This is a genomic window from Alteraurantiacibacter aquimixticola (genome assembly GCF_004965515.1).
In the GTDB taxonomy this organism is placed as follows: Bacteria; Pseudomonadota; Alphaproteobacteria; order Sphingomonadales; family Sphingomonadaceae; genus Alteraurantiacibacter; species Alteraurantiacibacter aquimixticola.
In genome coordinates this window covers 279,946-334,769 of record NZ_SSHH01000004.1, presented here as the reverse complement: position 1 = coordinate 334,769, position 54,824 = coordinate 279,946, and the positions used below count along the sequence as shown (strand labels likewise).

59 protein-coding genes and 1 tRNA gene (2 of these 60 only partly in view) are annotated in these 54,824 nt (G+C 64.1%); 32 read left to right on the top strand and 28 right to left on the bottom strand.

The annotated features are described in order from the left end of the window. The 3 genes from E5222_RS15265 to E5222_RS15255 form a co-directional block, all read right to left on the bottom strand. On the bottom strand, positions 1 to 1,107 hold the 5' portion of the coding sequence (locus E5222_RS15265) for a PAS domain-containing protein (RefSeq protein WP_136694657.1). Its footprint begins 426 nt before the window's first position; only the first 1,107 of its 1,533 coding nucleotides appear in the window; the start codon lies at positions 1,105 to 1,107; its stop codon lies off the left edge, out of view. 155 nt (positions 1,108 to 1,262) lie between these two features. Then, positions 1,263 to 1,733 (bottom strand): DUF2141 domain-containing protein, encoded by a 471-nt coding sequence (locus tag E5222_RS15260; protein ID WP_246021815.1) that lies wholly within the window; start codon positions 1,731 to 1,733, stop codon positions 1,263 to 1,265. Continuing rightward, on the bottom strand, positions 1,691 to 2,380 hold the full coding sequence (locus E5222_RS15255; RefSeq protein WP_136694871.1) for a sterol desaturase family protein: 690 nt from the start codon (positions 2,378 to 2,380) through the stop codon (positions 1,691 to 1,693). Before E5222_RS15255 ends, E5222_RS15260 begins: the two co-directional genes overlap by 43 nt. A gap of 278 nt (positions 2,381 to 2,658) precedes the next feature. Between E5222_RS15255 and E5222_RS15250 the strand changes: the two genes are divergently transcribed. From E5222_RS15250 to E5222_RS15240, 3 genes are read left to right on the top strand one after another with little or no spacing between them, the layout of a single operon-like run. Next, complete coding sequence (locus tag E5222_RS15250) at positions 2,659 to 2,991, top strand: hypothetical protein (protein ID WP_211196174.1); 333 nt, start codon at positions 2,659 to 2,661, stop codon at positions 2,989 to 2,991. Next, positions 2,988 to 3,467 carry a hypothetical protein gene (locus E5222_RS15245; protein WP_136694654.1) on the top strand — a complete coding sequence of 160 codons (480 nt, stop codon included), beginning with the start codon at positions 2,988 to 2,990 and terminating at the stop codon, positions 3,465 to 3,467. Before E5222_RS15250 ends, E5222_RS15245 begins: the two co-directional genes overlap by 4 nt. Beyond that, positions 3,460 to 3,681 (top strand): helix-turn-helix transcriptional regulator, encoded by a 222-nt coding sequence (locus tag E5222_RS15240; RefSeq protein WP_136694653.1) that lies wholly within the window; start codon positions 3,460 to 3,462, stop codon positions 3,679 to 3,681. Before E5222_RS15245 ends, E5222_RS15240 begins: the two co-directional genes overlap by 8 nt. Before the next feature lie 4 nt (positions 3,682 to 3,685). Here E5222_RS15240 and E5222_RS15235 read toward each other — a convergent pair whose 3' ends face one another. The 3 genes from E5222_RS15235 to E5222_RS15225 all read right to left on the bottom strand — a co-directional run bounded on the left by E5222_RS15235 (position 3,686) and on the right by E5222_RS15225 (position 5,527). Beyond that, positions 3,686 to 4,204 (bottom strand): MmcB family DNA repair protein, encoded by a 519-nt coding sequence (locus tag E5222_RS15235; RefSeq protein WP_136694652.1) that lies wholly within the window; start codon positions 4,202 to 4,204, stop codon positions 3,686 to 3,688. A gap of 64 nt (positions 4,205 to 4,268) precedes the next feature. Beyond that, positions 4,269 to 4,679, bottom strand: a complete 411-nt coding sequence (locus E5222_RS15230) for a hypothetical protein (RefSeq protein ID WP_246021813.1) — start codon at positions 4,677 to 4,679, stop codon at positions 4,269 to 4,271. Between the two features lie 89 nt (positions 4,680 to 4,768). Beyond that, on the bottom strand, positions 4,769 to 5,527 hold the full coding sequence (locus tag E5222_RS15225; RefSeq protein ID WP_136694651.1) for a hypothetical protein: 759 nt from the start codon (positions 5,525 to 5,527) through the stop codon (positions 4,769 to 4,771). A gap of 213 nt (positions 5,528 to 5,740) precedes the next feature. On the opposite strand from E5222_RS15225, the gene E5222_RS15220 reads away from it, so the two are divergent. Both E5222_RS15220 and E5222_RS15215 read left to right on the top strand, forming a co-directional pair. After that, the gene (locus E5222_RS15220) at positions 5,741 to 6,145 is read left to right on the top strand and encodes a DUF6152 family protein (RefSeq protein ID WP_136694650.1); all 405 of its coding nucleotides are present in this window, start codon (positions 5,741 to 5,743) and stop codon (positions 6,143 to 6,145) included. A gap of 75 nt (positions 6,146 to 6,220) precedes the next feature. Then, a tRNA-Arg gene (locus E5222_RS15215) sits at positions 6,221 to 6,297 on the top strand. 151 nt (positions 6,298 to 6,448) lie between these two features. On the opposite strand, the gene E5222_RS15210 is transcribed toward E5222_RS15215, so the two are convergent. From E5222_RS15210 to E5222_RS15165, 10 genes are read right to left on the bottom strand one after another with little or no spacing between them, the layout of a single operon-like run. Then, positions 6,449 to 7,891 (bottom strand): globin-coupled sensor protein, encoded by a 1,443-nt coding sequence (locus tag E5222_RS15210; protein ID WP_136694649.1) that lies wholly within the window; start codon positions 7,889 to 7,891, stop codon positions 6,449 to 6,451. Between the two features lie 34 nt (positions 7,892 to 7,925). Further along, positions 7,926 to 8,231: a hypothetical protein gene (locus E5222_RS15205; RefSeq protein ID WP_136694648.1), complete on the bottom strand. Its 306-nt coding sequence runs from the start codon at positions 8,229 to 8,231 to the stop codon at positions 7,926 to 7,928. Then, a complete protein-coding gene (locus tag E5222_RS15200) occupies positions 8,228 to 8,668 on the bottom strand; it encodes a chemotaxis protein CheW (protein ID WP_136694647.1) in 441 nt (146 codons plus the stop codon). The genes E5222_RS15205 and E5222_RS15200 overlap by 4 nt, the downstream gene beginning before the upstream one ends. Positions 8,669 to 8,694: 26 nt before the next feature. Then, positions 8,695 to 9,066, bottom strand: coding sequence for a response regulator (locus tag E5222_RS15195; RefSeq protein WP_136694869.1), 372 nt, complete (start codon positions 9,064 to 9,066; stop codon positions 8,695 to 8,697). A gap of 17 nt (positions 9,067 to 9,083) precedes the next feature. Continuing rightward, entirely contained in the window at positions 9,084 to 9,641 is a 558-nt protein-coding gene (locus tag E5222_RS15190; protein ID WP_136694646.1) for a chemotaxis protein CheD, read from the bottom strand. Further along, a complete protein-coding gene (locus E5222_RS15185) occupies positions 9,641 to 10,678 on the bottom strand; it encodes a protein-glutamate methylesterase/protein-glutamine glutaminase (RefSeq protein ID WP_136694645.1) in 1,038 nt (345 codons plus the stop codon). Before E5222_RS15185 ends, E5222_RS15190 begins: the two co-directional genes overlap by 1 nt. After that, entirely contained in the window at positions 10,678 to 11,553 is an 876-nt protein-coding gene (locus E5222_RS15180; RefSeq protein WP_136694644.1) for a CheR family methyltransferase, read from the bottom strand. The genes E5222_RS15185 and E5222_RS15180 overlap by 1 nt, the downstream gene beginning before the upstream one ends. A gap of 3 nt (positions 11,554 to 11,556) precedes the next feature. Then, positions 11,557 to 13,695, bottom strand: coding sequence for a chemotaxis protein CheA (locus tag E5222_RS15175; protein WP_136694643.1), 2,139 nt, complete (start codon positions 13,693 to 13,695; stop codon positions 11,557 to 11,559). After that, positions 13,692 to 13,955 carry an STAS domain-containing protein gene (locus tag E5222_RS15170; protein WP_136694642.1) on the bottom strand — a complete coding sequence of 88 codons (264 nt, stop codon included), beginning with the start codon at positions 13,953 to 13,955 and terminating at the stop codon, positions 13,692 to 13,694. Before E5222_RS15170 ends, E5222_RS15175 begins: the two co-directional genes overlap by 4 nt. Positions 13,956 to 13,978: 23 nt before the next feature. Next, positions 13,979 to 15,265: a methyl-accepting chemotaxis protein gene (locus tag E5222_RS15165; RefSeq protein WP_246021812.1), complete on the bottom strand. Its 1,287-nt coding sequence runs from the start codon at positions 15,263 to 15,265 to the stop codon at positions 13,979 to 13,981. 510 nt (positions 15,266 to 15,775) lie between these two features. Between E5222_RS15165 and E5222_RS15160 the strand changes: the two genes are divergently transcribed. Beyond that, positions 15,776 to 16,810, top strand: a complete 1,035-nt coding sequence (locus E5222_RS15160) for a response regulator (RefSeq protein ID WP_169053633.1) — start codon at positions 15,776 to 15,778, stop codon at positions 16,808 to 16,810. 67 nt (positions 16,811 to 16,877) lie between these two features. On the opposite strand, the gene E5222_RS15155 is transcribed toward E5222_RS15160, so the two are convergent. Further along, entirely contained in the window at positions 16,878 to 18,074 is a 1,197-nt protein-coding gene (locus tag E5222_RS15155) for a M20 metallopeptidase family protein (protein ID WP_136694639.1), read from the bottom strand. Positions 18,075 to 18,302: 228 nt separating this feature from the next. Here E5222_RS15155 and E5222_RS15150 point away from each other — a divergent pair, with 228 nt between their 5' ends. Both E5222_RS15150 and E5222_RS15145 read left to right on the top strand, forming a co-directional pair. Then, the gene (locus E5222_RS15150; protein WP_136694638.1) at positions 18,303 to 19,331 is read left to right on the top strand and encodes a diacylglycerol/lipid kinase family protein; all 1,029 of its coding nucleotides are present in this window, start codon (positions 18,303 to 18,305) and stop codon (positions 19,329 to 19,331) included. Then, positions 19,328 to 20,221 (top strand): hypothetical protein, encoded by an 894-nt coding sequence (locus E5222_RS15145; RefSeq protein WP_136694637.1) that lies wholly within the window; start codon positions 19,328 to 19,330, stop codon positions 20,219 to 20,221. Before E5222_RS15150 ends, E5222_RS15145 begins: the two co-directional genes overlap by 4 nt. Before the next feature lie 23 nt (positions 20,222 to 20,244). On the opposite strand, the gene E5222_RS15140 is transcribed toward E5222_RS15145, so the two are convergent. Continuing rightward, positions 20,245 to 20,748, bottom strand: coding sequence for a DUF2141 domain-containing protein (locus E5222_RS15140; protein ID WP_136694636.1), 504 nt, complete (start codon positions 20,746 to 20,748; stop codon positions 20,245 to 20,247). Positions 20,749 to 20,945: 197 nt separating this feature from the next. On the opposite strand from E5222_RS15140, the gene rpe reads away from it, so the two are divergent. From rpe to E5222_RS15105, 7 genes are all read left to right on the top strand, one after another. Further along, positions 20,946 to 21,605, top strand: a complete 660-nt coding sequence (gene rpe, locus E5222_RS15135; protein ID WP_136694635.1) for a ribulose-phosphate 3-epimerase — start codon at positions 20,946 to 20,948, stop codon at positions 21,603 to 21,605. A gap of 2 nt (positions 21,606 to 21,607) precedes the next feature. After that, positions 21,608 to 23,494, top strand: coding sequence for a heparinase II/III family protein (locus E5222_RS15130; RefSeq protein ID WP_136694634.1), 1,887 nt, complete (start codon positions 21,608 to 21,610; stop codon positions 23,492 to 23,494). Between the two features lie 7 nt (positions 23,495 to 23,501). Then, positions 23,502 to 25,124, top strand: coding sequence for a bifunctional phosphoribosylaminoimidazolecarboxamide formyltransferase/IMP cyclohydrolase (gene purH / locus E5222_RS15125; protein WP_136694633.1), 1,623 nt, complete (start codon positions 23,502 to 23,504; stop codon positions 25,122 to 25,124). A gap of 263 nt (positions 25,125 to 25,387) precedes the next feature. Then, complete coding sequence (gene msrA / locus E5222_RS15120; RefSeq protein ID WP_136694632.1) at positions 25,388 to 26,074, top strand: peptide-methionine (S)-S-oxide reductase MsrA; 687 nt, start codon at positions 25,388 to 25,390, stop codon at positions 26,072 to 26,074. Positions 26,075 to 26,110: 36 nt separating this feature from the next. After that, the gene (locus E5222_RS15115; RefSeq protein ID WP_136694631.1) at positions 26,111 to 26,572 is read left to right on the top strand and encodes a Fur family transcriptional regulator; all 462 of its coding nucleotides are present in this window, start codon (positions 26,111 to 26,113) and stop codon (positions 26,570 to 26,572) included. A gap of 53 nt (positions 26,573 to 26,625) precedes the next feature. Then, on the top strand, positions 26,626 to 28,557 hold the full coding sequence (gene dxs, locus E5222_RS15110) for a 1-deoxy-D-xylulose-5-phosphate synthase (protein WP_136694630.1): 1,932 nt from the start codon (positions 26,626 to 26,628) through the stop codon (positions 28,555 to 28,557). A gap of 16 nt (positions 28,558 to 28,573) precedes the next feature. Then, on the top strand, positions 28,574 to 29,377 hold the full coding sequence (locus E5222_RS15105) for an alpha/beta hydrolase (protein WP_169053632.1): 804 nt from the start codon (positions 28,574 to 28,576) through the stop codon (positions 29,375 to 29,377). An 18-nt stretch (positions 29,378 to 29,395) separates the two neighbouring features. Here the strand turns inward: E5222_RS15105 and E5222_RS15100 are convergent, their stop codons facing one another. Genes E5222_RS15100 through E5222_RS15090 form a run of 3 tightly spaced genes read right to left on the bottom strand, consistent with a single transcriptional unit; the run spans position 29,396 to position 33,776 of the window. Then, on the bottom strand, positions 29,396 to 30,769 hold the full coding sequence (locus E5222_RS15100) for an amidohydrolase family protein (protein WP_136694628.1): 1,374 nt from the start codon (positions 30,767 to 30,769) through the stop codon (positions 29,396 to 29,398). After that, on the bottom strand, positions 30,766 to 32,136 hold the full coding sequence (locus tag E5222_RS15095; protein ID WP_136694627.1) for an amidohydrolase: 1,371 nt from the start codon (positions 32,134 to 32,136) through the stop codon (positions 30,766 to 30,768). The genes E5222_RS15100 and E5222_RS15095 overlap by 4 nt, the downstream gene beginning before the upstream one ends. Positions 32,137 to 32,147: 11 nt before the next feature. Continuing rightward, on the bottom strand, positions 32,148 to 33,776 hold the full coding sequence (locus E5222_RS15090; RefSeq protein ID WP_136694626.1) for a peptide MFS transporter: 1,629 nt from the start codon (positions 33,774 to 33,776) through the stop codon (positions 32,148 to 32,150). A 181-nt stretch (positions 33,777 to 33,957) separates the two neighbouring features. On the opposite strand from E5222_RS15090, the gene E5222_RS15085 reads away from it, so the two are divergent. Both E5222_RS15085 and E5222_RS15080 read left to right on the top strand, forming a co-directional pair. Beyond that, positions 33,958 to 34,296, top strand: coding sequence for a GntR family transcriptional regulator (locus tag E5222_RS15085; RefSeq protein ID WP_136694625.1), 339 nt, complete (start codon positions 33,958 to 33,960; stop codon positions 34,294 to 34,296). 187 nt (positions 34,297 to 34,483) lie between these two features. Beyond that, positions 34,484 to 34,768 carry an integration host factor subunit beta gene (locus E5222_RS15080; RefSeq protein WP_136694624.1) on the top strand — a complete coding sequence of 95 codons (285 nt, stop codon included), beginning with the start codon at positions 34,484 to 34,486 and terminating at the stop codon, positions 34,766 to 34,768. Between the two features lie 132 nt (positions 34,769 to 34,900). Here the strand turns inward: E5222_RS15080 and E5222_RS15075 are convergent, their stop codons facing one another. Then, complete coding sequence (locus E5222_RS15075) at positions 34,901 to 37,447, bottom strand: TonB-dependent receptor (protein ID WP_136694623.1); 2,547 nt, start codon at positions 37,445 to 37,447, stop codon at positions 34,901 to 34,903. Positions 37,448 to 37,801: 354 nt separating this feature from the next. Here E5222_RS15075 and E5222_RS15070 point away from each other — a divergent pair, with 354 nt between their 5' ends. Both E5222_RS15070 and E5222_RS15065 read left to right on the top strand, forming a co-directional pair. After that, on the top strand, positions 37,802 to 39,088 hold the full coding sequence (locus tag E5222_RS15070) for an MFS transporter (RefSeq protein WP_136694622.1): 1,287 nt from the start codon (positions 37,802 to 37,804) through the stop codon (positions 39,086 to 39,088). Further along, positions 39,085 to 39,465 (top strand): nuclear transport factor 2 family protein, encoded by a 381-nt coding sequence (locus tag E5222_RS15065; protein ID WP_136694621.1) that lies wholly within the window; start codon positions 39,085 to 39,087, stop codon positions 39,463 to 39,465. The genes E5222_RS15070 and E5222_RS15065 overlap by 4 nt, the downstream gene beginning before the upstream one ends. Positions 39,466 to 39,469: 4 nt before the next feature. Here the strand turns inward: E5222_RS15065 and E5222_RS15060 are convergent, their stop codons facing one another. Then, positions 39,470 to 40,822 (bottom strand): MFS transporter, encoded by a 1,353-nt coding sequence (locus E5222_RS15060; protein WP_169053631.1) that lies wholly within the window; start codon positions 40,820 to 40,822, stop codon positions 39,470 to 39,472. A 114-nt stretch (positions 40,823 to 40,936) separates the two neighbouring features. Here E5222_RS15060 and E5222_RS15055 point away from each other — a divergent pair, with 114 nt between their 5' ends. Both E5222_RS15055 and E5222_RS15050 read left to right on the top strand, forming a co-directional pair. After that, on the top strand, positions 40,937 to 41,734 hold the full coding sequence (locus E5222_RS15055) for a CmcJ/NvfI family oxidoreductase (protein WP_136694619.1): 798 nt from the start codon (positions 40,937 to 40,939) through the stop codon (positions 41,732 to 41,734). 146 nt (positions 41,735 to 41,880) lie between these two features. Then, positions 41,881 to 42,045 carry a hypothetical protein gene (locus E5222_RS15050; protein WP_211196171.1) on the top strand — a complete coding sequence of 55 codons (165 nt, stop codon included), beginning with the start codon at positions 41,881 to 41,883 and terminating at the stop codon, positions 42,043 to 42,045. A 68-nt stretch (positions 42,046 to 42,113) separates the two neighbouring features. On the opposite strand, the gene E5222_RS15045 is transcribed toward E5222_RS15050, so the two are convergent. Beyond that, positions 42,114 to 43,292, bottom strand: coding sequence for an FAD-dependent oxidoreductase (locus tag E5222_RS15045; RefSeq protein WP_211196170.1), 1,179 nt, complete (start codon positions 43,290 to 43,292; stop codon positions 42,114 to 42,116). Positions 43,293 to 43,425: 133 nt separating this feature from the next. On the opposite strand from E5222_RS15045, the gene E5222_RS15040 reads away from it, so the two are divergent. The 10 genes from E5222_RS15040 (at position 43,426) to E5222_RS14995 (ending at position 52,233) form a co-directional block, all read left to right on the top strand. After that, positions 43,426 to 44,661, top strand: coding sequence for a serine hydrolase domain-containing protein (locus E5222_RS15040; protein ID WP_169053630.1), 1,236 nt, complete (start codon positions 43,426 to 43,428; stop codon positions 44,659 to 44,661). Positions 44,662 to 44,783: 122 nt separating this feature from the next. Beyond that, the gene (locus tag E5222_RS15035) at positions 44,784 to 45,209 is read left to right on the top strand and encodes a carboxymuconolactone decarboxylase family protein (protein WP_246021811.1); all 426 of its coding nucleotides are present in this window, start codon (positions 44,784 to 44,786) and stop codon (positions 45,207 to 45,209) included. Beyond that, positions 45,199 to 45,675 (top strand): nuclear transport factor 2 family protein, encoded by a 477-nt coding sequence (locus E5222_RS15030; RefSeq protein ID WP_169053629.1) that lies wholly within the window; start codon positions 45,199 to 45,201, stop codon positions 45,673 to 45,675. Before E5222_RS15035 ends, E5222_RS15030 begins: the two co-directional genes overlap by 11 nt. Before the next feature lie 22 nt (positions 45,676 to 45,697). After that, entirely contained in the window at positions 45,698 to 46,123 is a 426-nt protein-coding gene (locus tag E5222_RS15025) for a nuclear transport factor 2 family protein (RefSeq protein WP_136694614.1), read from the top strand. Continuing rightward, complete coding sequence (locus tag E5222_RS15020) at positions 46,123 to 46,875, top strand: SDR family NAD(P)-dependent oxidoreductase (protein WP_136694613.1); 753 nt, start codon at positions 46,123 to 46,125, stop codon at positions 46,873 to 46,875. Before E5222_RS15025 ends, E5222_RS15020 begins: the two co-directional genes overlap by 1 nt. Before the next feature lie 120 nt (positions 46,876 to 46,995). Next, positions 46,996 to 48,141 (top strand): serine hydrolase domain-containing protein, encoded by a 1,146-nt coding sequence (locus tag E5222_RS15015; RefSeq protein WP_136694612.1) that lies wholly within the window; start codon positions 46,996 to 46,998, stop codon positions 48,139 to 48,141. Between the two features lie 13 nt (positions 48,142 to 48,154). Continuing rightward, positions 48,155 to 49,714: a phytoene desaturase family protein gene (locus E5222_RS15010; protein WP_136694611.1), complete on the top strand. Its 1,560-nt coding sequence runs from the start codon at positions 48,155 to 48,157 to the stop codon at positions 49,712 to 49,714. Then, positions 49,711 to 49,923, top strand: coding sequence for a hypothetical protein (locus E5222_RS15005; protein WP_136694610.1), 213 nt, complete (start codon positions 49,711 to 49,713; stop codon positions 49,921 to 49,923). Before E5222_RS15010 ends, E5222_RS15005 begins: the two co-directional genes overlap by 4 nt. Positions 49,924 to 49,925: 2 nt before the next feature. Beyond that, entirely contained in the window at positions 49,926 to 50,717 is a 792-nt protein-coding gene (locus tag E5222_RS15000; protein ID WP_136694609.1) for an SDR family NAD(P)-dependent oxidoreductase, read from the top strand. Between the two features lie 37 nt (positions 50,718 to 50,754). Continuing rightward, entirely contained in the window at positions 50,755 to 52,233 is a 1,479-nt protein-coding gene (locus E5222_RS14995; protein WP_169053628.1) for a hypothetical protein, read from the top strand. Here E5222_RS14995 and E5222_RS14990 read toward each other — a convergent pair. Next, the gene (locus E5222_RS14990) at positions 52,230 to 52,625 is read right to left on the bottom strand and encodes a hypothetical protein (RefSeq protein WP_136694607.1); all 396 of its coding nucleotides are present in this window, start codon (positions 52,623 to 52,625) and stop codon (positions 52,230 to 52,232) included. The genes E5222_RS14995 and E5222_RS14990 overlap by 4 nt on opposite strands. Before the next feature lie 71 nt (positions 52,626 to 52,696). On the opposite strand from E5222_RS14990, the gene E5222_RS14985 reads away from it, so the two are divergent. Beyond that, complete coding sequence (locus E5222_RS14985; protein ID WP_136694606.1) at positions 52,697 to 52,906, top strand: hypothetical protein; 210 nt, start codon at positions 52,697 to 52,699, stop codon at positions 52,904 to 52,906. 2 nt (positions 52,907 to 52,908) lie between these two features. On the opposite strand, the gene E5222_RS14980 is transcribed toward E5222_RS14985, so the two are convergent. From E5222_RS14980 to E5222_RS14970, 3 genes are all read right to left on the bottom strand, one after another. After that, positions 52,909 to 53,304: a PilZ domain-containing protein gene (locus E5222_RS14980; RefSeq protein WP_136694605.1), complete on the bottom strand. Its 396-nt coding sequence runs from the start codon at positions 53,302 to 53,304 to the stop codon at positions 52,909 to 52,911. A gap of 77 nt (positions 53,305 to 53,381) precedes the next feature. Further along, positions 53,382 to 54,272: an NAD(P)-dependent oxidoreductase gene (locus E5222_RS14975; RefSeq protein ID WP_136694604.1), complete on the bottom strand. Its 891-nt coding sequence runs from the start codon at positions 54,270 to 54,272 to the stop codon at positions 53,382 to 53,384. Next, positions 54,269 to 54,824, bottom strand: the 3' portion of a protein-coding gene (locus E5222_RS14970) for an N-acyl homoserine lactonase family protein (RefSeq protein ID WP_136694603.1). 254 nt of this gene lie beyond the right edge of the window; only the last 556 of its 810 coding nucleotides appear in the window; its start codon lies beyond the right edge, outside the window; its stop codon occupies positions 54,269 to 54,271. The genes E5222_RS14975 and E5222_RS14970 overlap by 4 nt, the downstream gene beginning before the upstream one ends.

The window sequence follows — 54,824 nt, the reverse complement described above, 5'->3', positions numbered from 1 at the left end:
CGTTTCAAGCCCGGCATTTTCCACCATCGCGGCGAACTCTTCCGGAGACTCGTCGGCGGCAAGCGAGAAATCATATGCCCGCGAGATCGCGTCATAAAGCGCGTTGCGCGTGCGCTCCTCACTGTGGCGCGCCATTGCGGCCAACTGGCGTGCGGACTGCAGGCAACTCGTCAGTGTTGCTTCTTCCTGCTCCGGAGAGCCGACCAGCGGCGGTTCGCTGGCAGTTGCCTGTTCTTCTTCAGGGTCGTCGAGCGTGAAGGACGGACGCGGGAGGTCGTCGTCGGCCGGGCTGGAAGCAGCCGGCTGCGCGGCCGATGCATCATTCGCCAGGACGTCGGCGCCCGGGCCGTCGGCCCAGTTGTCCATCGGCGGGCTGGCGGCCGGCATGCGCGGGAACAGCGAAGCGTAGCGCGAATCGTCTTCGACTTCGTCTTCCTCGTAATATTCGTCCCCGTCCCCGTCCCCGTCCCTGTCCTCGTCCTCGCCGATTTCCTCCTCGGCGGAGAGGTCGTAAGTCTCACTATTCTGCAGTGCCTGGTCGATTTCGAGCAGCAACTCTTCCGCCTCGCTGGCGTCGGCCAGTTCCTTCCAGTTGATGACACCGAAAATGAAGTCGATCGATTCGTCGTCGCCGGAAAGCGGCAGCAGGATCCCGCGATAGAGGATCGTCTGGCCCTGCGCATTGACGAATTCGGCCTCGAATCCGATCGGCGCCTGGTTGGCGAGAATCTGCATGTAATGGTCGGTGATGCGGCTCAGCAGGCTGCGCGAGGGGACGTCCTCGAGACGTTCGATCACCTCTTCGTTGACGCCGCATTCGCGTGCGAGCTTGTCGCCGAGGAAAGTGATGGCCGGGTTCTTCCCGCCGCTCGAGAAGTCCAGCAGCACGCCGTGCGGGCCGAAATCAGGGAGGAGGTCGAAGTCGATGTCATCGACATTGGGGAAGCTGCGGTCCTGCAGCAGGCTGGCCCAATAGTTGTAGGCGCGCACCTGCATGCGGCGCTCATCGGTGCCAATTTCGGGAGGCGGCGCATGGTCGGTACCCTCGTCTTCGAGAGTATCTTCCAGGGTGTCATAACCACCCAGATTGCCTCGCAAGCTGTCCATCGAAAGCACGTCCCCGTCTGATTCAACAGGAACTTATTGCCGCGACGTGGTAAATAATCCGTGAAGTTTTCGGCGGCTGCCGGGCGACGTCACTCTGCCGTGCAACAGCCTTCCAGGGGCGGCTAAATGACGTCACGGCGCAGCTGAGGCATGGCCTACAGCATATAGCGCATGCGGATCGCCTGGCTCACTGGCGTCGTGCCCACGGTGAAGGCGGCATCCTCGAAATCGGGCGGACCCATGCGGACGGGCGCATCGCGCGAGAAGCCGAAGCCCTCCCGCGGGATCATGGTGAGCGCCCGGTCGGCGCGGCCATTCTCGTTCTCGTCATGCAACAGGGCGATGGCATAGGTGCCGGGCTGCACATTGGCGAAGCGCAGGCTGACCGCGCCCCCGGCCGGGACGTCAACGGTGGTGCGATGCGATCCCGCGTCGTCGCGGCAGCGCGGGAAGCGGTCGGGATCGGTGGTCATGCAGGCCATGACCACGCCCTTCTTATTCCGCAAATTGGATACGGTGATGCTGACCGTGGTGCCGGCTTCGGTGGAAGCGGCGGGGATGGCCGGCGCCGATGCCAGCAGGCCTAGCGCGCCCAGTGCGAGGAAATGCCGCGATCGGTTCCGCACAGCCGGTCCCAGAAGCGAAAATAGAGGCCGTAATTGCATTGATACTCATCATGATGGCGCTGGTGATGGCTGGCGGTTATCAGCCAGTTCCCCAACGAAGAATGAACGATCCAGCGCGGGAACATCTCCCACCCCATGTGATTGGTTACGCCCATCACCGTCATTATCAACAGCACCGTGCCCAACATGGCAACATGGATGGGGATGAGGAAGACGAGCAGCGGGATGACCACCGCACCCGTCACCGCCTCGATCGGATGGAAGCTCATCGCCGCCCAGGCCGTGGGCGGGCGGCTGGCATGGTGCACCGCATGGGCGATGCGGAACCACTTCGGCCGGTGCATCCAGCGATGCGTCCAGTAGAACCAGGTGTCATGCACGAAGAGGTAGAGGAACAGCGATAGCGGCAGGTACCACAGCGGATAGTCGGCGAAATCACTGTAGATCCGCGTCCAGCCCTGCTGCTGCCAGCCCCAGGCGACCACGCCCGCCGGGACGCCATAGATCGCCGCCGAAGCGAGCGACCAGCCGATCTCCTTGCGGATCTGCGGCTCCAGTCCCTTGTAGAGTCCTGGCCGCACCTTCCCGGTCGCCCAGGCGAAGAACCCGCTGGTGAGCAGGTAGCGCACGGCGACGATGGCGGTCATGGCCAGCGCGGAGATGATGATCGCGGTCAGCACCTGCGCGGCTTAGCAAAGCGGCGTTGGCGCCGACAGGCCGGAGAACGGCCGTTGCGCGTTTTGACAAGTATTATTGACATAATGTCGGAAGTTCCATACACCTCGATTCGTCAAGAAGATTTGACATTATGACGGAGGTATTTGACATGCGTCCTTATCCGGCTTCCGGCTGCGACAAGCCGACCCGTGGGGAGCGGCGCCAGATCCGCAATGGCAGGCTTTTCGCACTCTGGGTTGTTGTTTTTATGGTCAGCTTTATCGGCCTGCGCCCCGTATTCATGATGAGCGGGTGGGAGGCGGACAGCCTTGCCGCCATCGCGCTCTCGCTGTTGCCGCTGGTTCCGGGGGCCCTGGCGTTCCGTGCTTTCATGCGGCTGGTGCGTGAAAGTGACGAGATGCAGCGCGAAATGCTCATTGAAGGCGTGCTGACCGGCGCCGCGCTCGCCATGATCTTCTGGGGCGCGGTCCAGCTGCCCGAACATATCTGGCTGCCCAAGATCAAGGCGGACATAATGATGGCCGTGCTGTGCCTGGGCTTCTCCATCGGCATGGTGCGGGCACGCAGGAGGCGGGCATGAGCAAGCAGACGCAATATCCGCGCACGGGGTTCATCGGTGCCATGTGCGTTCTCAAGTGGGAGGGCATGCGCGAGATTGATCGTGCGAACGAAAAGCGCGTGAATGTCCTGTCCGTGTTCTGGGCTCTCAGCCTGATTGGAGTGTCCGCGGCGATGGCGTTCCTCGACTTGTCGCGCGATCTGGGCTTCATCCTTCCTCTTGCTCCCCTCACACTCGGCCTGCTGTGCCTGCGCGCCTACCTCAAGCTGCTGCGCGAAATGGACGAATTGCTGCGGCAGATGCAGTTCGAGGCGATGGCCGTGGGCTTCGGCACGGGCCTCATTGTGGGCATGGCGATACTCTCGCTGCCGATACCCGCACCCTGGCCGACGGTCGTGATCACGGTCTCGATGACGCTGGCCTATTGCGGACGCATCGTGTTGGGCGCGAGGGAAATGGCCCGGAATGCGCGCGCGATGGAGGAGGCCGGTGAATAATCGCCTGCGTGTGCTGCGCGCTGAACGCAAGATGTCGCAGGCGGTTCTCGCTGAGCTTCTCGACGTGTCGCGTCAGACGGTCAACGCCATCGAGCTGGGCAAGCACGATCCCAGCCTGTTGCTGGCCTTCAAGGTCAGCCAGGTCTTCGGCCTGCCGGTGGAGCAGATCTTCGATCCGGGCCTGCACGGCGAGGCAAAGCAGGCCGCCGAATAGCGCCCTAGTTCTCGCGCCCTATCGCCCAGGTCGCACACGCCTCGTCAGCCTGCACGGTGAAGCGCCGCAATGCCGTGCGGGCAAGGCGCTCCACTTCCGCCTTGCGGCGGGCGGCGGCGAGCGGCTGGCTGGGGGCGGGGCGAATGATCTCCGCGTCATATTCATCCGCCACGATCACGCCGCACAGGTCCGGGCGGAAATCCTCTCCCTCAAGGCAGGCGCGGTCGAGTTCGGGCGGAAGGCCCCAGAAGAAGCGGTCGCAGAAATCGAGATAGTCGGGCCATTTGCCATCGCCCATCAGGTCCCCGCGCGCGGTCTTGATCTCCACGATCACGATGCGCCCCTTGGGGTCGATACCCATCAGGTCCGCCCGCCTGCCATTGCGCAGCGGCATTTCCGGGATCACCCAGATATCGTTGCGCGCGAACAGGCGGCAGATGCCGCGCGTGACCGCCTGCGAACGGCGTTCGCCGATCGCATCGGTGGGTGTGGAGGCCAAAGCGGGCATTGCCGAATCACTCATGCGGCAAGACTGGAACGAAATGGGAACATCGTCAAGTCATGACGAGTTTCCGGAGCGCGAGAGATCAGGCGCTGCGCCGGGGTCCCATGTCGCCGCTTGGCGGCAACAGTGCGATGATTGCCGCGCGTGCGGTGGAGAACTCCCGCCACAGGGCGCGGGCGGCATGGCGCGGGTCGGCGCCGCGGGCATTGATGGCGAGCAGCGCGGCGATCCCGGGCTCCATCACCGCGGCGAGGTCCTTAACGCCGTTCTCTGCCAGCTCGCGCTTCCATTTCGGGCATTCGCGCAGCAGCACGGGGAAATTGCGCACCTGCTTGCTCGGCCGCTCGGCTTCCATGCCCGCGAGCGCGGCTACCACCTTGCCGGCATCGAGCACGGCTGCCCAGCGCAGGCTGGTGGCGCTGACGCCCGTGGATGTGCGGTCGACAGAGGGCCGCTTGGCGCGCGGGCCAAAGCTGGGGGGAACGATGTTCATGGCCTTCGCGACTAGCGGGGGACCGCTTGCCAATTGGTTAGCGAAAGCTTGCGCAGAAACGGCCTGTCCGCCCCCCTGTCGAACCGTCCCTAATTGCTTTCATCCAGCACATCGAACCCGAGGTCGATATTGGCCCCGCCCTCGCCGGATTCCAGCCGGTTGTTTTCCGCGCAGACATATTCGCGAATCGGAAACTCGTCGTCCTGCTTGAAAGCGATGCGCGTGACATAGGGCCGGGCCAGCACGTCGGGATTTGTGATGGTCATTTCGATCATCAGCTGGTCTTCTGCCTGCAGGTAGATATGCCCGTGCACGCGGCTCTTTTCCGTATGCGGAATGCCGGCGGAGATATTGGTCGAGGGGTGCAGGCCAACCACGTCGAACACCAGCGTGTCGCCGTCCCAGAAGCCGGTGATATTGCCCTTGAAGAAGGGATCGGGATCCTCGGGCAGCGGGCGACCATCGGTATAGATGCGGAAGATCTGCTCATAGGCTTCGGTCAGGATGGTGGTGCGGCCGGGCGAGAACAGGATCTCGATCGGATAGGGCTGCTGCAGCGTGCCCGGAATGCCCGGCGGCAGGCATTGCGCCTGCGCTTCCTGGCTGGGGCCGTGCTCGCTGATCGATGCCTGGTAGGCGTTGAAAGCTTCCTGCGCCGCGGGCGTCAGAACCGGGGGCACGGCGCGGGTGGAGAAGAGCAGCGTCCAGTCGGGATACCAGATCCCCGCCCAGTCCGGCAGCTGCAGCACTTCCTCATAGGCCGTCGCGCGATCGGGCGTGAAGCCCTCCTGCGCGGAGGCCTGCACGGCCAGCCCCGATGTCAGTGCCAGTGCCGCACTACAGGCCATGCCTCGCGCGAAACGTGCCGGAAAACGCATGATGATCTCTCTCCCCCGAAAACCGCTGCGGACCATAGAGCCGCTATTGTCTTTGCCCATGCAATTGATGTCGCAATTCGTATCAAGTCAAGTGACCTACTTGATTCTGTCAAGTGTTTGCTGGCAAGACAGACGGGCAAACGCTCAGGGTGCGTTCAGACACCCTGTTCCAGGAGAGAGAGCATGAAAGCCAAGACCATTCGCAGCACCGTGCTCGGCTGCGCCGCCGCCCTTGCCGGGGCCGCAATGCTGTCCGTACCCGGCTCCGCCCATCATTCCACCGCCATGTTCGCATGGGGGCAGGAAGAGGCACTGTCGAACATGACGGTGCAGAAGTGGGAATGGACCAATCCGCACACCTTCCTCTACGCGGTCGATGCCGATGGCAATCGCTGGGCGTTCGAAGGGATGAGCCCGAACCACCTCGTGCGTTATGGCTGGTCGCGACGATCGCTGGCGCCGGGCCAGGTGATCGACCTCACCTATTACCCCCTGCGCGACGATCGCAATGGGGGGTTCAACGTTACGGTGACGCGTCCCGACGGCACCACGCTCAACCAGTTCGGCGAAGGCGGCTCGCGCCAGTAAGGCGTCGGCCCGCGCACCGCACCACAGATTAGCGCTTGGCGCGCCGCCCGGCTGTTGCTAGGCGGCAGCGCTGCTGCACCCGTAGCTCAGCTGGATAGAGCGCTGCCCTCCGAAGGCAGAGGTCACAGGTTCGAATCCTGTCGGGTGCGCCAAGGGCGGGGCTTCGCAAGGAGCCTCGCCCTTGGCGTATCCACAGGAGCGAAACTCGTTCGGAATCGGAGGCGCGAAGCGCCGGAGATGGCCGTAGCGAAGCGGAGGCCTATCCTGTCGGGTGCGCCATTTTCGTCCTGTACCGGCGTGATCTCAGGCTGCGAGCCGTCTGGGCGCGGTTCCGGAGATGTTCTCCGAAAGCGTGAAGCCCTGCGCTTGTTTCATGATCTGGGTGCCCTGTTCGGACAGGCTGCGCGCGGCCGCGGTGCATTGCTCGGCCATGGCGGCATTCTGCTGCGTCATCTGGTCCATTTCGCGCACCGATTGCTGTACCTGCTGGAGATTGGCCGACTGTTGCTGGGAAGATGTCGCAATCTCTTCCACCGATTCACGAAGGTTGGAGATGGCCTCAAGCACTTCGGAAAAGGACTGGCCGGTCTTCCGTACGAGGTCGACGCCGGTGGTGATATCCTGCGATCCGTTGGTCAGCAGCGCCTTGATTTCCGCTGCGGCCTCCGCGCTGCGCATGGCGAGCGCACGCACTTCGCTGGCGACGACCGCGAAGCCCTTGCCCGACTCTCCCGCTCGCGCTGCCTCGACACCGGCATTGAGCGCCAGCAGGTTGGTCTGGAAGGCGATCTGGTCGATCACCGAGATGATCGTGCGCGCCTCGGCCGAGTTCTCCTCGATCCGGTCCATGGCGGAGACAGCCTGGTCAACGATCACGCTGCCTTCCGCAGCCATCCCATGGACCTTGGTAAGCGAATCGCGCGCGCCACCGGTGGTCCGCGAGGTTTCGTCCACATGCGCGGTCACATCGCTGAGCGCGGCAGAGGTTTCCTCCAGTCGTGCGGCCTGCTGTTCCGTCCGCATGGCCAGGTCGTCCGAGGCGGCCCTGATTTCATGTGCCCCGCTGCTCATCGCCCCGATACCCTTGCTGACGGCTCCCAGCGCCTCATCAAGCGAAATGGCAGCGGCGTTGAAGTCCTTCTCCAGCGCGGCATATTGCGGAGGGAGCCCGCTGATGCGCGCGGTGAGATCGGCTTGCGCCAGTGCCCTGGCAGCCGCACCGATCTGCCCTTGCACCAGTTCGCGCACCTTCTCTTCGGTATTGGCAAAATAGCCCGACAGCGCCAGGTCCATGTCGAGCAGGGCGATCTTGTTGAGCGCCACCAGCTGCGCGGCAAGCCGGCGGCGGCCGGGGTGCCAGCGATAGAGGCCCGGACAGATCATCTGCCGGATCATATGCTCCATGATGACGGAATATCCGCCCAGATACCATTTGGGCTCCAGCCCGATGCGCGCATGCACCTGCCCGATATGGGCGGCGCGGGCGAAATAGGCGGCGTCGGGGCCGTCGCGGAAGGCCAGCAGCCAATGGTCGCGCTGCGCATTGGCGGCGCGGTCCATGTGCGCGCCATCGCGAAAGAAATGGGCCAGCGCCGGCACGCTTCCGACCTTGGCATAGAAGCGCTCAAGCGCCCGCCCGATATGCCGCTTCAGCGCCGAATGCACGCCTTTGAGCGCGGATTTCTGCAATCCGGAAAGCTCGTAATAGGCAATCCGTTCGTTGGTCTGATCCATGATCTCGGTCATTGTATCGCGCCTTCGTCAGGTCAGCTTCGTCAGGTCAGTTGGCCAGGGTGCCCGCGCTTGCCTGCGCCGGGCCATAGGCGAGATCGTGAAGCCGGTTGCGCAGGGCCTCGAGCCTGATATCGGCCAGCGCATCGGCAGGACTGTCGCTATCGAGCAGGTGGGCCAGCTGCCGTGCGGTCTGCGCGACAAGGTCGATCCCCTGCAGCTGGTCGAGATGGGTGGAAGTCACCGCGGGATCGGCGCAGAGCGTTTCGCCCATCTGCTCGATATCGCCGGCCAGCTCGGCCAGCACCTCGGCAACGCCGCTCAGCAAGGGGCGGGAATGGCTGGAAGCTGTCACGCAGCCAGCTCCAGTTCCTCATCCGCCATCAGCTCTGCGAGGTCGAGCACCATCACCATGTTGTCGTCGAGCGGGGCCAGACCTTCCAGGAAGCCCGTGATACGCGCCTGCGCCGCGCCATCGGGCTGCTGCAGGCTGTCGGCTTCGATGGACACGATGTCGTTCACGCCATGCACGATCAGGCCGCGCGATTGCCCCTCATGCTCGACGACGATGATCGGGTTGCGCGGCGTTGCCTCGGTTGCCGGCCAGCCGAGCCGCACCGACAGGTCGATGACGGGCAGCACCGCACCGCGCAGGTTCACCACGCCGGCCACGTGATCGGGCACGCGCGGCAGCACGGTGACGGGCGACCAGGCGCGAATCTCGCGAATGGCCATGATATCGATGCCGAACAATTGTCCGGACAGCTCGAAGGTGATGAGTTCGCGGCGCATTGCTTGGGAACCTCTTGTTTTCGGGATCAATGGGTAACGCGGCGCACGGCGCTGGCCAGCTTGTCCGCGTCAAAGGGCTTGACGATCCAGCCGGTCGCGCCCGCATTGCGCGCACGCTGCTTTTTCTCGTCGGAACTTTCGGTGCTCAGCACCAGGATCGGGCGATCGGCATGGCGGGCCGAACCGCGCAAGTGCTCGATCAGGCCGAAACCGTCCATGCGCGGCATGTTGATATCGGTAATCACCACGTCCACTTCGTTCATGGCCAGCCATTCAAGCGCGGCCTGGCCGTCCTCCGCCTGCTCGACATGGAATCCCTGCGCGGTGAGCGCGTGCAGCAGCAGTGCGCGCATGCTCGGGCTGTCGTCCACGGTCAGGATACGGGTTGCATGGGTCATCATTCTCGTCCTCGCCCTCAAAATAGCTCAACTTCGCCACAGGCCGATTGCGGCCGTCTTAGCGGTTTGTCCGTAGGCACAGCGTCGTATTTGGCGACGAGACAACGGACCCGCCCACTGGTGGGCTGGAAATTGACGCGGCGCGCCTGGTGTCCTTCAAGATCTTCATGCACCAGTGCGATGCGTTCATCGCGGATGAAGCGGCGAGCAAAGGCGGCATTGGCGGACCCGATCGGAGCGAGCCTCTCATGGAGGTTCGCTCCGCCATAGAGGCGCGCCTTGAGCCGCGGCTTGGCCGCGCCCAGCGCGAGCATTTCATTGACCAGCAATTCCATCAGGAACAGGCCGTAATGCTCGTCGAAATCGGTCTGGCTCTTGTGCGATGGCGGTTCGGCGAGGAGGAAGTGGTTCATCCCGCCGATCCGCGCCACCGGATCGTAGAGGCAGGTCGCCACACAGCTGCCCAAGATGGTGCTGAATTCCACCGCCGGATCGGCGCTGGCGCGTGCATCGCCCTGCAATATCGCAATGCGGACCGGGTTCGCCGAGCGTGGAATGCCGGACAGGTCGCTCATTACGCACATTCCGCCTGCACAAAGAGGTAGTTTGCGATCCGTGTCAGCGGCAGGACGGCGCTGGCCGCACCCAGCTCGATCGCCGCGCGCGGCATGCCAAAGACGACGCAGCTGGCTTCATCCTGCGCGATAGTGAAGCTGCCGCGAGCGGCCATCTTGGCAAGGCCTTGCGCGCCATCCTGTCCCATGCCGGTGAGCAGGACGCCCATGGCCTTTGTCCCCAGCGTTTCCGCGACAGAGGCGAACAATACGTCTACGCTCGGTCGGTGTCCGGACACCGGGTCGCCCGCACGCAGGATCGTGCGGAATCCTTTCGATCCGGCAGGGGCAACCAACAAGTGACGATCGCCGCCGGGCGCGAAGTAAACATGTCCAGGCTCGATGATCGTGTCTGACTGGGCCAGCACCACGCGCGCTTCGCAGGCTGCATCGAGCGACTGGGCAATGGCGGGAGCGAAGCGGGCATTGACGTGCTGCACGATCACTGTGGGCGGACAATCGGCGGGAAAGCCCGCCAGCAGAGTTCTCAACGCTTCGACGCCTCCGGTGGAGGAGCCGATTGCAATCAGTTCCGGCGGGCTGCCCGGCCGGGCCGGCGCCTCGATCGGGCTGCGATCCGCCGCCCCGCGCTGCGGCTTCAGTGTCACCTTTGCCGCCTCGCGGACGAGGTCAGCCAGCTTGCCGCCGTCCTCCAGGGGCAGCGAGCCATGGCGATCGCTCTTGGCATAGCAGCTGACCGCGCCGAACTGCAGCGCCTGTGCGGTGGTGCTGTTGCCTTCCTGCGTCGAACCGGAAACGATGATGACCGGCGTCGGGCGCAGCTCCATGATCTTCTGCAGGAAGGACAGCCCGTCCATCCCTGGCATTTCGATGTCGAGTGTCACCACATCGGGATCGAGCGCCTTCATGAGCGCGCGCGCTTCCTGCGCATCGCAGGCGCAGCCGACTACTTCGATATCGCCTTCGCTGGCCAGCCTGCCCTGCAGCAGTTTGCGCATCAGCGCGGAATCATCGACGATCAGTACGCGAATAGGCATCAGTCTTTCCTCCGGTAAATGGTCGGGCCCACCAGATCGAGCAGGTCCGAAGCCTTGCCCGAGACGCGTTCCGAATGGCCGATGTAGAGATGTCCGCCGGGGCGCAGCTGGTTAGCCAGGCGCCAGACCAGGCGTTCTTTCGTTTCGTGATCGAAATAGATCATCACGTTGCGGCAGAAGATGACGTCGAAGATGTTCCGGAAAGGCCAGTCTCCGAGCAGGTTGAGCTGGCGAAAGCGGACCAGCGCGCGCAATTCTTCCAGCACTTCGGTTTCCTCGCCCGATTGCCGGCACCAGTTGCGGCGCAGGGCTTCGGGGACGGCCTCCATCGCCTTGCTTTCATAGCGGCCGCGTATGCCGGCCGCGATGGCGTGATCGGCAAGGTCGCTGGCAAGCGCGACGATATTGCTTGCGGCGATGCGCCTGCCTTCGGCCCTGTCAGCGCCGAGCAGGACCATCATCAGCGTCCAGATCTCTTCGCCGCTTGAACAACCGGCAGACCAGATGCGCACCGGCTGGCCGGTCTGCGCCTCCTTCAGCAAGGCTGGACGCACCTGCCCGGCGAAATGCTCGTAGTGATGCGCTTCGCGGTTGAAATAGGTGTGATTGGTGGTGAGCGCGGCCACCGTGCGCGTCGCCAGCGCGGCATCCTGCTCCACCCGGTCGAGATAGTCGCCGAAGGTGGTGCAGCCGGCCTTGCGCAGGAGCGGGGCAAGCCGCGAATAGGCGAGCATCTTCTTGCCCTCGGAAAGGACGATGCCCGCTTCCTGCCGCACCAGCTGTGCGACGCGCAGGAAATCGGCCTGCGAATAGACTTGCGGGCTCACTCCGGGGACCAGCGCTTCGCCCCTTGCCTGTATAGCAGCTACCTGCATGGCTCAGGCCGCCGCCAACAGGTTTGCGGGGCCGCCTTGATCCATAGCGCTGGCGGTTTTGACCAACTGGTCCACATCCACGATCAACGCCACGCGGCCATTGCCCAGTATGGTGGCCCCGGCGACGCTGTCGACCGCGCGGTAATGCGTGTCGAGGGTCTTGATGACGAATTGCCGCTGATCGGTGATGGCATCTACCAGCAGTGCCGCCTGACCATAGCTTTCGGTCTCGACGATCACCAGCACGCCCTCGCACGGATCGGTCGTCGCCATGTCGCGGCCTGCAATCGCGGCCAGCGGAACAACGGGCAGGAAGCGGCCGCGCACGTTCAGCATCTGCCGGTCGGTGCCCATGCCCTTCAGGTCCCCGGGCTGCGGCCGCAGGCTTTCGACCACATGGGTCAGCGGGATGACCAGCGACTGGTCGCCTAGCTGCACGATCATGCCATCCGAAATGGCCAAAGTCAGCGGCAGGGCCAGCACGAATGCCGTGCCCGCGCCGGGCGTGGATTCAATCGTGATCCGCCCGCCCAAATCCTTCACGTTCTGGCGGACCACATCCATGCCCACGCCGCGTCCGGAGATGCTGGACACCTGCGCGGCGGTGGAGAAGCCGGGGGCGAAGATGAGGTTGTTGATCTCGTCCTGCGAAAGCTGCGCGCCTTCCTCGACCAGCCCGTTGGCCACGGCCTTGGCCAGCACCTTGTCGGCGGCGATGCCCCGCCCGTCATCGGCGATGCGAATGACGATGCGGCCGGCCTTCTGTTCCGCCGAGAGCGAGAGTGTTCCTTCCGGATCCTTCCCTGCCGCTTGCCGTTCTTCTGCATCCTCGATCCCGTGGTCCACCGCATTGCGGATGAGATGCGTGAGCGGCTCGCTCAACCGCTCGATCACGGTCTTGTCCAGTTCGGTGGTCTCGCCCGTTACCTGCAGCTTCACATGCTTGCCGGTGGAGGAAGAGAGTTCGCGCAGCAGGCGCGGCACGCGGCTGAAGACCGATCCGATCGGCTGCGCGCGGAAAGCCATGGCGTGTTCCTGGATATCGCGCACCAGTCCTTCGAGCATGGCCAGTTCCTCGATATGCGCGAGGTTCTCATTGGCGAGGCGCTGGGCCAGCATGGCCTGGGCGATGACGAGCTCGCCCACCCCGTCGATCAGCGTGTCGAGCTTGGAGAGATCGACGCGGATCGATTGTGTAGGTGCTGCCTGGGCCGCGGGCGCAGGTGCAGGGGCCGGTTTTGCGACCTCCTTGGAATCGCCCGGTTTCGCCGGTTCGACGGCGGCCTCGGTAACTTGTGGTTCCGCTGCGGCAGGCTCTGCAGGCCTTGGCCGGAGCGGGGGGATAGTTTCCTCGCTGCCCCAGGCGATCGAGCAATCCTCTCCCACGAAGTCGAAGATTTCGGCAACGTGCTCGTGCGTGACCTCGCCTGGCATGGCGAATGTCCATCCGAGATAGCCTTCCGCCACATCGAACTCGCCCAGCGGGGGCACGCTGTCGGTGTCGCAGGCGATGCATTCGCCGCCCAGGCCGCGCAGCTCGCGCAGCCACAGCATGGGTTCGCTGCCATTGGCCATGGCCCCGGCATGCGGGCGCAGATGGACCTGCCAGGTTGCCGCCGCTTCCCCGGCCGGTGCTTCCTCGACCGGTGCATCTTCGTCCTGCGGTTCGGCGGCCAGGAGGTCGTCGAGCAAGGCATCGAGATCTTCGGCCTGGGTTTTCCCGGAAGCCGGTTTGGCAGCTGCCCCGGCATCGCCATTCGCCTGCGAGGTTTCCACCGCCTGCTCCAGCCGCGCCATGATCGCCGCGTCATCGGGCGCGTCGGTGCCCGACCGGGCGGCATCGACATGGTCGCGCAGGCAATCGAGTGCCAGCAGCATCATGTTTACCAGTTCTGCATCCAGCGCCACGCTGCCTTCGCGCACTTCGGAAAGCAGTGTTTCGAATGTATGGGTAAAGGCCTGCAGCGCGGCATAGCCGAACGCGCCCGCACCACCCTTGATCGAATGGACCGCGCGGAAGATGGCATTGATGGTCTCGCCATCCTGCGTGCCCGCCTTGCAGGCATCCAGCCCGGCTTCGGCGGCTTCCAGCGATTCCTCGCATTCGATGAAGAAGATGTTCTGGATATCGTCGCTGTTCATGCTTCAGCTCCATTCGCCAGCAGCACATCAAGCCCGGCCAGCTGCACGGTTTCGCGAAACCCCTCCGATGCGGCGACGAGTTCGATGCCCTCGCCCGATCGCTGTGCGGCCACCAGCAATTGCAGCATGGCGAGGCCAATACGCTCGACCTTGCCTGCGTCGATCCGCACCGGCTCCGTATCCGGGGCTTCGGCAAGCTCTCCGCTTAGCGCTACCGCGGCGGCGCGATCGCATTGGGGCGGCAATTCTATCGTCTGCATGTGGGCTCTCCCGTCCGCAGTCCTCAGAACTCGCTCCAATCCTGATCGTCGTCAGTGCTCTTCAGCGCGAGATTGCCTTCCACGCGCGGCGCGGTGCGAGCAGCCGCCGGCTTGAAAGGCTTGAGAACCAGGGCCGGTTTGGCGGACGAGCCCGCATTGCTGTCCCCGGCGGTAGTACGGAACTGTTCGACCAGCCTGCCCAGCTCGCCTGCTTCGTCGGCCAGGCTGCGCGAAGCAGCAGTCGATTCTTCGACCATGGCGGCGTTCTGCTGCGTCATGCGATCCATGTCGCTGACCGAGGCATTGACCTGTTGCAGGCTGGAGGCCTGCGTGGCGGCCATTTCCGCGATATCCTTGACCTGGGCATTGACGTTGCCGATTCGCGAAACGATCGCTTCCAGCAGCTGGCCGGTCTCGCCCACCAGATCCACGCCCTGGCCGACATGCTGGGTGCTGGAATTGATCAGTTCCTTGATGTCATGCGCGGCATCGGCGCTGCGCTGGGCCAGCGCACGCACTTCGTTGGCGACGACGGCAAAGCCCTTGCCGGCATCGCCAGCGCGCGCAGCCTCGACACCGGCATTGAGCGCCAGCAGGTTGGTCTGGAAGGCGATTCCGTCGATCACGTCGATGATCTGGGTGATTTCCTGCGACGATTTCTCGATCCCGGCCATGGCGGCAACCGCCTTCTGAACAACTTCGCCGCCATCGGTGGCCTGGCGGTGGGTTTCCACCATCGAGCCCTGCGCTTCGGCGGCATTGTCGGCAGACTTGCGCACCAGGTCGGTGACCTGGCTCATTGCTGCGGCGGTTTCCTCGAGGCTCGCAGCCTGTTGCTCGTTGCGCAGCGCCAGATCGTCGGATGCCGCGCGGATCTCGTTCGCGCCGGTGCTCACGCTGTTGGCCGATGCGCGAACCTTTCCGATCATTTCGGACAGGTGGCTGACCGAGCGGTTGAAGGATGTGCGCAGCCCTTCGTATTCCGGATCGAATGCCGTCTCGATCCGGACGGAAAGGTCGCCGCCGGACAAGCGGCTCAATCCATCGGACAAATTGTCGACCACCGTCTGCTGCGACTTGGCAGCCTTGTCGACCTTGATGGCATTGTCGCGGAACACAGCCATTGCCGTTGTCATGCGGCCGACGCAATCCTTGTAGTCGGTGTATTCGATGGTGGACGAGGTGTCGCCCGCGGCAAGGGCTTCCATGCGGAGCACCGTGTTCACATAGGGGCGGCAAATCCGCTCCTTGGCCACAATGATCATTGCAAGGAACAGCACGCCGGTAATGGCTGTCGTCACGGTCGCCATACTCGCCTCCATCCAGCCGGACTGGACAGAAACAGAAGAGAGTAAGTTCACGGCCGATAGCGCAGCTATAATAAAAGTCAGCGTACTGAACTTCTGGCGGATCGGAGCATCCTTTTCAAACCAATCGAGCATCTGGATTTCCTAACTATTTATTCTATGGCGCAATTGTCTGGAGACTTTTTACGTTTTCATGATGTCAGCATGATCTGGAAATTGAATGCACGAGGCTTTACGTACAAATCCAGATAAGCGTACTTTTCTGATGCAGAAGAACTGCGCCGACAGGGGCGAAGCCTCAATCTTCATCGCTGTGTTCTTCCAATCTCCGGCCGCACAGGCGGACCCTTCGATCAGGGCATTAACCACAGCTGCTCAACGTTGATTTGCGGTCCGGCTATGCGCGAACACCTATGTCCGCTCAGGCATTTGTTTGTGCCCGGAGCGCTAATGCTTGCCTGTCCGGTAACCATTGGCGCCGGGTCGCAAGAACCAGCAAACGGGAAAATGAACATGAGCAACGTCCGTGTCCTTATCGTCGACGATTCAGCCGCTATGCGCGCCCTCTTCTGCGACATTCTGGATCAGGCGAAAGGCGTCGAAGTCGTCGGCACCGCGCGCAGCGCCGACGAGGCGCGCGACCAGATCGACGAGCTCAACCCCGACGTGCTGACGCTGGATGTGGAAATGCCGGGAATGACCGGCATGGAATTCCTGGCCGAGATCATGGGCAGTAAACCAATGCCGGTCATCATGCTGTCGAGCGTGACCCAGCAGGGCACCGGCACCGCGCAAAAGGCGATCGAGCTGGGTGCGGTGGATTGCTTCCCCAAGCCGCTCCATAGCTCCCCCGAAGAATTCAATGCCACGGTCGAAAAGCTCGGCGCGCTGATTATCGCAGCCGCTAGCAGCGACCTCTCGGCGTCCGGCGAGGCCGGTGGCGCAAGCACCTCGGGCTTCGAGCCTGACGGCCGCGTGGTCGTGCTGGCAGGCGGAAGCGAGAGTATCGAGACCGTGCGCCAGGTCATTGCCGCCTATCCCGCCAATTGCCCGCCGACGGTGATCCTGGTCGATGCCGATGCCGATGTCGTGGAACGCGCTGTGGACCGGCTACGCCCCTCCGTCGCCTGCAAGATCGAAGAGGCCGGCAGCAATGTCATGCTGGTCCCGGGCACAGTCTATCTGGCCTTTCGCGACACGGCGCATGTGGTCGTCGAAAACGACTATGCGCCCGTGCTGAACGTGATCGAGCGCGATCCCGTGGGCGGCCATCGCCCGTCCGCCGACATGCTCTTTGCCAGCGTGGCGCGTGCAGGCCTGCCCGCGCTGGGCGGGCTGCTCGCCGAAGATAACATAGATGGCGTACGCGGCCTCGATGCCCTCGCCAAGACGGGAGCACAAGCCTTTGCCGAAAGCGGGCAGGAGGGCGAGCTGAACCAGCGTTTCGCGGAACTGTCGAAGATGGGAACCAAGGCGGCGGGTGTTGCGGCCAGCGATGTTCCCGGCTGGATCCTCAGCGCTACCAGCAAGCAGGACCTGGCTGCCTAGCGTTCTGCCTTGGCCGAACTTGCTCGCGGTCCGCGCAGCAAGGCGCCGCCGCGAAGGTTGGAGATCGCTACCCCCACCCCTCTTCGAGGAACTTCATCGCGCAGGCCGCGAGGAAGGCGGAGCCCTTGGGTAGCACGCTTTCGTCCACCATCATGCGGTTGGAATGGATCGAGCAGCAGCTCTTCCAGTCCGCACCCTCTTCCGCGACGCCGAGGAACAGCATCGCGCCGGGGACTTTCTCCAGCACGTAGGAGAAGTCTTCCGCCCCCATCAGCGAATGCGCCATGTCGTGCCAGCCTTGGGCGCCGCCCATTTCGGTAGCGACTGCGCGGGCGAGGTCCACGGCGCGCGCATCGTTGAGCGTGACGGGGAAGCCTTCGGCTATCTCCACCTTTGCGCTGCAGCCATGTGCGGCGGCGACGCCTTCGGCCACTTCGCGCATGGCCTCGCGCACGGCCAGCCGGCGTTCGGCGGAAAGCGTGCGGATCGTGCCGCGCAGCATCGCTGTGTCGCCGATGATATTATGCGCGGTCCCCGCATTCATCTGGCTGACGGTGACCACCGTCGCCTCGGCAGCGGCAAAGCGGCGGGTCACCATGGCCTGCAGCGCCAGCACGATCTCGGCGGCGGCGGGGATGGGATCGCGCGTGTCATGCGGCATGGAGGCATGGCCACCGCGTCCGGTCACGGTAATGTCGAACTGGTCGGCGGCGGCGAGCATCGCGCCGGGCTTTCCGGCGAGCACGCCATGGGGAGAATTGGGCATGATATGGAGCGCAAAGGCCGCATCGGGCAGCGGGTCCAGCAGCCCGTCCTCGATCATGTAGCGCGCACCATGGAAGCCCTCCTCGCCCGGCTGGAACATGAACTGCACTTCGCCTGCCAGCGCCTCGCGCTGGTCGGCCAGGATGCGCGCGGCGCCGGCCAGCATGGCGGTATGCGTGTCGTGGCCGCATGCATGCATGCGGCCTGCAATGGTGGAGGCGAAAGGCAGGCCCGTTTCCTCCTGCATCGGCAGCGCGTCCATGTCGCCGCGCAGCAGCGCCGCCTTGCCGGGCTTGCCGCCCTTGAGCACGGCGACCGCGCCGGTCGCGGAGGTGCCCTCGCGCCATTCCAGGGGCAGGTCGGCCAGCTCTGTGCGGACCTTGGCCAGCGTCAGGGGCGTCTCAAGCCCCAGCTCAGGTTCTGCGTGGATCGCACGGCGCAAGGCTGTGATGCGCGGTTCGATTGCGCGGGCGGCGGAAAGCAGGTTTTCGGTCAGCATGGCGCAGCTATCTACCGCGCCAGCCTGTTCCGCGCCAGCGCTTGTCGGCGGCAGGCCTTGTCGGTTGCGAAATTGAACCTATCTAGCCCGCGCAGAGTGTTTACGTGCCACTGTTGTAACCATGCACCGCATTCCGGGCGAATATGTTGCAATGCAGCGACAGGTCGGCGGGCTTTTACACAAAGCCCATGGTATTTGCGCTTGGCGCATGGTTAAGGCGAGAATGTCATGCATGGGGAAATTCACCTGTTCGACCGCCTGCCTCAGGTCGATGTCGCGCAAACCGGCCGTTCCGGTCCGGTGGCCGCACCCGTGCGCAAGGAGCCGCTGGTCGGCCTGATCCGTAATCCACACAGCCATGGCAATGAAGGCGCCTCGGCTCGCCATGCCGACATGCAGGGGGCCCTGGTCACCTCGCCGTCGAAGCGCAGCGAGCTGTTCGACATCCTCGCCGATTATGCCGCCAAGCAGGTGGACTATATCGCCATCGATGGTGGCGACGGGACGGTGCGCGACGTGCTCACCTGCGGCGCGGCGGCATTCGGCGAATGCTGGCCCACGCTGATCCTTCTGCCCAGCGGCAAGACCAATGCGCTGGCGCATGACCTTGCCATCCCCGACAGCTGGACGCTGGCGGACGCGCTCGATGCTGCACGCCGTGACCAGGCCGTGATCCGCCATCCGCTGGTGGTGTCCCAACGCGACAATGCCAGCGCACAGGTGCGCGGTTTCGTGATGGGTGCCGGTGCTTTCAGCAAGGCGATCAGCCTGGGCCAGGATGCACATAATTTCGGTGCCTTCAATGCCGCTGCCGTCGGGGTAACCGCCGTCTGGAGCGCAATGCAGGCCTTCTTCGGTGGCCGCGATAATCCCTGGCGGCGCGGCACGCGCATGCGCTTGCGCAAGCCCGACGGCTGGGAGATCGAACATGCCGGCGGCGGGCCCTTCTCAGAACGCTTTCTTATGTTCGCCTCCTCGCTCGAGACATTCCCGGCCGGACTGCGTCCCTTCCGCGATATCGACGCGCCGATACGCATGGCGCTGTTCGACAATTCGCGCCGCCGGCTGCTGCTGCACCTGCCGGCGATCATTCGCGGCAATTTCGGCGACGGCACGCGGCGCGCCGGCTTCCACACGCATGGGCTGGACGCGTTCGACTTCGATGTGAGCGATCGCTTTATCCTCGATGGCGAAGCCTTCCCGCCCGGCTCCTATCGCGTCACGCCCGGCCCGCGCCTGCGCTTCATCGTTCCGTGAGCAAGGATCTCGCCGCGCGGATCGGCGCGGTGGAAACGCGCGAGGTCCATCCTGCCATTTCGCAGTTCGCTGCGCGCCTTGCCGATGAGGCGGATGCGCAGGCGGTGCTCTTCTACGGCTCGAACCTGCGCACCGGCCTGCTCGAAGGGGTGATCGACTATTACGTGCTGACCGGCGGCGAGGCCGAAAAGGGCATGTGGCCGCGCGTCTCCTATCGCGAATGGGAGCATGGGGGCGAAACCCTGCGCGCCAAGATCGCCACCATGACGCTCGCCAAGTTCGGCGAGGCCTGCCGCGGGGAAAGCCGCGATACCACGATCTGGGCGCGCTTCGTGCAGCCTTGCGCGCTTGTCTTTGCGGAGGACGGGGGGGCGCAAGAGGCCGTGCTGTCGGCGCTCGCCCATGCGGCTCGCACTGCCGCGCGGCTCGCCGTGGCGGTTGGGCCGGGGCGCGGGAGCGAGGCGGACTATTGGCGCGCGCTGTTCCGCTCGACCTACAAGGCGGAGCTTCGGGTTGAGAAGCCCGGGCGCGGGAATACGATCATCGAGACCAATGCGGCGCATTTCGAGGGGTTGCTGCCCGCTGCGCTCGAAGCGGACGGGATCGCTTTCGTGCGCGAGGGCGAGGCAATTGTGCCCCGCCTGCCAGCCGCCGAACGCCGCCGCACCCTGCGCTGGTGGAAGCGCCGCCGCCGCCTCGGCAAGCCGATCAATATCGCCCGCCTGCTGCGCGCCACGCGCACTTTCGACGGTGCGGGCCGCTATGCCGCCTGGAAGGTGGAGCGGCATACCGGGGTCAAGGTGGAAGTGACGCCGTGGCGCGAAAAGCATCCGCTGCTCTCCGCACCCGGCGTGCTGTTCAGGGTGTGGCGCGCCAAGCGTAGCGGCTGAACACCGTCACTAGCGGCGTGACGTCAGAAATACCGCATGCGGATATTGATCGTCACCACTTCGCTGCCGACGTCGAAACGCGTCTTCGTATAGCTCGGCTTGCCGAGGTTGAAGATGTTGAGGCTGGGATTGTTCGACATCGCGCCGCCATCGGTGCGGATATCGGTGCTGCCATTGCCGTTGACGTCATGCCTCACCGCGACGCCATAGGTGCCGGGTTGCGGCACTGGCATGCAGAAATTCATGCTCCCGGCGCGGGCGGGCGCCTCCATGCGATAGATCCAGCGGCCGGTCTCCAGCCAGTCGGATTCGATCCCGCGGTAAAGCTGGACGCGGATCGTGCCCTGCGCGCTCTCGATATCGGAGATGTTGACGCGGATCGCCGGCCCGTTGCCGCGGCAGCGGGCGGGATCGTTGCTGATCTGCTGCCGGAACTGCACCTGCGCCATCGCAGGCACAGCGGTCAGCGCGCCCGCAAGGGCGGCAAGGGCAAGCGCGGGCAAGCCGCGGTGAATGACGTTGCGCATCGTTCGTCCTGTGAACTGTCTAATTCTTGCGGGAAAGGCCCCGTTTATTGCGCCGATATAGGTACGATCCCGTGAATGTCTGCTGAAGCCGATGCTAAGCTGCGCGAAAAGCGGGGGTAAATGACTTTCCCCGTGTGGAAAATGACCTTCCCCCCGCTTGTAGGGCGATTCGCCGAGGCGTATCGCGAAAAGCCAGCATGAAAACACCGTTAATCTCTCCGTCGATCCTTTCGGCCGATTTCGCCAAATTGGGCGACGAAGTGCGCGCGATCGATGCCGCTGGCGCCGACTGGATCCATGTTGACGTCATGGACGGGCATTATGTCCCCAATCTGACGATCGGCCCCGGCGTGGTGAAGGCATTGCGCCCGCACAGCGCCAAGACCTTCGACGTGCACCTGATGGTGAGCCCGGTCGACATGTGGATCGAGCAATTTGCCGAGGCTGGCGCCGATATCATCACCGTCCACCCGGAAGCCGGGCCGCATGTCCATCGCAGCGTGCAGGCGATCAAGGCACTGGGCAAGAAGGCGGGTATCTCGCTCAATCCCGGTACGCCGGCCAAGATGCTCGATTACCTGGTCGAGGAAATCGACCTGGTCCTGGTGATGAGCGTCAATCCCGGCTTTGGCGGGCAGAGCTTCATTCCCAGCCAGTTGCGCAAGATCGAGGCGATCCGGTCGATGATCGACAAGCGCGGGCTTGACGTCATGATCGAGGTCGATGGCGGCGTGAACGTCGAAACCGCGCGCCAATGCGTCGATGCCGGTGCCGATGTTCTGGTTGCAGGTTCCGCCACCTTCAAGGGCGGGCCGGAGCAATATGCGGCCAATATCCGCGCGCTGAAAGGCGAATAGCCATGGATGATCTTGCCACCCGCCTGCACGATGCTTCTGACAGCTCCACGGCGGAAGAGCCGAGGCAGATGGCAATTCCGCTCGATGACGTGCGGGATGAGGAACTGGTCGTTGAGAAGGCGCCGGAGCAGCTTGAGGAGGAGGCGGAGAAAACCAGCCTCGCTGCCGGACGCGAGCTGGCCCTGTCCGATTTCAACCCGCCCGCGATCGGAGCGGGTGAGCGCATGCTGCGCCTCGCCTATCGGCTGGGAGTGCCGGGCCACACGCTGACCGCCCCATTCCGCAAACCCGTGCGCCTGCATTTGCTCGCCACGGTCGAAAGCCCGCTGGCGGGTGACCGCGTGGCGGGCATGGCGCTGCGTGCCGGGCACTTCCTGATCCACGGCATCAAGGCACCGATCGGCCAGGTCGACTGCTCGCCGACCGCCAAGCTGACCCCGGTATTCGAACATGCGGTGCACGGCTTCACCTGGCTCCATGACCTTTCCGCCAGCGGCACCTTGCCGCAATGCGCGCCCACGGCGCAGCGCATCCTTGCCGACTGGATGAAGGCCAATACCGCGCCGGGCTACAAGGGCCCGGCATGGCGGGTCGAGAATGCGGGTCACCGTCTGCTCGGCTGGCTGGTCCATGCACCTTTGGTCCTCTCGCAGCAGGACAAGGAGCAGCGCACCACCGTTCTCGATGCCGTGGCGGATACGGCGCGCTGGCTCGACCGCAATGTCACTCGCGCTGACGACCGTCATGGTGAGGTGATTGGCTGGTGCGCGATCACAGCTGCCGGTCTGCTGCTGCCTGAAGGCAAGCCGCGCCGCCTGTTCGGCGAAGCGGGGCTGATACACGCCTTGGGAGAGCTGGTGGGCGACGATGGCGGCGTGCTGTCGCGCAGCCCGCTGGCGCAGATGGACGTGATTGCCGCGTTGGTCGATCTGTCCGCCTGCTACCGCGCGCTGCGGCTCGACCCGCCGGCCGCGATCGACACCATGCTCGGCCTGCTCGTGCCACCGCTGCTCGCGCTGACGCATTCGGACGGTACGCTGGGCAATTGGCAGGGCGCGGGCGCGATTGCCGGGGAGCGGTTGCAGGAACTGGTGCGCGCAAGCGGCGTGCGCACCCGTCCGCTGCGCGATCCGCGGCAATGGGGATACCAGCGCATTTCCTCCCGCAACGGGTCGAGCCAGGCAGTGCTGCAATTCGACACCTCGCCCCCACCGCTCGCGCGCCATGCGCGGCATGGCTGTGCCTCCACCCTCGCCTTCGAATTCAGCCATGGCGACCATCGCCTCGTTACCAATTGCGGCGGCGCGGGCTTTGCCGGCGGGCAGGTGCCCACGCGGATCGAGCAGGGCCTGCGTGCCACCGCCGCGCATTCGACGCTGGTGCTGGGCGACGCCAATTCCACCGCCGTTCTGATCAACGGCAAGCTCGGCAATGGCGTCTGCGCGGTCGATGTCGCGCGCCGACAGCTGGAGACAGAGCAAGGCGGCGCGACGCGGATCGAGGCGAGCCATGACGGCTATGCCCAGCGCTTCGGCCTGCTCCACAAGCGCATCCTGATCCTGCGCGACGATGGCAGCGAATTGCGCGGGGAGGACCTGCTGGTCCCCTCCGGCCGCAAGGGCAAGCGTGGCAAGGTGCCCTATGCGATCCGCTTCCACCTCGGCCCGCAGGTCACGCTTCGGCTGGCGGATAGCGGCAAGGGCGCCACGCTTTCGCTGCCCGATGGCAGCTACTGGCAATTCCACACCAGCGCAGACACGCTCGAGACCGAAGAAAGTCTGTGGGTCGATGGCATGGGCCGTCCGCATCCTGTAGAACAGCTGGTGATTCAGGGACTCGTATCGCGCGGCGGCGGAAATTTCGGCTGGCTGCTGAAGAAAATGGGATAGCATTCACATGAGCAATGTGACGATCAAACGGGCGCTCCTCTCGGTGTCCGACAAGACCGGCGTTGTCGATCTGGCGCGCGCTCTGGCGGACAAGGACGTGGAGCTGGTTTCCACCGGTGGGACCGCCAAGGCGATCCGCGATGCCGGCCTGCCGGTGAAGGACATTTCCGAAATCACTGGTTTCCCGGAGATGATGGACGGCCGCGTGAAGACGCTGCACCCGATGGTTCATGGCGGACTGCTGGCCGTGCGCGACAACGATGCGCATGTCGCCGCGATGACCGAACATGGCATCGGCGCGATCGACCTGCTGGTCGTCAATCTCTACCCTTTTGAACAGACCGTGGCGCGAGGGGGCTGCCGCGATGAGGTGATCGAGAATATCGATATCGGCGGCCCGGCTATGGTCCGCTCCTCCGCCAAGAACCACGCCTTCGTCACCATCGTCACCGATCCCGCCGATTATGACGAGCTGCTGGCGGAGCTGGACTCGCTGGACGGCGCGACCAGCCTCGCCTTCCGCACGCGCATGGCGGGCAAGGCCTATGCCCGCACGGCGAGCTATGATGCCGCAATCGCCAACTGGTTCGCGTTCGGCGATGCCTTCACCAACCCGCTCGGCCCCGAAGCGCTGAAGGCGACGCCCTTCGTCGACAAGCTGCCGCTGGCCTTCAGCCTGAAGGACACGCTGCGCTATGGCGAGAACCCGCACCAGCAGGCGGCGGTCTATGTGCCGCAGGCCGTGGGCGCGCAAGGCATCCCGCAGGCCGAGCAGCTGCAGGGCAAGGAACTATCCTACAACAATTACAACGATGCCGATGCGGCGCTGGAACTGGTGAGTGAATTCGCCGGCGGCGATCCGGCCGTAGCGATCATCAAGCACGCCAATCCTTGCGGCGTCGCACAATGCCCGACCTTGCTCGAGGCTTGGCAGTCCGCGCTCGCCTGCGACAGCGTGTCGGCATTTGGCGGGATCGTGGCGACCAATGTCCCGCTCGACGGACCGACTGCCGAGGCGATCTGCGAGATCTTCACCGAGGTGGTGATCGCGCCGGGTGCGGACGATGCTGCGCGCGCCGCCTTCGCCGCCAAGAAGAACCTGCGCCTGCTGCTGCTCGACCGGCTGCCCGCTGCCAGTCGGCCCGGCTTCCAGATGAAGACCATCGCGGGCGGCCTGCTGCTGCAATCGCGCGACAATGGCGATATCGGCGCAGAGGACCTCAAGGTGGTGACCAAGCGCCAGCCGAGCGAGCAGGAATTGGCCGACTGCCTGTTCGCCTGGAAAGTCGCCAAGCATGTGAAGTCCAACGCCATCGTCTTTGCCAAGGATGGCTCGACCGCCGGTATCGGCGCAGGCCAGATGAACCGCCGCGATTCGGGCCGCATCGCCGCTGTCCGTGCGCGCGAGGCGGCGGAGACGGCGGGCTGGAGCGAGAGCCGCACCGTGGGCAGCGCCATGGCCTCCGACGCTTTCCTGCCCTTTGCCGACGGGATCGAGGTCGCACTCGACGCAGGCGCCAGCGTGGTGATCCAGCCGGGCGGTGCCATGCGTGACGAGGAAGTGATCAAGGCCGCCGACGAAGCGGGCCTCGCCATGGTCTTCACCGGCATGCGCCACTTCCGCCACTGATCGGGAAATTGCCGCTAACCTTCGCGATTAACCGAAGCAGCGACGAAGCGAGCTTCAGCTGCGACCAGTTTTGCAGCATTCAGCGCCAAGTAAGACATTGGTGGATAGATGGACGGCAATCAGACTTGCCGAAAGTTAACCGCCATGAGCCTCTTCTCTGCCGATCTCTTCCGTTCCTTCTTCATCGGCTTTGGTGTAACCGCCGTGATCATCGGCGCGAATATCCTGCCGAAGCTGGGGGGCATGTAAAGGAGAGGATAGAGGTGACAATTCGCCGCAAGACCATCCCGTCACTGTTCCTGGCCGCCGCCCTGTCGGCTGCCGCCATCACGACCGTTCCGGCCTCTGCCGAGGAAGTCTTCAACGCTCCCGTCGCCACGCGCCATGCCAATGAAAGCGGCTTGCAGACCGCGATCTTTGCCGGCGGCTGCTTCTGGGGGATCGAAGCGGTCTTCGCCCATACGCGCGGCGTGCAGAGCGCGGTCTCAGGCTATCACGGCGGAACGCAGCGTCAGGCCGAATACCGCCTCGTCGCATCGGGCGTCACCGATCATGCCGAAGCGGTGAAGGTGGTCTACGACCCCTCCGTCATCCGATACGACCAACTGCTGCAGATCCTTTTCTCGGTGGGTGCCGATCCCACACTGCTTAACCGCCAGGGGCCCGATCGCGGCACGCAATACCGTTCCGCCATCGTGCCGCTGACCGCCGAGCAACGCACGGTCGCACAGTCCTACCTCCGGCAGATGGGCAATTCGGGCGTATGGGACGGCAATATCGTCGTTGCCATCGAGAACCATCGCCAGTTCTTTCCGGCGGAGGAGTACCATCAGGACTTCGCCTTCAGGAATCCGAACAACGCCTATATCCGCCGCTGGGATGCCCCGAAGGTGGAGGCGCTGCGCGAGATGTTCCCGCAATTCTATCGCAGCACCTATCGCACCGGATAGTTTGCCCCGGCGGCCCCGCCACCCTATATGTCGGGCATGACGGGTCACAACCATCACGAACATAGCGGGAAGAGCCTGATCGAGGAGGCCGAACGCGTCCTCACCCAGTCGGGCGAACAATGGACGGCGATGCGCGCCGATGTCTTCGCCGCGCTCGCCGCGCATGAGCGGCCGGCCAGCGCCTATGACATTGCCGAGGACGTGGGCAAGGCGCGCGGCAAGCGCGTGGCGGCGAATAGCGTCTATCGCATCCTCGACCTGTTCGTGCGCACCAATCTCGCCAACCGGATCGAGAGCGCGAATGCCTATCTCGCCAATACCCATCCGGGCTGCCGCCACGATTGCATCTTCCTGATCTGCGACGATTGCGGGCAGGCGAGCCATTTCGACGACGACAAGCTCACCACTGCGCTGCGCGAAGCGGGCCAGCAACATGGCTATTCCAATGTCCGCCCGGTGGTGGAGCTGCGCGGACTGTGCCCGGATTGCACGGGATAAGTGCCGTATTCTCGTTCATCGACAGGCAGGCTCGCCACCTGTAAGGCCATAGCATGACAACAGGGCCCGACACTCCGCTGCTCGACACGGTCGATACGCCGACCGACCTGCGCCAGCTCAAGCCTGGGCAGCTGCGCCAGCTGTCCGACGAATTGCGCGCCGAGATGATCGATACGGTGGGCGCCACCGGCGGGCACTTGGGGTCTGGCCTTGGCGTGGTGGAGCTGACCGTGGCGATCCACTATGTCTTCAATACGCCCGAAGACCGGCTGATCTGGGATGTCGGCCACCAGGCCTATCCGCACAAGATCATCACCGGCCGGCGTGATCGCATCCGCACGCTGCGTCAGGGCGGGGGCCTGTCGGGCTTCACCAAGCGCAGCGAGAGCGAATACGATCCCTTTGGCGCGGCGCACAGCTCCACGTCGATTTCGGCGGGCCTCGGCTTTGCCATCGCCAACAAGCTGAACGGTACTCCGGGCAAGGCGATCGCGGTGATCGGCGACGGCGCGATGAGCGCCGGCATGGCCTATGAGGCGATGAACAATGCCGAACAGGCGGGCAATCGCCTGATCGTGATCCTCAACGACAATGACATGTCGATCGCCCCGCCGGTGGGAGGCCTCTCCGGCTATCTCGCGCGGCTGGTGTCCTCGGGCAAGTTCCTGGGTCTGCGCGAACTCGCCAAGCGCTTTGCCCGCAAGCTGCCCAAGCCGCTGCACATGGCGGCGAAGAAGACCGATGAATATGCCCGCGGCATGGCCATGGGCGGCACCTTGTTCGAGGAGCTGGGCTTCTATTATGTCGGCCCCATCGACGGGCACGATCTCGACCAGCTGGTGCCGGTACTGGAAAATGTACGCGATGCGGCGGAAGGGCCCTGCCTGATCCATGTCGTGACGCAGAAGGGCAAGGGCTATGCCCCGGCCGAGGAAAGCGCCGACAAGTATCATGGCGTCGCCAAGTTCGACGTCATTACCGGCGAGCAGAAGAAGAGTTCGGGCGGCCCGCCCGCCTACCAGAACGTCTTCGGCGAAACGCTGGCGAAACTGGCCGAAAGCGATCCGCGCATCTGCGCCATCACCGCTGCCATGCCGAGTGGTACGGGCGTGGACAAGTTTGCCAAGGCGCATCCCGCCCGCTCATTCGACGTGGGGATTGCCGAACAGCATGCGGTGACTTTCGCCGCCGGGCTTGCCGCGCAGGGCATGCGTCCCTTCGCTGCGATCTATTCCACCTTCCTGCAGCGTGCCTTCGACCAGATCGTGCATGACGTGGCGATCCAGAACCTGCCGGTCCGCTTCGCCATCGACCGCGCCGGGCTGGTGGGTGCAGACGGGGCGACCCATGCGGGCAGCTTTGACATCACCTATCTCTCGACCCTGCCGAACATGGTCGTCATGGCCCCCTCGGACGAGGCGGAGCTGGCGCTGATGACCTATACCGCGGCCGAATATGACGATGGCCCCATCGCCTTCCGCTATCCGCGCGGCGCGGGGACAGGCGCAGAAATCCCCGAGACGCTGGAAAAGCTCGAAATCGGCAAGGGCCGGATCGTGCGCGGCGATGCCAAGGGCGGCAAGGTCGCCATCCTCTCGCTCGGCGCAAGGCTCGCCGAAGCGGAGAAGGCGGCGGACACGCTGGAAGCCAAGGGGCTGGCAACCACGATCGCCGATATGCGCTTTGTGAAGCCGCTCGATTCCGCGCTGATCCGCAAGCTTGCCACCACGCATGACGTCGTGGTGACGATCGAGGAGGGCAGCATTGGCGGCCTCGGCGCGCATGTGCTGACGCTTGCTTCGGATGAGGGGCTGGTCGATGCCGGCCTCAAGATCCGCACCATGCGCCTGCCCGATATCTTCCAGGACCAGGACGCGCCTGAGAAGCAGTATGACGAAGCGGGCCTCAACGCCCCGCATATCGTCGAAACGGTGCTCTCGGCGCTGCGCCACAACAGTGCTGGCGTGGAAGAGGCGCGGGCCTGAGCGCGGGCGGGCGGTCATGATCGCCAAGCTTGCCATCGGCACGATCGTCATTGTCGCGCTCGCCTTCGTCGCGATGGTGGCGACGCTCTATATCTACCAGCGCAGCCTGATCTATCCGATCCCGCCATTGAACCGCAGCGTGCCGGAGGGTTTCGAGCTCGTCCGCTATACGACTGAGGACGGGCTGGAACTGCAAGCCGGCTATCGCGCGCCCGTCGAAGGCATGCCGACCCTGCTGTTCTTCCATGGCAATGCGACCGACTGGCAGAGCACCTTCCGCACCACCGAACTCCTCGCCGCGCGCGGCTATGGCGTGCTGGCGGCGGAGTATCGCGGCTATAACGGCAATCCGGGCAAGCCGAGCGAACAGGGCCTCTATCGCGATGGCCGCGCGGCCTATGCCTGGCTGCGTGAGCGCGTGACGTCACCTGCCGATATTGTTCTGGTCGGCAATTCGCTCGGCTCCGGCGTGGCGACCGAACTTGCCAGCAAGGTCCAAGCACGCGCGCTGATGCTGATTGCCCCGTTCAAGAGCATGACGGCGACCGCCGCCAATTCCTATCCCTTCGCGCCGGTGAACTACCTGCTGCAGGACCGGTTCGAGAACATTGCCAAGATCGCCTCGGTGCCCGTGCCGCTCCTGGTGGTGCATGGCGAGCAGGATGCGTTGATCCCGCTCGCCCATGCGCGCGAACTGGCGGACACGCATGCCGCATCGCAGATGGTCGTGCTGCCGGGCTATGGCCACAACATGTCGGGCGAGGATGCGGCGCAGGTGCCGCAGGTCGAATTTCTCGCGAGACTGGCCAGACGCGACTGAACCGCCCGCCCTGCGGCATCAGCGCCGATAGGCAGGCGGCAGGTCACCCCGCTCAAGCGTGCGATAGCGATCACGCAGGCGGGTCTGGTGGTTGTCGAGCGGCTGCTCAACGCCGTCTATGAAGACCCGAACCGGGGCGGAACTCACTTCCAGCGGGTCGCCATCCCACAACACCACGTCACCCAGCGCGCCAGCGGTCAAAGTGCCCGCATTTTCGCCCAGACCGGCCACGCGCGCAGGCACCGAACTGATCGCGGCGAATGCCTCGCCCCAGCTGAGGCCGGCCGCGCCCGGGATGCGATTGAGCGCGACGAGGTTGCCCGCCTGCTGCGGCAGGTTGCGCGGGTGGTCGCCACTGCTCTCATAGCCGCCGATCGCGACCGTGACCCCGGCATCGACCATGCGCCCGACATTGCTCTGGGTCGCGGCCAGCCGTTCGAAACTCGCCGGCAGGTCGCTGAGGGCGACAGTGATCACCGGGACGCCGGCAGCCGCGATGGCATCGGCCACCAACCAGCCTTCGGTCACGCCTACCAGCACCATGTCGAGCGCGGGAAACTCCTCGCGCAAGGCAAGCACGGAGAGGATATCCGCAGCGCGGTGCACTTCGACATAAAGCTTCTGCTCGCCGGTCACGACCGGGACCAGCGCCGCCGCGTCGAAACGGGTCAGTAGCACATCGCCATCGCGCTCGGCCGTCCCGACCATTCGCGAATCCACGACGGCGCTGCCCGACACCCCGGATCGGGTGCGGCTGGTGCCGATTAGCTCCGCATCCTCGCCATAGCTTTGCGCTTCACGCAGCGCGTTGCGCAGCAGGGCATGGGCGGATGTGCGGCTGCCGCCCGCAAGATCCGCGCCGCGCTCACCCATCTCCACGAACTGGAAAGCACGGGGATGGCGCACGGCATCGTAATCGACACCGAGATCCACCATCGCTCCCTGCCCGGCGAAGATCGACGAGCCGGCAATGGGCGTCACGCTCGCGCGGGTAATACCTCCGGCGCGGCTATAGGCGAAATCCTGCGCAGCCGGATTGATGGCTGGCGCCACGTCGAGCGCAGCCCCGAAGGGCGAGGCCGAGGCGGCGATATCGTTGCTCTCGGAAACGGCATCGACATCGACCAGGCCGAGATTTGTGATCGAGGCGAACAGGCCTGGCGTCACCCACATGCCGCGGCCGTCCACCGCCTGCATCCCGGCAGGCACGGCGACACCGGCACCGGCGGCGACGACGCGGCCCGAGCGCACGACGACCGTACCGCCTTCGACGGGCGCGCTACCGTCACCCAGCACCACGGTGGCGTTGGTGATGGCGATGTCCTGCGCACTGGCCGGGAGGGCTAGAGCAGCCAGTGCGATACCGGCGGCGAGACTGAAGCGCGCGCTCATTTCGTGTCTCCTTCGCCGGGCTGGCCGAGCTCGAAATCGCTCACCGGGCGCCGCGCCGGATCGTTCGCGTCATACATCAGCGCCCCGTCGATCCAGACCATTTGCGGGCGCGAGTAGATCGACAGCGGATCGCCGTTCCACAGCACAACGTCCGCCATCTTGCCCGCCTCGAGGCTGCCGGTCATTTCGTCGATGCCCATGGCGCGCGCGGCATTGAGCGTGAACCAGGAGATCACCTGCTCGTCAGGAATGTCGATCCCTATGCGGTGGCCGTCCGCCTGCGCCTTGGCGGCTTCCTGGTTGAGGCGCTGGATGCCGTTTTCGTCATCCGAGTGGATCACCACGCAGGCGCCCGAATTGTGGATCAGCGCGGCGTTTTCCGGGATTGCGTCATAGGCTTCCATCTTGAAGCCATACCAGTCCGCCCAGACCGCCGAGCAAACCTCGTGCTCGCGTAGCATGTCGGCGATCTTGTAGCTTTCCACCGCGTGGTGGAAGGCGGAAACGCGGTAGCCGAACTCGTCCGCCATATCGAGAACCAGCGCCATCTCGTCGGCGCGGTAGCAGTGGTTCTGCACCAGGATTTCGCCCGAGAGTACGCCGGACAGCGTCTCATTGGCGAGGTCGCGACCCGGCTCTTCCTCGTCCATATAGTCGAGTGCGTCGATCCAGGTCTGCCGGTTGACCGCGAAATTGCCCATGCGGGTCGATGGCATGCGATTGCGATTGCCATAGACGCGCTTGGGATTCTCGCCGCAGGCCATTTTCAGGCTGTAGGGTGCGCCGGGGAATTTCATGCCCTGCACGGTGCGGCTGGGTACGTTTTTCAGCGTCACCGAACGGCCACCCATCAGGTTGGCCGAGCCGGGCAGGATCTGCAGCGCGGTAACGCCGCCATTGACCAGCGCGCGCGAGAAGCCGGGGTCTTGCGGCCAGACCGAATGCTCGGCCCAGACTTCGGGCGTGGTCGGATCGGTCGCCTCATTGCCGTCGCTATGCGCGGCCACGGACGGTGTTGGATAGTCGCCGAGATGCGAGTGGATGTCGATCACGCCGGGAGTGACGAACATCCCCGTGCCATCGACCCTCATATAGTCCGCCGGGATCGCGAGGCTGGCATCGCCGACGCCGACGATTGCGCCGTCGGAGAAAAGCACCACGCCATTCTCGATCCGTCCGCCCGCGCCGTCATAGACTGTCGCGCCGACCAGCGCTGTCGGCACGCCGGGATAGCTCTCATAGGTGGATGCATAGGGAACGAAGTCCGTCTCGGCCTCCGCCGAACTGCTGCCAGCGGATGTCGTCGCGCAGGCGGCGAGCGACAGGGCGAGCGCCGATGTAATGGCGGCGCGGACCTTTGTTCCCATATGTCTTCCCCTTAAGAACGTACTTCCGGATGAATGCCTGCGGCCTGCGGCTCGGCCACGTCGCCGCCGCCGACGAGGTCGTCGGTCACATTATCGTCGCCCAGCGTGTCGAGATGCATCCAGCGCTTCACGATCGGGCTCAGCGCAAGGACGACCACGCCCACGCCGATCGCGACCCAGCCGATCTGGTTGTAGATCGACAGCGTCATCTCCTGTGACATGTCACCCGCCTCGCCGCCGGTCGCCTCGCCGATCTTGCCGGCCACGAAGCTGCCCACTGCGGTCATGTAGAACCACGCGCCCATGATCAGCGATGCCATGAAGCTGGGGGCCAGCCGGTTCATCGCGGAAAGGCCCACGGGCGACAGGCACAGCTCGCCAGTCGTGTGCAGCAGGTAGATCAGGAAGAGGAAGATCACCGGCGTCAGCACGCCCATGCCGGCGGTCTGCGCGCCCCAGACGAAGACGAGGAAGCCCGCGCCCACCTGGAACAGCGCCAGTGCGAACTTGGCCGGGGCGGAAGGCTCCAGCCCCTTGCGGCCCAGCCACTGCCACAGCGCGGCGAAGACCGGCGCGAACAGGATGATGTAGATCGGGTTGATCGACTGGAAGATCGCTGCCGGCACGTCACCGATATCGGTATAGCGATCGGTATAGAGGTTGAGGCTGCCGCCGCCTTGTTCGAACAGGCCCCAGAATACCGGGTTCAGCGCGACCAGGAACAGGATGGCGAAGATGCGTTCGCGCGGTTCCTTCGGCAGCTTCATCGCCTCGTAGAGGACATAGCCAAGCAGCGCGACGCCGGAGACGATCAGCAGCGTCTGGATCACTTCGCGATACTGGATCAGCAGCCACATGGCGCCGACCGCGGCGATGCTGACCGCGTAGATCAGCATTTCCTTGTTCTTCGGCAGCAGCGCTGGCGGCTCGCCCGCGCCGCGCAGGGCGGCACGACCCAGCACGAAGACGATCAGGCCCGCGACCATGCCGATGCCGGCGAGGCCGAAGCCATAGGCCCAGCCCAGCGTCTGGCCGAGATAGCCGACCAGGATCGTACCGGCGGCCGCACCCACATTGATGCCCATGTAGAAGATCGTATAAGCCGCGTCCCGCCGCGCATCGGTAATCTTGTAGAGCTGGCCCACCATCACCGAGATATTGGCTTTCAGGAAGCCGGAGCCGACGATGATGAGCGCCAGCGCCAGCCAGAAGACGTTGATCGTGGGATCGTCCTGCCCGCCCGTACCTTCGAAAGCCATGAACAAATGGCCCAGCGCCAGCAGCGCGCCGCCGAACAGCACCGCCTTGCGCTGGCCGATATAGCGATCCGCCAGCCAGCCGCCGAGCACGGGAGTAATATAGACCATCGCGCCATAAGCGCCGTAGACGACATTCGCCTCGCCATCCGAAAACAGCCAATGCGCGGTGAGGTAGAAGATCAGCAGGGCGCGCATGCCGTAGAAGCTGAAACGCTCCCACATCTCGGCGAAGAACAGCATGTAAAGGCCCTTGGGATGGCCCAGCGCTTCTTCCTTGCGGCTGGCGGCAATGGCGAGGCCGGCGGCCAGGAAGGCGGCGAGGATGACGGTTGCGATGGCGGCAACCCAGTCGCCCTCGTTCCACAAGGCCATGTCTTTCATGCGATCCCAATTCCCTTGTCTGGCGCGCCGCCTGCAATCCGGCGCGAAAACGCGCACCCTAGCGGCTGTTGCTGCGAAGGGAAGGGAATTTCGTTGCATCCGTAACCGGCGCCTTGTTGCCAACGTTTGGCCGCGCACCGCTTGACCCGCATGGCTGTATTATGGCACTGCATCACCTGTCATGAGCGAAACCAAGCCCGTCTATCTCCGCCTGCGCGACCAGATTGCCGCATCCATCATCGAAGGCAAATATGCCGAAGGCGAGATGCTGCCGTCAGTGCGCGCCTTCGCGGCGGAGCAGGGGGCCAATCCGCTTACCGTCGCAAAGGCCTACCAGCAGTTCCAGACCGATGGGCTGATCCGCGTGCAGCGCGGCGTGGGCATGTTCGTGCGCGAAGGCGCGGCGGCAAAATTGCGCGCCAGTGAGCGCGAGGCGTTCCTGGAGCAGGAATGGCCCGAAATCAGGCGCAAGCTGGCGCGGCTGGACATATCTCTGGAAGACCTGGCGCATTCGGCCTGATCCTGGCGGGTTGCGACGGGCAGAGCGGCTTGCGCGTCGCGCCTTTTGGACAAGATCAACTAGCCAATTGCGCCAAGGCTCCTGTTCTGTCATTCTGTTGCTAATGCGAGGTATTGCATCGGGTCGCGCAATCCTCCTTCACAAGACTCTCACAGTTTCGGCAGGTGCCGGACAGGAAAGGGCGGGAATGATACGATCCGAGTTGCTGCAATCCTTGGCGGCAGACAATCCCGATTTGCGGCCTGAGGAAATCGAGCAGGTCGTCGATATCTTTTTCGAAGAAATCTCTGCGCGACTGGCCGAAGGCGGCCGGGTCGAACTGCGCGGGTTCGGGACATTTTCCACGCGCCAGCGCGAAGGCCGCACAGGCCGCAATCCGCGCACCGGCGAAGCGGTGGATGTGCCGCCCAAGCGCGTGCCCTATTTCAAGCCGGGCAAGGAAATGCGCGAAAGGCTCAACCCCGAAGGCTGAGCCTGGCGGTAACGCCACGCTCAAAGGGAACCGGACAAAGGAAAAGGGGCGCGGATCGATCTGATCCGCGCCCTTTTCTTGCACCCTTCCGGGCCGGTTGGACCCCCGCCGAAGCGAGGGTCCGTGTCCGGATCAGAAGCGGCGTTCCACAGCCACGCTCCAGGTGCGCGGCATGGCCGGCACACCGGTGACGACGCCCAGCGCGTTGCTGGCCACGTCAGAGCGCGACAGGAAGTAGTACTTGTTGAACAGGTTTTCGACTTCCAGCGACACACGCCAGTCTTCGTCAGCCGTGGTGTAGCTGAGACGTGCATTGCCCAGGAAGCGACCTTCCACCTCGGCCCAGGAAGTGTTCTCCGAGTTGGCGAACACATCGCTCTGGTACGAACCGTCGAAGCGGCCGCTGATCGTGCCGGATTCGATTTCGTGGTCGTACTGGATGCCGAAGGAGTAGGTCAGTTCCGGCGTGTAGGGCGTGATGCCGTCCGCCGGGATGCTGGTGCCTTCGAGACATGCGGCAGCCGGGCAGCCCTGGGTGTTACCGGGGACCGACGGGCTGGTGTACTCGAAGTCGAGCAGGGCGATCGAGCCGTCGATCGACAGGCCATCGACCGGGAACAGGCCCAGTTCGAGTTCCAAGCCCTTCACATCGGCGGAACCGATGTTCTCCGGCCGCAGACACGGCGAAGGCAGGCTCGATTCGGGGCAGACCAGCTTCTGCAGGATGATGTCTTCATACTTGTTGATGAAGGCTGCACCGTTCAGGCGGACACGACGATCGAGGAAGTCGGACTTGAAGCCCACTTCGTAGGTCGTCAGCGTTTCCGGCTGGAACTCCAGCGCCTGGTCGGCAACGAAGGGACGCGGGTTCACACCACCGCCCTTGAAGCCGGTCGACACCGAGGCATAGGCCAGGAACTGGTCGGAGAAGCGATAGTCACCAACGATGCGCCAGTCCCAACGATCGCCCTTGAACTCGCCGGGGATGTCGAACAGACCCGCCAGCAGGCAGTTCGGTTCGGAATAGGGACCGTTCGCCACGAAGCAGTTGAAGCCGTCCGGCTGGCTGCCGTCGGGATTGCGGCGGAAGTAGGTGTAGACCTTCTTGTCCTTCGTGTAGCGCAGTCCGCCGGTCAGGCTGAAGGCATCGGTCGGGCGAAGGGTCACCGTGCCGAACAGCGCCTTGGTGGTGCTGGGCGTGGTGTCGGGACCGTGGATGAAGTCGATCGTCGGATTGACGTAGTTCAGGTCCACGCGGGCGGTATATTCACCGTCCTGGTCAAGATAGAAGCCCCCGACAGTACCCTGCAGCAGACCATCTGCCGCATCGAAGTTCAGGCGAACTTCCGAGCTCCACGCTTCGTGGTTCAGCTGGTTGTCCAGCTGGGCCACCGGGATCGGTGTTGCATCCTGGTCCTGGCCCCACTTCGATTCATATGCGCGGTACGAACCGATATAGACGAACTGCAAATTGTCGCTGATGTCGTAGGTCAGGTTACCTTGAATACCCCAGCCTTCGAATTCCTTGATGGGAAGCGCGAAGTAGGGCTTGAACGGCGCTTGCGGATTCGGATCCATGGCATCCATGAAATTCGAATAGCTGACGAAGCGCGGGTCATAACCGGCGGCCTCGAGGTTCGCCGTGTCGCAGCTGTAGGGACCAGCCGGAACGAAGCGGCAATCGAGCAGGACGGGCTGACCATCCGTGCCTTCGAGCCACGGGATCATTTCACCCATCGAACCAGCCGAAACCGAAGGGTTCTGCGAGAACGGATCGAAGAACTCGGACGAAACGCCAGACGGAGTGGATGCGCCGGCCGCGATGAGCACGGTCGGCGTCGCTTCCGAAGCTTCGCGCGTATAGTCGCCCGAAATGTTGATCTCGAGACGATCGGTCGGTTCCCAGCGAAGGGCGATACGGCCGGCGGTGATGTTCTCGCCGCCCATCGTCTCGTAATTTTCATTGCCGATACCGCGCGCCAGGTTGGCGGGAACGGTTTCGTCCGGGCCGTCATGCAGCGCCGAATATTCGAGCATGTCGACATAGCCATCACGGCTGCGGCTCATGCCCGAAATACGCACGGCGAGGTTATCGGTGATGCCGAAATCCGCCATGCCGCGGATCTGGATCATGTCGTAGGAGCCGTATTCGACCCGCAGCGAGCCTGAATCGTCGCCGCGCGGCTTGGCCGAGAACAGCTTGATCGCGCCGCCGATCGAGTTCTTGCCGGCCAGCGTACCCTGCGGGCCGCGCAGCACCTCGATACGGTCAAGGTCGATCAGTTCGAGCAGCGAGCTCGACAGCGTCGGAATGTAGACGTCATCGACATAGACGCCGACACCCGGATCGAGCGCGTAGTTGAAGTCGACCTGGCCGACACCGCGGATAAAGGCGATCAGGCCGGAGCCCCCGTTCTGCGGCTGCGGGCGCAGCGACACGTTCGGCGCCTGGGCGGCGATCTGGGCGATGTCGGTCTGGCCGCGAGCTTCCAGCATCTCGGCATTGACCGCGGTGATGGCGATCGGCGTATCTTGCAGTGCGGCTTCGCGGAATTCCGCGGTCACAACGATGACGTTGTTGCGGCCGTCGTCATCGCCGTCATCCTGTGCGTAAGCAGGCGCAGCCATGCTGGCCATAATGGCAAGCGATGACGCGACGCTGAGCGTCTTGAACTTCATCAGGCATCCTCCCCTGGCGGGACCCGAGGGGGAGCCCGCGTGTGGTGTAGTACGACCTGTTTCGCCCGCCCTTGTCCCGGTGCGGCTTAACGAAACAGAACTGGATAGGAGAATGCGGCGGCCAATGTAGTCCAGCGCACTCCTCTCCCGCATTCATGTCTAGCTGTACTGCGCATGGGAGCAAGCGTTTGTGGTGAAAAAATCGTTCCAAAACCAGCGCATTGTCGTAATCAAGCAACACAGCCGGGCACGGTTTCAGACGTAATCTTTGTGGCGCCAACCACACCGCCAAGCGGGCACAAGGCGTCAACATGCTGAAACCATGGCTGAAACGGGATCGGGGAGGGTCACAAAATGAACGAAAACAAGGCGGATACGCCGTCATGGCTGCCGCGCGGTTACGAACTGACCGTGCTGCTGCTGCTCGGCCTGGCCTACGGCTTTGCCTATTTCGACCGCATGGCGATGACCTTTCTCGGCCCTTATGTGCAGGCCGATCTGGGACTCAGCAATGAGGAGCTCGCCTGGCTCGGCTCGGGCCTTTCCCTCACTTGGGCGCTCGGCGCCTATATTTTCGGCCGCTGGTCGGACCTTGTCGGCAAGCGCAAGCCCTTCCTGCTGGCGGCGCTGGTGATCTTCTCTTTCTGCTCGGTCATGTCGGGCCTGTCATGGAGCTTCGGCACGCTGCTCGCCAGCCGCATCGTCATGGGCGCGGCGGAAGGGCCGTTCCTGCCGATCTGCCTTGCGATCATGGTCGCCGCCTCGGCGGACAGCCGCAAGGGCCTCAATGCCGGCGTGGTGCAGAACGTCTTCGGCTCGATCATCGGCACGGCATTGGCGCCCTTCGTGCTGGTGCGCATTGCCGAGGCTTATGACTGGCGCATGGCCTTCTACCTCGCCGGTATTCCGGGCCTGATCCTGGCGCTGGTGATCTGGCGCTATATCCAGGAGCCGGAGGGTACGCCTGTCGCGAAGAGCGAGGGCGAGGAAAAGCTCGGCCTCGGCGCGATCCTGTTGCGCGAACTGCGCGAGGCGGGCAGCCTGATGACTACGCGCAATATCTGGCTGTGTTCGCTGGTCAGCATATTCGGTGTCGGCACGGTGGTGATCGGATCGATCTTCATGCCTCTTTATCTCGATGGCCCGCGCGATATCGAACCCACGACATGGGCCAATATCATGACCGCAATCGGCTTCTCACCCGCCATCGGCGCGGTGACGGCTGGCCTGCTGTCGGAGAGGTTCGGGCGGAAATGGGCGCTGGCGCTCTTCGTCTCGCTGATGACCATCGCGCCTGCCACCTTGCTGTGGGTGGAGGCGCCGCCCGTTGCGCTGGCCGCCTTGCTCTTCGTCAGCTGGATGGGCCTCGGCTCCTTCCCGCTCTTTATGGGTGTGATCCCGGCAGAGACACTGGGCCGTGTGCGCGCCGCCACCGCCATGGGTGCGGTAGTCGCGGTGGGAGAGATATTCGGCGGCTTCGCCCTGCCGCCGATCACCGGGCGGCTGGCGGACAGCTTCTCGCTCGACGTTGCACTTTATGTCCAGCTTGGGCTCGCCGCGTTGGGAGGCTTGACCGCGCTCTTCGTGGCGGAGACAAATCCGCGAGTCCTTTCCCGCCGTGCAACAGGAGCTGCCGCGTGACCTTCGACCCTCGCCAGACCGCGCTCGATTACCTTGAATGCGTCCGCAATCTCGAAACCGAGGCCATGCTGACGCGCTTTGCCGAGGGCGCCAAGGTCTGGCTGCCGGGGCAGGGATGGATCGATGCGGAGGCCCTCACCGTATTGCTCGATGGCGCGCGGTCGCGGCTGGTCGACGGGATCCGCTTCGAACATGTGGATGTCCTGCTGGTGGACAACCGCGTGGTGGTGATGACGGAGTGCGACAGCCCGCTCGTCGGCGGCGGCTCCTATGTGAACCACTTCTGCTTCGTCTTCACTTTCGACGAGGCGGGCCTGATCGCTGAAATGCGCGAATATACCGACAGCGCACCCGCCATCGCCGCCTTTCACACCTGAGGGTTCAGCGTCCCGGTTCGATCCGCCTTGCGCGGTTGAAGGTGAGCGCCGAGAGGATCGCCGGGATCGCCATGACGAGGCACACGGTGCCGACCGACATGGTGATATCCAGCGGCCCCAACCCGGCCTCGCGCGTGCCCAGCAGCGCGCCGCCGACGATCGGCCCGAAGATCGATCCGACCCGGCCCGCCGTGGTTGCAAAGCCAAGCCCCGTCGCGCGCAGATGCGGCGGGAAGGCGTAGGCAATCGTCAGCCAGTTGGCGACGGCCGAGCCGAACAGGGCCGCGCCCATCAGCGGGGCGATCACCATTAGCGCAGAGGTATTGCCGACAAACTGGCCGAACAGCGTTATCAGCACCGCCAGGCTCACCATGGTGAACCACATCATCCGCTTCACGCCGATCGTGCCGCAGAGATAGCCTGACGTCATTCCGCCCACGATCCCGCCATAGGAAACCCAGGCCGAATAGCGCGCGCCCAGCTCGTCCGACGCGCCTGCCTCGGCCACCAGCGGCGGGCCCCAATTGATGATGAAATACCAGGCGAACATGTTCAGCGCATGGGCGATGAAGAGCTTGAAGATCAGCTCGTTGCGGTGGACCGGCTGGATGATTTCAGAGAGCGCGGTGGAGCCTTCGCCCGAATCCTCCGGACGCGGCGGAAGTTCGGTAACCTGCGGCACGTCCATGCGCTTGAGGATGCGGTTGGTCGTCTCCAGCGCGCCCTTCGGCTGGCGGGTGAGCAGGAAGTCGAGGCTCTCGGGCAGCCAGATGAAGGCGATGGGAAGCAGCACGGCGGACAGCCCCGCGCCGAACCAGAAGATGCCACGCCAGCCATAGGAATCGAGCACCGCCACGGCCACCGCCGCACCGATGATCGTGCCGACCGGATAGGCGGAGGCGACCGTGGCGGTGGCGAACTCGCGGCGCTTCTGGCTCGCATATTCCAGCGCCATCGTGCCCGCCGTGCTGGTCATCCCGCCAATGCCGATACCTGTGACGAGGCGGCCTGCCGCCATCACAAAGAAGCCGTCAGACACGGCGGAAATGCTCATGCCCACGCTCATGAAGCCAAGGCAGATCAGCATTGCCGGCCGCCTGCCCCACTGGTCCGCCACGGGGGAGACGCCCAGCGCCCCCACCGCCATGCCGACAAGGTTCATGGAAAGCAGCGTGCCCAGCTCCGCATCGCTCAATCCCCATTCGCGGCTCAAGGCGCTGCCCGCCTGCGCCAGCGCCAATATGTCGTAACCGTCGATCATGTTGATCAGCACGCACAGCGCCACGACGCCATACTGCTTCAAGTTCATCCGCCGCTCGCGCATGACGTCGCGCGGATCCCGATAGGTCTCGGCCATCCCCATTCCCTCTCCCTCAGGCCCCTTCCATCTGCGTGGACGAGTGCCAAGAAGTGAGGCTATGATGCGCGTGAGGATCGGTCAAAGGATAACGACCGGAAGGGCTAGACAGCGATGGATACCGTAACCTGCGATGTGCGCACGACCATGAACTATGTCGTGCGCGGGGAAGAGGCGATCTTCTATGCCGGCGATCGCGAGAAGAGCTATTGGCCGCAAGACCCGCACGAGGTGACGATCCACGACGTGCGGCCCTTCATCCATGACCTCGCGCTGGAGAAGAATGGCTTCGTCGTTCTCGATGAACCGAGCGGGATTGCCGACTATACCGACAAGGAGCAGCTTGCCCGCTATTGCCGCGATACCGAAGCGGTGGTGCAGCGTCTGACCGGCGCGGACAAGGTCGTCAGCTTCGGCCCCGTCATCCGCACCAATGCCAGCGGCACGCATGGCCACAACCAGCCCGCTTTCGGCGCGCATGTCGATTACGGTGCGCGCACCGTTGCCGACTACACGCGCGACCTGCTTCCGCCGGAAGAGGCCGAAGAACGGCTGGCGAAGCGTCACATGCTGATCAATGTCTGGCGCCCCATCACCATGGTCGAAAGCGCGCCTTTCGCTGTCGCCGATGCCAGCACGGTGAAGCGCGAGGACCTGTTCCAGAGCGAGGTGCGCGGTGGCCTTGGCGGCGTCGACCGCTCGCTATGGGGCTTCAACCTCGCCTACAAGCCCGACCACAAATGGTACTGGGTGCCGCATATGCAGCCCTGGGAAGCGCTCGCCTTCAAGCTGTTCGACAGCGACGAGGATGCGGTGCAGTTCACGGCGCACAGCGCGTTCGATGATCCGAACACCCCGCGTGACGCGGAGCCAAGGCAGAGCATTGAGGTTAGGACGATTGCTTATTTGTAGCTTGGAATGATGGTGTCCGCTTGCAGGTAGTTGGAGCCGAATGCTTTCAGTCCGCTTACGCTCCCATTGCGGACAGCCCGCAAATCTTCCATCTATCGAATATGCCAAACTGGTCATTCTACATTGCGATTGGGTTGGCGTTCATCGTGGCATTGATTGTCAATGCTCAAGTGCAGATGAAAAGCACGCGCAAAGGCGATGGCTTAATCAAGATGTGGATCAAAGGCGGCCTCGCTGGCGGAGCCGCTATGATCGGGTTCATCGCAGCATTCCTGCTGGTAGCCAATCTGGTGAATGCGGTCATTGGATAGGTCCGCTTCCCACCCCAAACCAGCCTTTGTCCGCTAGCCACTAGTGGCCGGGAAGCCGCTGTTCTTGCTCACCGCTCCGCCGGGCTCGTCGTCTCCATCCTCTTGGTGAACATCAGCCTCTCGCGACAATAATCGGGATCGTCCTGCATCCGGCGCATGCCGGCGATGGCCTCTTCCAGCTTCGCTTTGTCGCCGCCGCATTCGTGGAACAGGAAGTCCTTGTACTGGCAGGCCATCGGACTGGTCTTCTCGAGGAAGATCGCGCGCCGTTCCGCTGCCCAGATGTCGAGCAGGTCGGGGCTCGCGCGGTCGAGGATGATCGCCGCCAGCGTGGGCCACAGCGCATAGCAATCGAACAGGCCGGTGGTGAGGCCGAAGCCGCCCGTGGGGTTGGTGACATGCGCGGAGTCCCCCGCCAGCACCACGCGGCCAACGCGGAACTGCGAGGCGCAGCGCTGGTGCATCTTGTAGGGCGCGGCGCTGAAGAGCTCGTAGCCACCTTCGCCCGGTAGCAGGTGCTCATAGGCGGCGGGGAGGCGGTCAAGATAGCTCTCCTCCGGCAGCGAGGCGTCTTCCATATAGGTGCAGCGCCACAGCCCGTCCTGCGCGATGATCACGATCACCGCGCCCCATTTGTCGTCCACCACCATGGTGGAGAGGCCGTAACCTGCGCCCGCGAAATCGTGATAGACATTGGTGGCGATAAAGCGCTCGGGCCATGTGAAGCCGTCGAAGGTGAGGCCCAATGCCTGCCGCACCGTGCTGCCCGCACCATCCGCGCCGACCAGATATTTCGCCCGAACCGCCTCGCCATCCGCCAGTGTCACGGTGACGCCATCACCATCCTGCGCCAGCGCCTCCACCCGCGCGCCGAAGCGGATCTCGGCATTGGATAGCTTCTCCAGCCGCGTCCGTGCGATATTGGCCAGCACGTCCTGGCCCATATTGATGTTGTAGTTGTAGTCCGTGCGGTCATTCAGCACGTCGAGCCGGTAGCGGATATGCTCGCCGGTCTTGCGGATCAGCCAGGTATAGTCGTCCTTGACGATGCCGGTGGCCTCCGCCTCCTCGCGAATGCCCAGCCGCTCCAGCCCGTCCAGCAGTGACCAGTGATAGACGGCGGCGCGCGGGCTATCGACGATGTGGTCGCCCGCCTCCAGCAGCACGACTCCAACGCCCGCCTGCGCCAGACCCAGCGCCGTCAGGAACCCCGTCGGCCCGCCGCCGACCACGATGACGTCATGCATGGCTTGCTCTCTCCCGCCGGGCACCATGGCGCATCGCAGACGCCCGCGCAAAGACCCTTTCGCCGCGCGCCCGAAAGCCCTAGCACTAACGATCGTTAGAGTCGCAAGGACCGGCAAGGTTGGGGAGAGAGCATTGCCGCAGGCCGTATTTCACGAGACGATCGAGGCGCGCGGCGGGAGCTTCCCGCTGCATGGACGATATGACGAGCGGTTCCGTCCCGCCGTTGATGCCTTCATCGAGAATTTCCGCGAGGAAGAGGAGCTGGGCGCAGGGTGCTCGGTCGTCGTCGATGGCGAGACCGTGGTGGACTTGTGGGGCGGCTGGGCCAATGCCGACCGCACATGGGAATGGGACGAGCACTCCACCGTCTGCATGATGAGCACCGCCAAGGGCGTGACCGGCATCGCCTTCAACATGTGCGTGGACGAAGGGCTGATCGATATCGACAAGCCGGTGGCGCATTACTGGCCCGAATTTGCCCAGAACGGGAAGGAGGGCATCCTCGTGCGCTGGTGCCTCGACCATCGCGCCGCGATCCCCGTGCTGACCACCGACGTTATGACGCCGGGCGGCTTCTTCGACTACGCGGCCTATATCAAGGCGCTCGAAGTGCAGGAGCCCTTGTGGGAGCCGGGCACGCGCGCGGCCTATCACGTACACAATCAGGGCTTCCTGCTGGGCGAGATCATGCGCCGGGTGACCGGCATGACGGTGGGGCCCTTCCTGCGTAGCCGCGTCTCCGGCCCGCTGGGTGCCGAATACTATATCGGCGGGATGAGCGAGGAGGAGCAGTCTCACGTCGCCGAAGTGCTGCCCAATACCGGCGCGCGCCTTTTCGCCGCCAAGGACCAGACCGTGCCGCCCAAGCCGTCCACGCCCGAAGGCTGGCAGGATGGCGCGGTGTTGCGCAGCTTCGCTTTCCTGCAGAACCCCTCCGAGCCGTGGCACGCGACGATGAACTCGCCCATCTGGCGCACCTGCGAGATCGCCAGCGGATCGGGCCATGGCAATGCCCGCGGCGTTGCGCGCATCTATGGCGCGGCGGTGGGCGAGGTGGATGGCATCTCGCTTCTGTCCAAGAACGCGCTGGAGGCGATGCTGGTCGAGCAGCACAACCAGATCGAGCTGCTGCAGGACCGCCCCTATCACCAGGCGCTCGGCGTGCTGCTCAATACGCCTGAGGCGGTCTATATGGGCCCCAACATGCGCAGCTTCGGCCATCATGGTCTTGGCGGCTCTATCGGTTTCGGCGATCCCGATGCGAAGCTCGGCTTCTCCTATTGCTGCAACCAGATGCATGCCGTGGGTACCAACGGCCCGCGCGCGCGGCGGCTGATCGATGCGGTGTATGGGGTGGTTGATGGATGATGCTTCTCCGTCATTGCGAGGAGCGAAGCGACGAAGCAATCCAGGGCGTTGCGCGCCTCGCTCTGGATTGCCGCGCGACCTTCGGTCGCTCGCAATGACGATAACAAAGAGGAATACGGTTCATGAGTGACAACAAACCCCCCAGCGAGATGACCGGACAAGAGATGTTCGATCGCGGCATGGAAATCCGCCGCAAGGTGCTGGGCGATGAATATGTCGACAAGGCACTGGCGAAAAGCGGCCCTTTCAACGAGCCGCTGCAGGAACTGGTCACCACCTATTGCTGGGGCTGGAACTGGGGCCGCGAGGGCCTGCCGCTGCGCGACCGCAGCCTGATCAACCTCGCCATGATCGCGGTGCTGGGGCGCGAGAACGAGCTGAAGATCCATATTCGCGGCGCGCTTAACAATGGCTTGTCGAAAGACGAGATCCGCGAAGTGCTGCTGCAGGTCGGCATCTATGCCGGTATCCCGGCGGCGGTGGACAGCTTCCGCATCGCCAACGAGGCCTTCGCCCAGATTGATGCCGAGAAATCCGATGACTCCTGAGCAACGCCTGCTGATCGAACAGGCATGCGGCAAGCTGCCGCTGCTCTTCGCGCATTATGCCGACATTGGCGATCATGCCGCGCTGAAGGACCTGTTCACGGCTGACGGCACCTATGACCGGCCCTTCCAGCCGGGCTATCCCTTCCATGGGCGTGACGCAATCCAGTCCATCTTCCGCGACCGCCCGCCCATCCTTGTGCGCCACATCGTCACCAATGTGCTGGTGGAAGTCGTGTCTGAGACAAAAGCGCGCGGCACCAATTACGTCACCATGTTGTCCAACCATGCCAATACCGAAATGCCGCAGGAGGCAGGCGGCATTTTCGTGGGCGGGTTCGCGGACGAATATGTCCTCGATGCCGGAACGTGGCGCTTTGCCAGCCGCGCGGGCCATCTGGCGTTGCACCAGGGCGGCACGATACCCGCCTTTCCGCCGCCCACTGATGAGGCGCGTGGCCTGAAATAGATTTACTCTGGGGAGAGGAGCGATGGCAGTCGAAGCCAAGAATGAGAACGAACAACTGGTGCTCGATTTTTTCGAGGTCCTGTCATCGGGCGATCTCGAAAAACTGCGCCAATTCTATCACGAACATTCGGTGTGGGAGCCGAAGGTGAAGGACATTGCCGGTGCGGGAAAGCATATCGGCATGGACATCGTCGACAAGTTCCTCGCCCCGGTGCGTGGCATGTTCGAACCCGGCGACCCCAAGGTGCATGTGCAGAACATGTTCTCGGTCGGCCCATGGGTCTGCGTGGAATCGAATTCCACCGGCAAGACCATGGACGGCAAGGTCTATGACAATGACTATTGCTGGGTGTTCGAGGTTTCGAACGGCAAGATCGACGCCATGCGCGAATATATGGACAGCCACTATACCGCCAAACTGTTCGGCATGGATGACGGTGCAACCTGATGGCGCGGTTTGACGGCCAGCCGATCCTGATCTCCGGCGCCGGTCGCGGGCTGGGTGAGGGGATTGCGAAGCACCTCGCGGCTGAGGGTGCCATCGTTGGCATTGCCGACATTCACGGGGAGACGGCGTTGCAGGTTGCCGAGGCGATCATCGATGACGGTGGCCGCGCCTTCAGTTACGGCGCCGACTGCGGCAAACGTGATGAGTTCATGCAGCTGGCGGCGGACTTCGCCAAGGATGCGGGGCCCCTGCGCGCGGTGATCAACAATGCCTCCGTGCTGGTCTACGAACCGATCGAGCAGGTCACCGAAGAGACGCTCGACACCATGCTCTCGGCCGGACTCAAGAGCGTGTTCTGGGGCGTGCAGGCCTTCCTCGCCCATCGGGACGAGAACCAGCAGGGCAATATCCTCAACTATTCCAGCCCCGTCGCCTATCGCGGGCGGCCCAATACCGGGGCCTATACCACGATCAAGGCGGGCATTGCGGGCCTCACCAAGGTGCTGGCGGGCGAGCTGGGCCCGCGCAACATCCGCGTCAACGCGATCGCGCCGGGCAGCGTGCCGACGCCTGCGACCGAAGGCTTCGTGACGGCGGAACAATATGAGCAGCGGGCGAAGAACATCCCGCTGCGCCGCAATGGCACGCCGCAGGACGTGGCTCAGGCCGCTGCTTTCCTGCTGAGCGATGAGGCGGCATTCATCAACGGCGCGATGCTGGCCGTGGATGGCGGCATCATCGCGGCCGGGTGAGCTAATGGAACGGTATCGTCATTGCGAGCGAAGCGAAGCAATCCAGGGCGGCTCGCGGATCGGCCCTGGATTGCCGCGTCGCCTGCGGCTCCTCGCAATGACGAAGAGAGGAATGTTTGCATGACAGCGATCTGGAAGGAACGCCTGGACGAACTCAAGCAGGTGATCGAGGCCGATGTCGCGCGCGGCGATTATTACGGCGCGGTGCTGCGCATCGGGCGCGGCGGCGTGGTGGTGTTCGACGAGGCGATCGGCCATGCCTATGCGGATGGCGAAAGGGAGCTGAAGAAGGACGATGTCTTCTCGCTCTTCTCGGTCACCAAGGCCTTCACCAATGTGCTGATCATGCGCGCGATCGAGCAGGGGCGCTTTTCGCTCAACACCAAGGTGAAGGACGTGCTGCCCGAATTCACCGGGCAGCCGCGCGAGGAGGCGACGTTCTGGCACCTCATCACCCACCAGGCTGGCATGCTCGGCGTGTGGAGCCCCAAGCCCGGTATGTATCTCGACCGGCTGCAGGAGCTTTATGACGAGAGCATCGCCCATGTGCAGGGCGCCAGCGCTCCGGGCGAGAAATGCGACTATTCGCCGCTGGTGAACCATGTGCTGATGGGCATGGCGCTGGTGCGTACCGATCCCAAGGGTCGCAATTACCAGACGCTGCTGCACGAGGACCTGTTCGCGCCGCTGAAGATGGACTCCACTTCGATGGGCCTGCGCAAGGATCTGGACAGTCGCCATGTCCGCCCGGACATGCGCGGCACGGTTCCGATTAAGCACCTCTCGCGCAATATCGAAGGCGACCACGCGCTGTTCGAGGATCCCGAAGTCGAGGCTCCGCATGTCGGTTGCGCCTCCACCACCGGGGACCTGTGGCGCTTTGCCGAAATGCTGCGGCGCGAGGGCGAACTGGAAGGTTACCGTATCCTGTCCCCTCGCATGGTACGCCTCGCACGTAAGATCCACACGGGCGACAAGCCGAACGAGCTTTACAAGGGCGTGGCCCTGCGCGCGGGCTGGACAGTGCCGCCCGCGAACCAGGGTCTGGGGTTCCAGGTGCGCGGGACGGGCGTGTTCCAGCACCTTTTCGGCCAGCTCTCTTCGCCGGAGACTTTCGGCAATTACGGCGCGGGTTCGACCATGTTCTGGGTCGATCCCGAAGCCGATGTGAGCTTCTCCTTCCTCAGTGCAGGCGTGATGACGCAGGCGGCGAATATCGAGCGCTGCGGCAAGCTCTCCGACCTTGCACTTTCGGGCTGTTTATAAGGGTTTACCGCAGATGTCAGACGCAGATATCATCATCATCGGATCGGGCCATAACGGCCTGGTCGCCGGTGCCTACCTCGCCTGCGCGGGCAAATCGGTGCTCGTGCTGGAACGCAATGAATGGCACGGCGGCGGCGTGGTTTCGCGTGAGCTGACGAAGCCCGGATTCACCCATGACCAGCATTCGATGAGCCACATCTTCATCCAGGGCAATCCGCTGCTGCTGAATGACGATCTCGGCCTGAAGTCGAAATACGGCCTCCAATATGTCTTCCCCGATGTGCCGATGATGAGCGTGTGGGAGGATGGCTCCACCCTGCCGCTGCATCGCGATCCGGCAAAGTCGGCGGCGGCGATCGCCAGGTTCAGCGAGAAGGACGCGGCAACCTTCCTCAAGATGAGCGAACAGGCCGCGCAATGGCTGCCGATGATACAGGCGGGCCTCTATTCCCCGCCCATGCCGGTCGGCGCGCAGACTGCGATGATGGACCAGAGCGCCGAGGGGCAGGAGATCATGCGCACCATGGGCGTCTCCACCTTCGACCTGATGGAAGAGCTGTTCGAGCACGACAAGGTGAAGGCGCATTTCGGCCGCGTTGCAGGCGAGAACCTCGTTTCGCCGGACGAAAAGGCGACAGGCATCGGCGCCTATGTCTTCCTCGGCTTCCTCGAGAAATTCGGCTTCGGCGTTCCTGTCGGCGGCTCCGGCTCGCTCACCAATACGCTGATCGCCTGTATCGAGGATCACGGCGGCACGGTGCGCGCCGGCTGCGAGGTGCGCGAGGTGTTCACCGACGGTGCCAAGGCCGCGGGCGTGGTGCTCGACAATGGCGAGCGGCTGACATGCGCGGACGGCATCATCGGCGCGTTGCACCCGCACATATTGCCCGATATCGTACCCAGCCTGCCCGCCGAAGTCGGCCGCAAGGCGAAGCGCACGCATATCACCGATGCCGCCTGCTTTACCGTCCATGCGGCTCTGGATGCTCCGCTCAAGTTCAAGGCGGGCGATTTGTCGGCGGTGATGTATGAGCTGATGCCCGCCGAGTACGAGGACATGCGCCGCGCTTTCGACGAGCTGCGCTATGGCAATTTCAGTTCCACCCCGCTCGTCGGCGTCGGCCAGTTGACGCAGCATGACCCGAGCCGCGCGCCGGACGGCAAGGCGATTTTCCATGCCTGGGATTACGTTCCCTACAAGCGCAAGGACGGCCGCGACTGGGATGAGGCCAAGGGCGAATTTGCCGAGAAGATGATCCGCCGCATGGGCGATTTCATCGAGAATGTGCCCGACGTCGTGCTCGACTATCATTGCGACAGCCCTGTGGATATGGAGCGCACCAGCCCCAGCTTCTTCCGCGGCGACCTGCATGGCATTGCCACCACCACCTATCAGTCGGGCAGCCATCGCCCGACGCCCGACCTTGGCCAGTACCGCGTGCCGGGTGTGGACCGCCTCTACCTCGTCGGGCCGTTCCAGCATCCGGGCGGCGGCGTCTTCGGTGCGGGTCGCGCCACGGCGATGGTGATGGCCGAGGACCTCGGCATCGACTTCGATGAGATATCGGCATGAAGATCCACGCCGCCGACAAGAGCGAGCTGATGCAGGTCAGCAAGATCGAGCGGAAGGGCAATGACCTTGTCCTGAAGGGCAAGGTCTATGGCACCATGCCGATGACCGCCACGCTCACGCCGGAAGAGGCGAAGAACTTTCTCAAGCTGCTGACGCCGGGCCTGGCCTGGTTCCTCATCACCCTGCCGTTCCGCAAATCGAAGGACTGATCATGACGAAACGCCACGAAGGTTCATCCATCATCGTCACCGGTGCGGCCGGGTCGATCGGCTTTGCCACTTGCGAAATTCTCGCCCGCGAAGGCGCGCGCGTCATGCTGGTCGATATCGATGCCGACCGCCTGCATGAGTGCACCGCCAAGCTTAAGGATGCCGGGCACGAGGCCGTCGCCTTCCATGCCGATTGCGCGAATGAGGACGAGGTGCGCGCCTATGCCGAGACCGCGCACAACACGTTCGGGCGGATCGACGGCTTCTTCAACAATGCCGGGATCGAGGGCGACCTTGCGCCCACGCACGAATACGACATCGCCATGTTCGACAAGATCATCCGCGTGAACCTGCGGAGCATGTTCCTCGGCCTGCGTTTCGTGATCCCCTACATGGTTGCCGCCGGGAAGGGCGCGGTGGTCAACACTGCCAGCATCGGTTCCGAACGCGGCCTTGCCGGGGCCTGCGCCTATAACGCCGCGAAGCATGGCGCGGTGGGCCTCACGCGCACGGCAGCCAGCGAAGTCGCGCAAAAGGGCGTGCGCGTGAATTGCGTGATGCCCGGCGTAATCGAAACGCCGCTGCTGGTCGGCATGCTCGAACAGATGTTCGATGGCGATGTGCAGGCGGGCATGGACAAGCTCGGCCAGGTCGCCACGCTCAACCGCGTGGGGCAGCCGCGCGAGGTGGGCGATGTGGTCAGCTTCCTGCTTTCGGACGAGGCAAGCTACGTCAACGGCGCCAAGTGGGAGATCGACGGCGGCGCACTGGCGACCATTCGCAACGATATCTGAACACCGCTGCGGCAAAGGCATGGCCGTGAGTGCGCTTTTGCAAAGACCCGCCCTGGCCTTCATCGCCTGCCTGCTGCTGGCGCTGGCGACGCGCGCCCATGGCTTTGGAAACCCTGCGCTGCATGTGGACGAGAACTGGTACCTGTTCGTGGGCCAGCGGCTGGCGGCGGGCGACATGCTCTATGTCGATATCTGGGACCGCAAACCGCCCGGACTCTTCGCCATCTACTGGCTTGCTGGCCTCTCACCCTGGCCGGTGCTGACATACCAGCTAATGGCCTGCCTTGCCGCGGCTGGCACGGCGTTCCTGATTTTCCGGATGGCGCGCAAGATGGCCGATCCGCCTGCCGCGCTGGTCTCGGCGTTCCTCTATCTTGCCCTGCTGGTGCAACTGGGCGGAGCGGGCGGGCAAAGCCCCGTCTTCTACAACCTGCTAATCGCCGCAGCGGCGCTGCTGGTGGGTTTCGACCAAGGCGGCAGCGCGGTGCCCACACGCCGCCATTTCCTCGCCATGCTGCTGGCAGGCTGCGCGATCATCGTGAAGCCGACGGCGGGGTTCGAGGCGATCTTCCTTGGCCTGTGGCTCTTGTGGGGGATGCGGCGCGCGGGCCTAGGCCTGTCGCAGCTGGCCATGCGCGGCGCGATGCTGGCGCTGGCAGGGCTTGCGCCAGCCTTGGCGGTGGCGGGATTGTTTGCCGCAATGGGTGCATTCGAAGCGTTCTGGCAGGCGACGGTTGAGTCCAGCTTCGCCAAGGAAGCGCAGATTGCCGATCCGATGCGTTGGCGGCGTTTTGCCCTCGTCTGGGTGGTGATTGCGCTGCCGCTGGCGTTAGCGATCCTGGGGCTGGCGATCCGGCATGGCAGGCTGCGCGGCGATCACCGTGCCTTCATGGCCGGCTGGATCGTCGCTGCGATGGTTGGCGTCGTTGCCGTACCCAATTTCTACAACCACTACCTGCTGCCGCTGTTCGTACCACTGTGTGTGGCTGCCAGCGGCTTCTTCCAGCGAGGCGCAATGATGGCGCTGGTCGGCGTGGCCGGGGCGCTGCTGGCGCTGAGCGGCGAGCAGGTGTGGAACTTTACCCGCACCGCGCAGGCGCGCGCTTCTTATGGCGAGCTGGCGGACGCGGTACGCAGCGCGGATACTTCGCGCGGCATGCTGGTCTATGACGCGCCGCCTTCGCTCTATGCGGAGGCGGGCTCCGCGCCGCTTTCCCCGCTCTCCTTCCCCGGTCACTTGTGGGACCGGTTTGAAGCCGGTGTCAGCGGGATCGATACCTCTGCCGAAATGCGGCGTATCCTGGCACAGCGGCCCGGGGTTGTGGTGACCGGGCGCGAGACTTCCGATCTTTCCACCAATCTCGACACACGCCGCCAGCTCGAAGCTTATCTTGAAAGCTGTGAGATTGTCGCCACCGCTAGCATTCCCGGGTGGACGCCGGTTGAGTTGCTCGATGTCCATGCCAATTGCGGCGATTCGGCCGATTCGCCCCAGCCAGCCGCGCCAACGCCCTAAATGCGTGAGACCACGAAGTTCGCGGCATAGCTTTGCGCACCCACCATGGCAGTGCAGGCGATGGTCGAAAGCTCCCCATTGGTATAGAAGAACTGGCACAGGCCGCGCGCGTCCTCCGGGCTATGCGAAGGGCGCTGGATGCGCTCGACGGTCATCTTGTCGCCCTGGACCGGCCCTTCGAAACGAACCTCGCTTTCCCAGCTGCGCAGGCCGAAGGCGATTGCACCGGGCTCGATTCGCGCCTCGTTGCAGGTGAGCAGGACCGTGTCCTGGGCACGCTGCCTCACCTGTTCAGGATAGAGGCATTGGCCGTTGATGCGGGTGACTTCGTCTGCTGCCGCCTGCGGTGCGGCAAGCTGGGCGAATGCGAGCGAGGCGAGTGCAAGGAACATGCGGGCGACTCCTACGCCGGGGAACCTGAATATAACCGAACCGTTTTTCCGGCAAAGCAAAGGAGTTCACCATGATTGGCAAATTGATTGGCGCCTTCGCCGGCGCGCAGGCTTCGAAACATACGCGCAGCATTGGCGGCACCGGTGGCGCCGTACTCGGCGCCCTGGCCGTTCCCATCATTGGCCGCATGCGCCTGCCCGCGCTGCTGGCGCTGGGCGCAGGGGCCTATGCGGCGAAGAAACTCGGCGAGAAGGGCAAGAAAGCCGCACCGGCCGAATAGGCTCAACTGACGGAGCCGATCCGGCGGCGTTTCCGGCCGAGGGGAATGTTGTTGCTGTTGGCGATCGGGCCGGCGGCGACTTCTTCCTCCTCGCGGCCGATCGTCTCGGCCACGACGGCGTCGGATATCGCTCGTTCGAACTGGATGCCGCAAGATCCATCCGCCGCCCACATTACGCGGCAGAATTCCTCGTGACTTCCCCAGACGAGCAGAACGGTCGCACCCTTGACGGGCGGGTTGTCCATGACAATTCGCGCGCCACCGCGGGAGATATCGTTGAGCATGCCCCGCTTGTCGCCGCTGGGCATTTTCAGCTGCACAGGCGTTTCGAAACGGAAGCGGACCGATCCGCGCCGTTCGGCCTGGAATTCGCTGCCATCCTCTTGATGGAGCGCCATGGATATGCCCCTTATACTAAACCATCGGAAAGCTTCGCCGCTTCCGGTTAAGATCGCGTTGATGCCGGGCCTTCGGCTCAGCGCTCCGGGTCGAGGCCTGCGGCTTCTTCCACCACCTTGGCAATGGCGGTGAAGTCCGCCTCCGGCCCTTCGCGCTCCAGCGTGCGTTCGAGGTAATCCTGCACGATCTGGCCGAGCGGGAGCGGCACATCTGCCGCCGCTGCCTCATCCATCAGCAGCCTGGTGTCCTTCAGGCTCAATGCAGCGGCAAAGCCGAAGTCGAATGTGCGCGGCAGGACGGAGCGCGGCCATTTGTCGCGCGTCGCCGAATTGATGCCGGTCGACTGGTTGAGCACGTCGATCATCTTTGCAGGGTCGAGGCCTTGCTTGATCCCGAAGGCCATTCCCTCCGCCGTCACCCCGATGGCGACCGCGCCCAGCAAATTGTTCACCAGCTTCATCGTCTGCCCGGCGCCGGGCGCCTCGCCCATATGGGTGGGCTTGCCGATCGCTTCGAGCAGGGGGCGCAGGATCGCCTCATATTCGGCCTCAGGGCCGCCCACCATGATCGAGATGGTGCCCTCCACCGCGCCCTTGATCCCGCCGGAAACGGGTGCGTCGAAACAGGCGACGCCTTGCGGGGTGAGCGCTGCGGACAATTCCTGAGCCAGCTGCGGGCCGGAGGTGGAGAGGTCGCAAAAGACCTTCGGCTTGCCGCGCACGAAAATGCTGTCGGGCCCCAGCGCCGCCTCGCGTACGATGGCTGGGGTGGGCAGGCTGGCGAAGACAACTTCGCATTGCGTTCCAAGTGCCGAAGCCGATCCTGCGGCTTCCGCGCCGAGCCGCACCAGCTCGGCCACCGCATCCTCCGACACGTCATGCACGAACAGCGTGTGCCCCGCCTTCAGCAAGTTCGCCGCCATGGGCGCACCCATGCGGCCCAGTCCCAGGAATCCGATAATCGTCATATTGCCTCCAGCACCGGCCTATGCGGCGGCAGGTCGACGCGGGCAATATCGTTTTCGGTCGGGAAGCATTGCAGCACCAGCGGATCGTGGCCGGGAATCACATGGTCGAGCGATCCGCCCGCCAGCTTCATGACCGTTTCCTGCGCCCGGCGGTAATCCGCCTCGTCCACGAAGATCGGGAAGGGCAGCTGGCGGGTGATATTGGCGTAGAGATGCGCCGCATCGCTGGCGAGCACCACCGTCCCGCGCTCCGTCTCGCAGGCAATCACCTGCAGGCCTGCCGTGTGTCCATGGGCGAGGTGGAGCTTGATGCCGGGCGCAAATTCCTCATCGCCATCGTGGAAGATGACATGGTCGGCATAGAGCTTGCGCACCAGCTGGGCGACCGGTTCGCCATCGAACGGCGCGCGCACGCCATGGTCGCAGACATGGCGGCTGGTGGCGAAGGCGAGTTCGGCATCCTGTATGTGGAATTTCGCATTGGGAAAGACGTTGAGCGAACCGGCATGGTCATAATGCAGATGCGTGAGGATCACATCTTCGACCAGCAGG

Excerpts from the sequence above, each read along its gene's own strand:
- E5222_RS15255 (WP_136694871.1), bottom strand. The coding sequence starts at position 2,380 with ATGACCGCCATCGTCGCCGTGCGCTACCTGCTCACCAGCGGGTTCTTC.
- E5222_RS15250 (WP_211196174.1), top strand. The coding sequence starts at position 2,659 with ATGGTCAGCTTTATCGGCCTGCGCCCCGTATTCATGATGAGCGGGTGG.
- E5222_RS15245 (WP_136694654.1), top strand. The coding sequence starts at position 2,988 with ATGAGCAAGCAGACGCAATATCCGCGCACGGGGTTCATCGGTGCCATG.
- E5222_RS15235 (WP_136694652.1), bottom strand. The coding sequence starts at position 4,204 with ATGAGTGATTCGGCAATGCCCGCTTTGGCCTCCACACCCACCGATGCG.
- E5222_RS15230 (WP_246021813.1), bottom strand. The coding sequence starts at position 4,679 with ATGAACATCGTTCCCCCCAGCTTTGGCCCGCGCGCCAAGCGGCCCTCT.
- E5222_RS15225 (WP_136694651.1), bottom strand. The coding sequence starts at position 5,527 with ATGGCCTGTAGTGCGGCACTGGCACTGACATCGGGGCTGGCCGTGCAG.
- E5222_RS15220 (WP_136694650.1), top strand. The coding sequence starts at position 5,741 with ATGAAAGCCAAGACCATTCGCAGCACCGTGCTCGGCTGCGCCGCCGCC.
- E5222_RS15210 (WP_136694649.1), bottom strand. The coding sequence starts at position 7,891 with ATGACCGAGATCATGGATCAGACCAACGAACGGATTGCCTATTACGAG.
- E5222_RS15200 (WP_136694647.1), bottom strand. The coding sequence starts at position 8,668 with ATGCGCCGCGAACTCATCACCTTCGAGCTGTCCGGACAATTGTTCGGC.
- E5222_RS15195 (WP_136694869.1), bottom strand. The coding sequence starts at position 9,066 with ATGACCCATGCAACCCGTATCCTGACCGTGGACGACAGCCCGAGCATG.
- E5222_RS15190 (WP_136694646.1), bottom strand. The coding sequence starts at position 9,641 with ATGAGCGACCTGTCCGGCATTCCACGCTCGGCGAACCCGGTCCGCATT.
- E5222_RS15185 (WP_136694645.1), bottom strand. The coding sequence starts at position 10,678 with ATGCCTATTCGCGTACTGATCGTCGATGATTCCGCGCTGATGCGCAAA.
- E5222_RS15180 (WP_136694644.1), bottom strand. The coding sequence starts at position 11,553 with ATGCAGGTAGCTGCTATACAGGCAAGGGGCGAAGCGCTGGTCCCCGGA.
- E5222_RS15175 (WP_136694643.1), bottom strand. The coding sequence starts at position 13,695 with ATGAACAGCGACGATATCCAGAACATCTTCTTCATCGAATGCGAGGAA.
- E5222_RS15170 (WP_136694642.1), bottom strand. The coding sequence starts at position 13,955 with ATGCAGACGATAGAATTGCCGCCCCAATGCGATCGCGCCGCCGCGGTA.
- E5222_RS15165 (WP_246021812.1), bottom strand. The coding sequence starts at position 15,265 with ATGGCGACCGTGACGACAGCCATTACCGGCGTGCTGTTCCTTGCAATG.
- E5222_RS15160 (WP_169053633.1), top strand. The coding sequence starts at position 15,776 with ATGAGCAACGTCCGTGTCCTTATCGTCGACGATTCAGCCGCTATGCGC.
- E5222_RS15155 (WP_136694639.1), bottom strand. The coding sequence starts at position 18,074 with ATGCTGACCGAAAACCTGCTTTCCGCCGCCCGCGCAATCGAACCGCGC.
- E5222_RS15150 (WP_136694638.1), top strand. The coding sequence starts at position 18,303 with ATGCATGGGGAAATTCACCTGTTCGACCGCCTGCCTCAGGTCGATGTC.
- E5222_RS15140 (WP_136694636.1), bottom strand. The coding sequence starts at position 20,748 with ATGCGCAACGTCATTCACCGCGGCTTGCCCGCGCTTGCCCTTGCCGCC.
- rpe (WP_136694635.1), top strand. The coding sequence starts at position 20,946 with ATGAAAACACCGTTAATCTCTCCGTCGATCCTTTCGGCCGATTTCGCC.
- E5222_RS15130 (WP_136694634.1), top strand. The coding sequence starts at position 21,608 with ATGGATGATCTTGCCACCCGCCTGCACGATGCTTCTGACAGCTCCACG.
- purH (WP_136694633.1), top strand. The coding sequence starts at position 23,502 with ATGAGCAATGTGACGATCAAACGGGCGCTCCTCTCGGTGTCCGACAAG.
- E5222_RS15115 (WP_136694631.1), top strand. The coding sequence starts at position 26,111 with ATGACGGGTCACAACCATCACGAACATAGCGGGAAGAGCCTGATCGAG.
- dxs (WP_136694630.1), top strand. The coding sequence starts at position 26,626 with ATGACAACAGGGCCCGACACTCCGCTGCTCGACACGGTCGATACGCCG.
- E5222_RS15105 (WP_169053632.1), top strand. The coding sequence starts at position 28,574 with ATGATCGCCAAGCTTGCCATCGGCACGATCGTCATTGTCGCGCTCGCC.
- E5222_RS15100 (WP_136694628.1), bottom strand. The coding sequence starts at position 30,769 with ATGAGCGCGCGCTTCAGTCTCGCCGCCGGTATCGCACTGGCTGCTCTA.
- E5222_RS15095 (WP_136694627.1), bottom strand. The coding sequence starts at position 32,136 with ATGGGAACAAAGGTCCGCGCCGCCATTACATCGGCGCTCGCCCTGTCG.
- E5222_RS15090 (WP_136694626.1), bottom strand. The coding sequence starts at position 33,776 with ATGAAAGACATGGCCTTGTGGAACGAGGGCGACTGGGTTGCCGCCATC.
- E5222_RS15085 (WP_136694625.1), top strand. The coding sequence starts at position 33,958 with ATGAGCGAAACCAAGCCCGTCTATCTCCGCCTGCGCGACCAGATTGCC.
- E5222_RS15080 (WP_136694624.1), top strand. The coding sequence starts at position 34,484 with ATGATACGATCCGAGTTGCTGCAATCCTTGGCGGCAGACAATCCCGAT.
- E5222_RS15075 (WP_136694623.1), bottom strand. The coding sequence starts at position 37,447 with ATGAAGTTCAAGACGCTCAGCGTCGCGTCATCGCTTGCCATTATGGCC.
- E5222_RS15070 (WP_136694622.1), top strand. The coding sequence starts at position 37,802 with ATGAACGAAAACAAGGCGGATACGCCGTCATGGCTGCCGCGCGGTTAC.
- E5222_RS15060 (WP_169053631.1), bottom strand. The coding sequence starts at position 40,822 with ATGGCCGAGACCTATCGGGATCCGCGCGACGTCATGCGCGAGCGGCGG.
- E5222_RS15055 (WP_136694619.1), top strand. The coding sequence starts at position 40,937 with ATGGATACCGTAACCTGCGATGTGCGCACGACCATGAACTATGTCGTG.
- E5222_RS15045 (WP_211196170.1), bottom strand. The coding sequence starts at position 43,292 with ATGCATGACGTCATCGTGGTCGGCGGCGGGCCGACGGGGTTCCTGACG.
- E5222_RS15035 (WP_246021811.1), top strand. The coding sequence starts at position 44,784 with ATGAGTGACAACAAACCCCCCAGCGAGATGACCGGACAAGAGATGTTC.
- E5222_RS15030 (WP_169053629.1), top strand. The coding sequence starts at position 45,199 with ATGACTCCTGAGCAACGCCTGCTGATCGAACAGGCATGCGGCAAGCTG.
- E5222_RS15025 (WP_136694614.1), top strand. The coding sequence starts at position 45,698 with ATGGCAGTCGAAGCCAAGAATGAGAACGAACAACTGGTGCTCGATTTT.
- E5222_RS15020 (WP_136694613.1), top strand. The coding sequence starts at position 46,123 with ATGGCGCGGTTTGACGGCCAGCCGATCCTGATCTCCGGCGCCGGTCGC.
- E5222_RS15015 (WP_136694612.1), top strand. The coding sequence starts at position 46,996 with ATGACAGCGATCTGGAAGGAACGCCTGGACGAACTCAAGCAGGTGATC.
- E5222_RS15010 (WP_136694611.1), top strand. The coding sequence starts at position 48,155 with ATGTCAGACGCAGATATCATCATCATCGGATCGGGCCATAACGGCCTG.
- E5222_RS15005 (WP_136694610.1), top strand. The coding sequence starts at position 49,711 with ATGAAGATCCACGCCGCCGACAAGAGCGAGCTGATGCAGGTCAGCAAG.
- E5222_RS15000 (WP_136694609.1), top strand. The coding sequence starts at position 49,926 with ATGACGAAACGCCACGAAGGTTCATCCATCATCGTCACCGGTGCGGCC.
- E5222_RS14990 (WP_136694607.1), bottom strand. The coding sequence starts at position 52,625 with ATGTTCCTTGCACTCGCCTCGCTCGCATTCGCCCAGCTTGCCGCACCG.
- E5222_RS14985 (WP_136694606.1), top strand. The coding sequence starts at position 52,697 with ATGATTGGCAAATTGATTGGCGCCTTCGCCGGCGCGCAGGCTTCGAAA.
- E5222_RS14980 (WP_136694605.1), bottom strand. The coding sequence starts at position 53,304 with ATGGCGCTCCATCAAGAGGATGGCAGCGAATTCCAGGCCGAACGGCGC.
- E5222_RS14975 (WP_136694604.1), bottom strand. The coding sequence starts at position 54,272 with ATGACGATTATCGGATTCCTGGGACTGGGCCGCATGGGTGCGCCCATG.